Origin of the sequence: Cobetia amphilecti, from assembly GCF_020217465.1 — a bacterium.
Lineage (GTDB): Bacteria > Pseudomonadota > Gammaproteobacteria > Pseudomonadales > Halomonadaceae > Cobetia > Cobetia amphilecti.
Genome location: NZ_CP084115.1, coordinates 1,262,116 through 1,319,431 on the forward strand (window position 1 = coordinate 1,262,116; position 57,316 = coordinate 1,319,431).

The 57,316-nt window shown below is 63.6% G+C and carries 51 protein-coding genes (1 of these 51 cut by a window edge); 37 read left to right on the forward strand and 14 right to left on the reverse strand.

What is annotated here, in order from left to right; translation table 11 throughout:
* The 4 genes from parE to LCW13_RS05375 all read left to right on the forward strand — a co-directional run.
* Positions 1-402 carry the 3' end of a DNA topoisomerase IV subunit B gene (parE, locus tag LCW13_RS05360; protein ID WP_225347772.1) on the forward strand. It extends 1,479 nt beyond the left edge of the window, so only the last 402 of its 1,881 coding nucleotides appear in the window; its start codon lies beyond the left edge, outside the window; its stop codon occupies positions 400-402.
* A gap of 123 nt (positions 403-525) precedes the next feature.
* Positions 526-2,802 carry a DNA topoisomerase IV subunit A gene (gene parC / locus LCW13_RS05365; RefSeq protein WP_153635348.1) on the forward strand — a complete coding sequence of 759 codons (2,277 nt, stop codon included), beginning with the start codon at positions 526-528 and terminating at the stop codon, positions 2,800-2,802.
* Positions 2,803-2,908: 106 nt separating this feature from the next.
* Complete coding sequence (gene serB, locus LCW13_RS05370; protein WP_153635349.1) at positions 2,909-4,120, forward strand: phosphoserine phosphatase SerB; 1,212 nt, start codon at positions 2,909-2,911, stop codon at positions 4,118-4,120.
* A 239-nt stretch (positions 4,121-4,359) separates the two neighbouring features.
* Positions 4,360-4,608, forward strand: coding sequence for a TIGR02647 family protein (locus LCW13_RS05375; protein ID WP_043335179.1), 249 nt, complete (start codon positions 4,360-4,362; stop codon positions 4,606-4,608).
* 109 nt (positions 4,609-4,717) lie between these two features.
* Here LCW13_RS05375 and LCW13_RS05380 read toward each other — a convergent pair whose 3' ends face one another.
* Both LCW13_RS05380 and epmB read right to left on the reverse strand, forming a co-directional pair.
* A complete protein-coding gene (locus LCW13_RS05380) occupies positions 4,718-5,077 on the reverse strand; it encodes a 5-carboxymethyl-2-hydroxymuconate Delta-isomerase (protein ID WP_043335180.1) in 360 nt (119 codons plus the stop codon).
* A 125-nt stretch (positions 5,078-5,202) separates the two neighbouring features.
* A complete protein-coding gene (epmB, locus tag LCW13_RS05385; RefSeq protein WP_153635350.1) occupies positions 5,203-6,438 on the reverse strand; it encodes an EF-P beta-lysylation protein EpmB in 1,236 nt (411 codons plus the stop codon).
* A 91-nt stretch (positions 6,439-6,529) separates the two neighbouring features.
* On the opposite strand from epmB, the gene efp reads away from it, so the two are divergent.
* Positions 6,530-7,096 carry an elongation factor P gene (efp, locus tag LCW13_RS05390; RefSeq protein WP_043335182.1) on the forward strand — a complete coding sequence of 189 codons (567 nt, stop codon included), beginning with the start codon at positions 6,530-6,532 and terminating at the stop codon, positions 7,094-7,096.
* A 226-nt stretch (positions 7,097-7,322) separates the two neighbouring features.
* Positions 7,323-8,423: an EF-P lysine aminoacylase GenX gene (locus tag LCW13_RS05395; RefSeq protein ID WP_153636800.1), complete on the forward strand. Its 1,101-nt coding sequence runs from the start codon at positions 7,323-7,325 to the stop codon at positions 8,421-8,423.
* A gap of 487 nt (positions 8,424-8,910) precedes the next feature.
* Here the strand turns inward: LCW13_RS05395 and asd are convergent, their stop codons facing one another.
* Together asd and LCW13_RS05405 are read right to left on the reverse strand one after the other, a co-directional pair.
* The gene (gene asd / locus LCW13_RS05400) at positions 8,911-9,828 is read right to left on the reverse strand and encodes an archaetidylserine decarboxylase (RefSeq protein ID WP_153635351.1); all 918 of its coding nucleotides are present in this window, start codon (positions 9,826-9,828) and stop codon (positions 8,911-8,913) included.
* Positions 9,829-10,080: 252 nt separating this feature from the next.
* The gene (locus LCW13_RS05405; RefSeq protein ID WP_153635352.1) at positions 10,081-10,944 is read right to left on the reverse strand and encodes a sulfurtransferase; all 864 of its coding nucleotides are present in this window, start codon (positions 10,942-10,944) and stop codon (positions 10,081-10,083) included.
* 616 nt (positions 10,945-11,560) lie between these two features.
* Here LCW13_RS05405 and LCW13_RS05410 point away from each other — a divergent pair.
* Positions 11,561-12,895: an NCS2 family permease gene (locus LCW13_RS05410; protein WP_153635353.1), complete on the forward strand. Its 1,335-nt coding sequence runs from the start codon at positions 11,561-11,563 to the stop codon at positions 12,893-12,895.
* A gap of 129 nt (positions 12,896-13,024) precedes the next feature.
* Here the strand turns inward: LCW13_RS05410 and rsgA are convergent, their stop codons facing one another.
* A complete protein-coding gene (rsgA, locus tag LCW13_RS05415; protein ID WP_153635354.1) occupies positions 13,025-14,035 on the reverse strand; it encodes a small ribosomal subunit biogenesis GTPase RsgA in 1,011 nt (336 codons plus the stop codon).
* 183 nt (positions 14,036-14,218) lie between these two features.
* On the opposite strand from rsgA, the gene orn reads away from it, so the two are divergent.
* Positions 14,219-14,791 (forward strand): oligoribonuclease, encoded by a 573-nt coding sequence (gene orn, locus LCW13_RS05420; protein ID WP_107335235.1) that lies wholly within the window; start codon positions 14,219-14,221, stop codon positions 14,789-14,791.
* A 45-nt stretch (positions 14,792-14,836) separates the two neighbouring features.
* On the opposite strand, the gene queG is transcribed toward orn, so the two are convergent.
* Positions 14,837-15,907 carry a tRNA epoxyqueuosine(34) reductase QueG gene (gene queG / locus LCW13_RS05425; RefSeq protein WP_225348111.1) on the reverse strand — a complete coding sequence of 357 codons (1,071 nt, stop codon included), beginning with the start codon at positions 15,905-15,907 and terminating at the stop codon, positions 14,837-14,839.
* Between the two features lie 307 nt (positions 15,908-16,214).
* On the opposite strand from queG, the gene LCW13_RS05430 reads away from it, so the two are divergent.
* The 19 genes from LCW13_RS05430 to LCW13_RS05520 all read left to right on the forward strand — a co-directional run bounded on the left by LCW13_RS05430 (position 16,215) and on the right by LCW13_RS05520 (position 39,501).
* Positions 16,215-18,020, forward strand: a complete 1,806-nt coding sequence (locus tag LCW13_RS05430; RefSeq protein ID WP_172978629.1) for an NAD(P)H-hydrate dehydratase — start codon at positions 16,215-16,217, stop codon at positions 18,018-18,020.
* A complete protein-coding gene (tsaE, locus tag LCW13_RS05435; protein ID WP_043335197.1) occupies positions 18,001-18,486 on the forward strand; it encodes a tRNA (adenosine(37)-N6)-threonylcarbamoyltransferase complex ATPase subunit type 1 TsaE in 486 nt (161 codons plus the stop codon). The genes LCW13_RS05430 and tsaE overlap by 20 nt, the downstream gene beginning before the upstream one ends.
* A 121-nt stretch (positions 18,487-18,607) precedes the next feature.
* Positions 18,608-20,062 (forward strand): N-acetylmuramoyl-L-alanine amidase, encoded by a 1,455-nt coding sequence (locus LCW13_RS05440; protein WP_043335201.1) that lies wholly within the window; start codon positions 18,608-18,610, stop codon positions 20,060-20,062.
* 163 nt (positions 20,063-20,225) lie between these two features.
* The gene (mutL, locus tag LCW13_RS05445; protein WP_225347773.1) at positions 20,226-22,556 is read left to right on the forward strand and encodes a DNA mismatch repair endonuclease MutL; all 2,331 of its coding nucleotides are present in this window, start codon (positions 20,226-20,228) and stop codon (positions 22,554-22,556) included.
* 60 nt (positions 22,557-22,616) lie between these two features.
* Entirely contained in the window at positions 22,617-23,600 is a 984-nt protein-coding gene (gene miaA, locus LCW13_RS05450) for a tRNA (adenosine(37)-N6)-dimethylallyltransferase MiaA (protein WP_197738708.1), read from the forward strand.
* A gap of 114 nt (positions 23,601-23,714) precedes the next feature.
* Positions 23,715-23,963, forward strand: a complete 249-nt coding sequence (gene hfq / locus LCW13_RS05455; protein ID WP_043335203.1) for an RNA chaperone Hfq — start codon at positions 23,715-23,717, stop codon at positions 23,961-23,963.
* A gap of 15 nt (positions 23,964-23,978) precedes the next feature.
* Positions 23,979-25,349, forward strand: coding sequence for a ribosome rescue GTPase HflX (gene hflX, locus LCW13_RS05460; protein ID WP_052384759.1), 1,371 nt, complete (start codon positions 23,979-23,981; stop codon positions 25,347-25,349).
* A gap of 387 nt (positions 25,350-25,736) precedes the next feature.
* Positions 25,737-26,963 carry an FtsH protease activity modulator HflK gene (gene hflK, locus LCW13_RS05465; protein WP_153635357.1) on the forward strand — a complete coding sequence of 409 codons (1,227 nt, stop codon included), beginning with the start codon at positions 25,737-25,739 and terminating at the stop codon, positions 26,961-26,963.
* A complete protein-coding gene (hflC, locus tag LCW13_RS05470; RefSeq protein ID WP_043335206.1) occupies positions 26,963-27,844 on the forward strand; it encodes a protease modulator HflC in 882 nt (293 codons plus the stop codon). The genes hflK and hflC overlap by 1 nt, the downstream gene beginning before the upstream one ends.
* Before the next feature lie 348 nt (positions 27,845-28,192).
* Positions 28,193-29,377, forward strand: coding sequence for an ATP phosphoribosyltransferase regulatory subunit (locus LCW13_RS05475; RefSeq protein ID WP_153635358.1), 1,185 nt, complete (start codon positions 28,193-28,195; stop codon positions 29,375-29,377).
* Between the two features lie 188 nt (positions 29,378-29,565).
* Positions 29,566-30,861, forward strand: a complete 1,296-nt coding sequence (locus LCW13_RS05480; protein WP_043335209.1) for an adenylosuccinate synthase — start codon at positions 29,566-29,568, stop codon at positions 30,859-30,861.
* A gap of 403 nt (positions 30,862-31,264) precedes the next feature.
* Positions 31,265-31,771, forward strand: a complete 507-nt coding sequence (locus tag LCW13_RS05485; RefSeq protein ID WP_153635359.1) for an SUF system Fe-S cluster assembly regulator — start codon at positions 31,265-31,267, stop codon at positions 31,769-31,771.
* 119 nt (positions 31,772-31,890) lie between these two features.
* Entirely contained in the window at positions 31,891-33,333 is a 1,443-nt protein-coding gene (sufB, locus tag LCW13_RS05490; protein ID WP_153635360.1) for a Fe-S cluster assembly protein SufB, read from the forward strand.
* A 74-nt stretch (positions 33,334-33,407) separates the two neighbouring features.
* Complete coding sequence (gene sufC, locus LCW13_RS05495) at positions 33,408-34,157, forward strand: Fe-S cluster assembly ATPase SufC (protein WP_043335213.1); 750 nt, start codon at positions 33,408-33,410, stop codon at positions 34,155-34,157.
* Positions 34,157-35,569 carry a Fe-S cluster assembly protein SufD gene (sufD, locus tag LCW13_RS05500; RefSeq protein ID WP_052384761.1) on the forward strand — a complete coding sequence of 471 codons (1,413 nt, stop codon included), beginning with the start codon at positions 34,157-34,159 and terminating at the stop codon, positions 35,567-35,569. The genes sufC and sufD overlap by 1 nt, the downstream gene beginning before the upstream one ends.
* Positions 35,566-36,810 (forward strand): cysteine desulfurase, encoded by a 1,245-nt coding sequence (locus tag LCW13_RS05505; RefSeq protein WP_153635361.1) that lies wholly within the window; start codon positions 35,566-35,568, stop codon positions 36,808-36,810. The genes sufD and LCW13_RS05505 overlap by 4 nt, the downstream gene beginning before the upstream one ends.
* 166 nt (positions 36,811-36,976) lie before the next feature.
* Entirely contained in the window at positions 36,977-37,552 is a 576-nt protein-coding gene (gene sufT / locus LCW13_RS05510; protein WP_153635362.1) for a putative Fe-S cluster assembly protein SufT, read from the forward strand.
* Positions 37,553-37,806: 254 nt separating this feature from the next.
* Entirely contained in the window at positions 37,807-38,412 is a 606-nt protein-coding gene (locus LCW13_RS05515) for a YceI family protein (RefSeq protein WP_153635363.1), read from the forward strand.
* 153 nt (positions 38,413-38,565) lie between these two features.
* Positions 38,566-39,501 (forward strand): SanA/YdcF family protein, encoded by a 936-nt coding sequence (locus tag LCW13_RS05520; RefSeq protein ID WP_225347774.1) that lies wholly within the window; start codon positions 38,566-38,568, stop codon positions 39,499-39,501.
* 105 nt (positions 39,502-39,606) lie between these two features.
* Here LCW13_RS05520 and LCW13_RS05525 read toward each other — a convergent pair whose 3' ends face one another.
* The 4 genes from LCW13_RS05525 to LCW13_RS05540 form a co-directional block, all read right to left on the reverse strand.
* Positions 39,607-40,065, reverse strand: a complete 459-nt coding sequence (locus LCW13_RS05525; RefSeq protein ID WP_043335223.1) for a hypothetical protein — start codon at positions 40,063-40,065, stop codon at positions 39,607-39,609.
* 322 nt (positions 40,066-40,387) lie between these two features.
* Positions 40,388-41,296 (reverse strand): 30S ribosomal protein S6--L-glutamate ligase, encoded by a 909-nt coding sequence (rimK, locus tag LCW13_RS05530; RefSeq protein WP_043335225.1) that lies wholly within the window; start codon positions 41,294-41,296, stop codon positions 40,388-40,390.
* A gap of 197 nt (positions 41,297-41,493) precedes the next feature.
* Complete coding sequence (locus LCW13_RS05535; protein WP_082388802.1) at positions 41,494-42,003, reverse strand: ATP-dependent zinc protease family protein; 510 nt, start codon at positions 42,001-42,003, stop codon at positions 41,494-41,496.
* A 476-nt stretch (positions 42,004-42,479) separates the two neighbouring features.
* On the reverse strand, positions 42,480-43,604 hold the full coding sequence (locus LCW13_RS05540; RefSeq protein WP_153635365.1) for a DUF3549 family protein: 1,125 nt from the start codon (positions 43,602-43,604) through the stop codon (positions 42,480-42,482).
* A gap of 780 nt (positions 43,605-44,384) precedes the next feature.
* On the opposite strand from LCW13_RS05540, the gene LCW13_RS05545 reads away from it, so the two are divergent.
* The 3 genes from LCW13_RS05545 to LCW13_RS05555 all read left to right on the forward strand — a co-directional run bounded on the left by LCW13_RS05545 (position 44,385) and on the right by LCW13_RS05555 (position 46,702).
* Entirely contained in the window at positions 44,385-45,119 is a 735-nt protein-coding gene (locus LCW13_RS05545; RefSeq protein WP_197738747.1) for an amino acid ABC transporter substrate-binding protein, read from the forward strand.
* 147 nt (positions 45,120-45,266) lie between these two features.
* Positions 45,267-45,941 carry an amino acid ABC transporter permease gene (locus LCW13_RS05550; protein WP_043335389.1) on the forward strand — a complete coding sequence of 225 codons (675 nt, stop codon included), beginning with the start codon at positions 45,267-45,269 and terminating at the stop codon, positions 45,939-45,941.
* The gene (locus tag LCW13_RS05555) at positions 45,938-46,702 is read left to right on the forward strand and encodes an amino acid ABC transporter ATP-binding protein (RefSeq protein ID WP_131431600.1); all 765 of its coding nucleotides are present in this window, start codon (positions 45,938-45,940) and stop codon (positions 46,700-46,702) included. The genes LCW13_RS05550 and LCW13_RS05555 overlap by 4 nt, the downstream gene beginning before the upstream one ends.
* A gap of 202 nt (positions 46,703-46,904) precedes the next feature.
* On the opposite strand, the gene LCW13_RS05560 is transcribed toward LCW13_RS05555, so the two are convergent.
* Complete coding sequence (locus LCW13_RS05560) at positions 46,905-47,171, reverse strand: late competence development ComFB family protein (RefSeq protein ID WP_054556810.1); 267 nt, start codon at positions 47,169-47,171, stop codon at positions 46,905-46,907.
* A 199-nt stretch (positions 47,172-47,370) separates the two neighbouring features.
* The gene (locus LCW13_RS05565) at positions 47,371-49,359 is read right to left on the reverse strand and encodes a cation:proton antiporter domain-containing protein (protein ID WP_082388800.1); all 1,989 of its coding nucleotides are present in this window, start codon (positions 49,357-49,359) and stop codon (positions 47,371-47,373) included.
* A gap of 75 nt (positions 49,360-49,434) precedes the next feature.
* On the opposite strand from LCW13_RS05565, the gene LCW13_RS05570 reads away from it, so the two are divergent.
* A complete protein-coding gene (locus LCW13_RS05570; protein WP_153635368.1) occupies positions 49,435-49,800 on the forward strand; it encodes a YqcC family protein in 366 nt (121 codons plus the stop codon).
* A gap of 117 nt (positions 49,801-49,917) precedes the next feature.
* Positions 49,918-50,418 (forward strand): gamma-glutamylcyclotransferase family protein, encoded by a 501-nt coding sequence (locus LCW13_RS05575; protein ID WP_153635369.1) that lies wholly within the window; start codon positions 49,918-49,920, stop codon positions 50,416-50,418.
* A gap of 135 nt (positions 50,419-50,553) precedes the next feature.
* On the opposite strand, the gene brnQ is transcribed toward LCW13_RS05575, so the two are convergent.
* Complete coding sequence (brnQ, locus tag LCW13_RS05580) at positions 50,554-51,894, reverse strand: branched-chain amino acid transport system II carrier protein (protein WP_197738709.1); 1,341 nt, start codon at positions 51,892-51,894, stop codon at positions 50,554-50,556.
* Between the two features lie 269 nt (positions 51,895-52,163).
* Complete coding sequence (locus LCW13_RS05585) at positions 52,164-53,462, reverse strand: DUF1853 family protein (RefSeq protein WP_153635370.1); 1,299 nt, start codon at positions 53,460-53,462, stop codon at positions 52,164-52,166.
* Between the two features lie 1,267 nt (positions 53,463-54,729).
* Between LCW13_RS05585 and LCW13_RS05590 the strand changes: the two genes are divergently transcribed.
* The 5 genes from LCW13_RS05590 to LCW13_RS05610 all read left to right on the forward strand — a co-directional run bounded on the left by LCW13_RS05590 (position 54,730) and on the right by LCW13_RS05610 (position 57,203).
* On the forward strand, positions 54,730-55,071 hold the full coding sequence (locus LCW13_RS05590) for a hypothetical protein (RefSeq protein WP_153635371.1): 342 nt from the start codon (positions 54,730-54,732) through the stop codon (positions 55,069-55,071).
* Positions 55,072-55,158: 87 nt separating this feature from the next.
* Positions 55,159-55,491, forward strand: coding sequence for a hypothetical protein (locus LCW13_RS05595; protein WP_153635372.1), 333 nt, complete (start codon positions 55,159-55,161; stop codon positions 55,489-55,491).
* A 96-nt stretch (positions 55,492-55,587) separates the two neighbouring features.
* On the forward strand, positions 55,588-55,920 hold the full coding sequence (locus LCW13_RS05600) for a hypothetical protein (protein WP_043335408.1): 333 nt from the start codon (positions 55,588-55,590) through the stop codon (positions 55,918-55,920).
* Positions 55,921-56,025: 105 nt separating this feature from the next.
* Positions 56,026-56,358, forward strand: coding sequence for a hypothetical protein (locus LCW13_RS05605; protein WP_153635373.1), 333 nt, complete (start codon positions 56,026-56,028; stop codon positions 56,356-56,358).
* A 578-nt stretch (positions 56,359-56,936) separates the two neighbouring features.
* Entirely contained in the window at positions 56,937-57,203 is a 267-nt protein-coding gene (locus tag LCW13_RS05610; protein ID WP_054556802.1) for a hypothetical protein, read from the forward strand.
* The last annotated feature ends 113 nt before the right edge of the window (positions 57,204-57,316 follow it).

Consider the following 57,316-nt stretch of genomic DNA (forward strand, 5'->3'; position numbering starts at 1 on the left):
CTGCACATCGCCACGCTGCTGTGCGCGCTGTTCGTGCGTCACTTCCCGGCGCTGGTGGATGCCGGGCGCGTCTTCGTCGCCATGCCGCCGCTGTATCGCATCGATCTGGGCAAGGAAGTGCATTACGCCCTGGACGAGAGCGAGAAGGCGCACATCCTCAAGCAGCTCGAGAGCAAGCGTGGTACGCCCAATGTGCAGCGCTTCAAGGGTCTGGGTGAGATGAACCCGCTGCAGCTGCGGGAAACGACCATGGCGCCGGACACCCGCCGCCTGGTGCAGCTGACGCGCAGTGCGGATGACGGCACCCACGAGATGCTCGACATGCTGCTGGCCAAGAAGCGCGCCAGTGATCGCAAGAGCTGGCTCGAGGACTACGGCAACATGGCCGACATCGAGGTCTGATCATCGTGAGCTTCGAGCGCAGCTGAACTTCGAAAGCCAGACAAGCTGCGCGACAGCATTCTTTCGGGAGCGCCACAGTCAGGCGCTCCCCGGTTTTACGCTCGTAATCAAGGTCAAGCGCCCATGAGCATGGATATCCAGGTCGCGGAGGGTGACGTCGAACGTCTGGCCCTGCGCGACTACACCGAAAAGGCGTACCTCGACTACTCGATGTACGTGATTCTCGACCGCGCCCTGCCGCATGTCGGCGATGGCATGAAGCCGGTGCAGCGCCGCATCGTCTACGCCATGCGCGAACTGTCCCTGACGGCCAACGCCAAGTACAAGAAGTCGGCGCGTACCGTCGGCGACGTGCTGGGCAAGTTCCACCCCCACGGTGACAGCGCCTGTTACGAGGCGATGGTGCTGATGGCGCAGCCGTTCAGCTATCGCTATCCGCTGGTGGATGGCCAGGGCAACTGGGGTAGCCAGGATGACCCCAAGTCCTTCGCGGCCATGCGTTACACCGAATCGCGGCTGTCGAAGTACTCCGAGGTGCTGCTGTCCGAGCTCTCCCAGGGCACCGTCGACTGGGTGCCCAACTTCGATGGCACCATGAACGAGCCCAAGGTGCTGCCGGCGCGTCTGCCCAATGTGCTGCTTAACGGCACCACCGGTATCGCGGTGGGCATGGCGACCGACATCCCGCCGCACAACGTGCATGAAGTCGTGGCCGCCACGCGCCATCTGCTGCGTCATCCGGACTCCGACAGCGATCAGCTGATGGAGTACCTGCCGGCACCGGACTTCCCCACCGAGGCGGAGATCATCACGCCGCGCACCGACCTCGCCAAGCTCTACCGCACCGGTCGTGGCAGCGTGAAGATGCGCGCCCGCTACGTGCTGGAAGAGGGCGATATCGTGATCACGGCGCTGCCGTATCAGGTCTCCGGCGCCAAGGTGATCGAGCAGATCGCCGCCCAGATGCAGGCCAAGAAGTTGCCGATGGTCGCGGACCTGCGTGATGAGTCCGACCACGAGAACCCGACGCGCCTGCTGATTCAGCCGCGCTCCAATCGTGTCGATATCGAAGGCCTGATGGCGCACCTGTTCGCCACCACGGACCTCGAGAAGAACGCGCGCGTCAACATGAACGTCATCGATCTCAAGGGGCGCCCGCGGGTGATGGCGCTGCACGAGATGCTGGCCGAGTGGCTGCGCTATCGTCGTGCCACCGTGCGTCGCCGCCTCGAGCATCGTCTGGCCAAGGTCGAGGACCGTCTGCATATCCTCGAGGGTCTGCTGACGGCTTACCTGAATCTCGACGAGGTGATTCGCATCATTCGCGAGGAGGAAGACCCCAAGGCCAGCCTGATCGAGACCTTCCAGCTCTCCGAGCGTCAGGCCGAGGCGATCCTCGAGCTGCGTCTGCGTCACCTGGCGCGTCTTGAAGAGATGAAGCTGCGTGGCGAGCAGGACGAGCTCAAGCGCGAGCGCAAGCACCTCAAGCATCTGCTGGGCAATGACGAGGCACTGACGGACCTGATCGACAGTGAGCTTGAGCAGGCCGCCACCGACTTCGGCGATCCACGCCGCTCGCCGCTGGTCGAGCGCGGCGAAGCCAAGGCGCTGTCGGAAGTCGAGCTGATGGGCGCCGACCCGATCACCGTCGCGCTGTCCGAGAAGGGCTGGATCCGTGCCGCCAAGGGGCATGATATCGACCCCGAAGGCCTGTCCTACAAGGCCGGCGACCGCTTCCATCTGGCGGCGCGCGGCAAGACCAATCAGCCGCTGGTGCTGCTGGATGACACCGGGCGTGCCTACACCCTGGCCGCGCACAATCTGCCCAGTGCACGCGGGCAGGGTGAACCGATCACCGGGCGCATGAATCCGGCGGCGGGGGCGGCGATGGTCGGGCTGCTGCTCGATGCGCCTTCCGCGCGCTATCTGCTGGCCTCCGATGGCGGCTATGGCTTCGTGACCACGCTCGAACAGCTGACCGGCAAGAACAAGTCCGGCAAGGCGGCGCTGACCCTGCCGCGCGGCTGTGCGGTGCTGCCACCGGTCGAGGTGCCGACAGTGCCGGAGGCTGCCGATGGCACGCCCGCGGCCCTGGAAGTGGCGGTGGTCTCCAACGAAGGGCGCCTGCTGGTCTTCCCGCTCTCCGAGCTGCCCGAGATGTCCAAGGGCAAGGGCAACAAGATGCTGTCGATTCCTGGCGAACGCGCCGCCAACCGCGAGGAGCTCGTGCGCTCGCTGGTGGTCTTGCCCGCCGGCGCGACCCTGGTGGTGCATGCCGGCAAGCGCAAGACCCTGCTCAAGGGGGCGGATCTCGATTATTATCGTGGCGAGCGTGGCCGCCGCGGCAGCAAGCTGCCCAAGGGCTTCCAGAAGGTCGACCGTCTGGCCGTCGATAGTTGAATCCGGGCCGGATGGCCTGGCTTGTTAGCTGAGGTGCGTCGGCGTTGACGCCGACATGCCCCGTGGGCGACACCTTGATGATTCATTGCTCAGGAATGATTTTCCAATGACACAACGTATCTTGATCCGTGCCACCGGTACGGCTCGTCCAGGACAGCTGGCAGGGCTTGGTCAGGCGCTGGCGCGCAGCGGCGCACGACTGCTGGACATCAATCAGAGCGTGACCTTCGGGCTGGTGTCGCTGGAAGCGCTGGTGGCTCTCGGCGCGGAGTCCGATCTGGAGGCCGCGCTGGCCGCCGCCGGTGAACAGCTGGGGCTGGATGTGCAGGCCGTGCAGGTCGGTGCTGAGGAATATGCGCGCTGGAGCCATCAGGCGGAGCGCCCGCGCTGGATTCTGACGCTGCTGGCGCCGTGTCTGCCGGCCGGCATTCTGGCCGAGGTCGGTGGCCTGACAGCCGAATTCGGCATCACCGTCGAGCTGATGCATCGTCTGTCGGGGCGTGAGCCGCTGGATGGCGAGTCACCGGCCGAAGGCGCCTGTGTCGAGTGCTGGCTGCGCCTGCCGGAGAGTGACACCGACATCAATGCCCTGCGCGAGAAGGCGCTGGCGCTGGGCGCGCTGCACGGTGTCGATATCGCGATCCAGGAAGACGATATCTGGCGTCGTCATCGTCGCCTGATCTGCTTCGACATGGATTCGACGCTGATCCAGACCGAGGTGATCGACGAGCTGGCGCGCCGTCACGGTGTCGGCGAGGAAGTCTCGGAAGTCACCGAGCGTGCCATGCGGGGCGAGCTGGACTTCAAGGAAAGCTTCCGCGAACGCATGAGCAAGCTGGAAGGCCTGGATGAGTCGGTGCTGGCCGATATCGCCGCCAATCTGCCGCTGATGGATGGGGTCGAGCGCCTGATGGCCAACCTCAAGGCGCTGGGCTATCGCACCGCGATCCTGTCCGGCGGCTTCACCTACTTCGCGCGTCATCTTCAGCAGCTGCTGGGTTTCGATGAGATCCACGCCAATGAGCTGGTGATCGTCAATGGCAAGGTCACCGGTGAAGTGCGCGAGCCGATCGTCGATGCCGAGCGCAAGGCGCTGCTGCTGCGCGAGATCGCCGAGCGTCATGGCCTGCATATGGAGCAGACCATCGCCGTCGGTGACGGTGCCAATGACCTCAAGATGCTGGCCGAGGCGGGGCTGGGCATCGCCTTCCGCGCCAAGCCGCTGGTGCGTGAACAGGCGCGCCAGTCGATCTCGACCCTGGGCCTGGATGCCGTGCTCTACCTGATGGGCTATCGCCAGCAGGATCTCGAGCACTGATCCGTGATTCAGCCGCTGAACGCCTGCGCTGAGTGACAAGCCAGTGTGTGAGTGACAACGCCCCCATCGCCGCCGCGATGGGGGCGTTGTCGTCTGGTCATCAGGTCGCAGAATAGTCCCAAAGCAGCAATGCGCTTTCGGGTGTAAGGGCTAGACTGGAGGGGAAGCGCCGACGACTCGTCGCTCGTCAGTTGACGCCATACTGAAACGCCACTCGCCACGCCGTCAGGAGTTTGCCCATGCCGTCACCCTATGACGATGAACTGCACCTGCTGTGCCTTTTTCCGCATGATGCCGCCCTCAAGGGTTTGAAGATTCGCCACGATGCCAGTCCCGACATGGTGGCCGCCGCCGAGCGTCTGCATGCCAAGGGGTTGACCACGCTGCCGGATGGCGGCTATCTGACGTCGGTGGGCCGTGAGGCCGCCGAGCACGCCCATCGTCTCAATGACCTGCTTCACGTCCCGATGGCCATGACGGGCACCTGAGTTCGCCTGTTGGCTGAATCGCTGATCATGAGAAGGAAAAACGCCCCGTGGCTTTCGGCCACGGGGCGTTTTCGTCTGCGGCCTCAGGGGCGGTGAGTCACTTTTGCGCTCAGGCCTTGTGCTTGCGATAGGTCGCGCGGGTGATCTCGACGATCTCCACGCTGACTTCGCGGGCCGCCTCGCAGTGAGGCTTGAGGGCCTCCATCAGGATATCCGCCAGGCGCGACTTGTCGTCATCGCTGCGGCCTTCCAGCTGGTGGCAGTGCAGGTTGACGAAGCCGTGCTTGTGCGCCAGCGGTGCCTGATTGCCGGCCAGACGCCAGTGGCGCCAGCTTTCCGCGCGCACCTTGATGTCGGTTTCCTTGAACAGGCCACTTTGCATGGCAGCGGCATGCAGGTCATCCATGATCGCGTCCATGTCGAGGCTGGGGGCCAGACTGTCGGCATAATCAATGACGAGATGAGGCATGTGGTGGGCTCCTTGAGCATGGCCACGCCTCTCGGGGCGTGTGCCGATGATGAAATTGGCCAGCGATAGTAGCAAATTTTGCGCAGCACGCCGCCTGTTGTTGCCTCACGCTGCCAGTGCGCCATTCACGCGCTGGCGATGATACCCGTCAGGTTGAGCGAAGATGGCTCTCGCTCGTCACCCGCAGGGGAAGACGCCGAAGGGCCAGTGGTGGCGGCGTCGACTCCCGGATGTGTCTTGGACACTGTGGGCTTGGACAGAGGGGGCTTGGACAGAGGGGGCTTGGAAAGAGGTGTCTTGGAGCGTCGGCCGGGCACTTCACGTACCAGGCGCGGCATCAGGAAGCCGGGCAGATGCTCAAGCAGCGCTTCCATCAGGTTGCAGGCCTCTTCATCACTGACCGCGAAGTGGGCGGCACCCTGTACGGGGTCGAAGGCATGCAGGTAGTAGGGCAGTACGCCGCACTCGAAGAGTCGCTCGGCGAGGGCTGTCTGCACTTCCACGCTGTCATTGACGCCGCGCAGGATGACGCCCTGATTGAGCAGGGTGACGCCGGCGCTCTTGAGGCGAGTCATGGCGGCAGCGACGGCGTCGTCCAGCTCGTTGGCATGGTTGGTGTGAATGACCAGCACCTTCTGCAGACGCGTGGCACCCAGCCAGCCGAGCAGCTCGTCATTGACGCGGTCCGGAATCACCACTGGCAGGCGCGTGTGGATGCGCAGGCGCTTGAGGTGCGGAATCTCACCCAGCGACTCCACCAGCCACGCCAGGCGCTTGTCGGGCGAGACCAGCGGGTCGCCGCCGGACAGGATCACCTCGTGGATGCGCTCGTCAGCGCGCAGGTAGTCGAGGATATCCTGCCACTGCGCGCGGCTGGGCTGATGGTCGTCATAGGGGAAGTGACGGCGGAAGCAGTAGCGGCAGTTGATCGCGCAGCCGCCGCTGGCCATCAGCAGCACCCGATTGGTGTACTTGTGGATCAGCCCCGGCAGCGGCGTATGCTCGGCCTCTTCCAGCGGGTCGGTGACGTAGCCGTCGAGCACGTCGGTCTCGGCGTCCAGCGGCAGTACCTGGCGCAGCAGTGGGTCGTCGGGATCATTGGCGCGGATGCGGCTGGCATAGGCCTCGGGCACGCGGATCGCGAACAGCTCATGGCCGTCGCGGGCGCCCGGCAGCCACTCGCGCGCGAGCCCCAGGCGCTCCAGCAGAGCCTGTGGAGAGCGGATCACGTCGCGTAGCTGTGCACGCCAGTCATTCGGGGCAGACGGGGCTTCAGCGGCAGTTGAGAAGGCCTCTGAGGCACGACTTTCGTGGCTGGTGTGCGGGATGGTATGCAAGGATGCAGGGGTTCGGGTTATCATGCGCATCACTTCTAGTCATGATTGCAGCCAATTGACTGCAATCTGGAATTCATGGCGGGCAAGACCCGTTAACGAGTCGAGAGCGAGCAAGATGGCCAACTATTCTACCAACGAATTCAAGTCCGGTCTGAAAGTGATGCTGGACAATGATCCCTGTGCCATCGTCGATAACGAACTGGTCAAGCCGGGCAAGGGTCAGGCCTTCAACCGCGTCAAGCTGCGCAACCTGAAGACCGGTCGTGTATGGGAGCGTACTTTCAAGTCCGGCGAGAGCATCGAAGCCGCCGATGTCATGGAAGTCGACATGGAATACCTCTACACCGACGGTGAGATGTGGCACTTCATGCGTACCGATGGCTCCTTCGAGCAGTACGCTGTCGATGGCAAGGCGCTGGGCGACACGGTCAAGTGGCTGAAAGAGCAGGTCGTCTACACCATCACGCTGTGGAACGACAACGCGATCGCCGTCACCGCGCCGAACTTCATCGAGCTGGAAGTCGTCGAGACGGACCCGGGCCTCAAGGGCGACACCGCCAACGGTGGCTCCAAGCCGGCAACCCTGTCTTCCGGTGCAGTGGTGCGTGTGCCGCTGTTCATCAACCAGGGCGAAGTCCTCAAGGTTGATACCCGCAGCGCCGAGTACGTGTCTCGCGCCTGAGCCCTTTCGCTCACGTCGTGAACACCCTGATGCCTCGCCTCGTGCGGGGCATCATCGTTTGTGCTGGCCACTCATGCTGGTCATTCGTGCAGGGCGATCGTGTCGATCAGCCCTCCCGGTTGGCCAATGTCTCCCGCTGATCCCTTCCTCGAGCCTGTCCATGTCTGATGCCGATTCTTCCGCCGCTGCTTCACCTCTCTCAGCCGCTGCCGCGCCCGGCGCCGCCCTGGCAGAGGACTGGGCGCCCACTGCCACGCGCGAGCGGCTCGTCCAGCGCGCGCGTCTGATCAGTGAGGTGCGCACCTTCTTCGCCGAGCGTGAGGTGCTGGAGGTGGAAACGCCGGTGCTGGGGCAGGCCGGGTCGACGGATGTCGGTCTCGCGTCATTGTCACTGACCGCGCAGTTGCCGGGCGAGCGTGAGCGCGTGCCGCTGTGGCTGCAGACATCGCCGGAATTTCACATGAAGCGTCTGCTGGCGGCCGGCAGCGGGCCGATCTTCCAGATCGCGCGTGCCTTCCGTGATGGCGAGGTCAGCCGCCGCCACAATCCCGAGTTCTGCATGCTGGAGTGGTATCGCCCCGGCATGTGTCTTGAGGCGCTGATGACGGAGACCTGCGAGCTGATCCGGCGCGTGATGGCGCTCGGGGCACAGCTGACCGGTAAGCCGTCGCTGCTCAGTGAGTCTCAAGACGCCCAGATTGGGCCTGCCATCACGCCTTACCGTGCGCTGTTTCGCCGTGTGCTGGCGCTGGACCCCTTCACGGCCTCGCTCGAGGAGCTGCGAGCCGCCTGTGCGCGAGAATGTGAGGTCGCGGCTGACGACTGGTCGCATGAGACCTGCCTGGATGCGCTGATGAGCCTGGTGATCGAGCCGACTCTTGGCTCAGGGTCACAGGGCGCGGAAGCACAGGGCGCAGGAGCGCAGGGGCGAGGGGCACAGGGGATAGAAGCGCAGGGAAAAGCTACCGTGGAGCTGGTCACCGAGTACCCGGCCGCGCAGGCAGCCTTGGCGCGCAAGCATCAGGACAGTGAGGGTGATTGGGTGGCGTCGCGCTTCGAGGCCTACGTGGCGGGCATCGAGCTGGCCAACGGCTATGACGAGCTGACTGATGCCAGCGAGCAGGCGGCGCGCTTTGCCGAAGACAATGCCGCGCGAGTCGCCCAGGGCCTGCCTGAGGTAGCGGCGGACCAGCGTCTGGTGGCGGCCTTGCAGGCGGGAATGCCAGCGGGGAGCGGGGTGGCGCTGGGGCTGGATCGTCTGATCATGCTGGCGCTGGGGGAGCGCGATATCTCGGCGGTCATCGCTTTCCCGGCATCACGTGCTTGAGAGCCGGCATGAGAGGCAGCTTTTGATGTGATTTGCGTGAATCCCAGCGTTTATTACCAACACGCTTGCCGAGCGTGCGTCGACTAGACTGGAGAAGTCAGCGTGGAGGGTTGGCGCTTGCCTGCGAAGCCCGCAGACAAGGTGATGGCAGGACCAGGGCAATGGTCGCAGCGGGTCTTCTTTTATCGGGCATGGTGAAAGAAGGCGACAGATGATGGCTCGAACCCTCGGAGCCTTCGAGGCATCATCCGGCAATCGCGTCGTTAGAGCGCGACGCCCGTCATGGAGGACTCTGATCTGTTTGGGCACTGAAGGTAGTGATCACCCCGATGGCAACGTTCATCGCGGGGCAAGGCAAGAAGGCGAGGGGCGCGGTCAGTCTCCTGTCGTTAAAAAGGGAAGCCAGGGGCTTCCCTTTTTTTATGCCAGGGTTTCATGTGCGGGCTTTATGCACGAGTGTCGTGCTCGCGCTGCGCCAGGCCTGACCTTATTTCTCGTCTGTGGTCGGCGTGTCCTGCGCCGTCTCTGTCGCATGCTCTTCTGGCTCGGTCGGGGCCGGTGCTGTCGCAGACGGGCGCATGCCGAGTGACTGACCCATGCTGACCTTCTGGCCCGGTGTCAGGGCGTCATCGAACTCGACGCTGTCCGGGAAGCACATCACCACGGTGGAGCCGAGCTGGAAGCGGCCCATCTCGGCGCCATGCGCCAGCTCGATGAGTTGATCGAAACGGGTCGTCTCGACATCACCGGAAAGCGGCGTGACCTGACCACTCCAGACGGTCTTAATCGCCGCGACGATCATCGCGCCCACCAGCACCATGGCCATCGGGCCGTGTTCGGTCTCGAAGATGCACACCAGTCGCTCGTTGCGCGCGAAGAGGCCCGGCACGTGCTTGGCGGTGGCTTCGTTGACCGAGAACAGGCGTCCCGGAACATAGGCCATCTCAACTAGGCGACCGGCCACCGGCATATGGACGCGATGGTAGTCCTTCGGTGACAGATAGACGGTGGCGAAGCGACCGTTGCGGAAGGGCGCGGCGCGCTCTTCACTGCCACCCAGCAACTGGGTCAGCGAGAATGCCTGACCCTTGGCCTGTACGAGAGTGCCGTGTTCGATGTTGCCGAACTGGGACAGTACGCCATCGGCCGGTGACACCAGGCCTTCGCCGATGGGGCGGGCATCCGCCTTCAGGGCGCGGGTGAAGAAGTCATTGAAGCAGGCGTAGGCACGCGGATTCTCCTCGAGCGCCTCGTTCATGTTGACGCCGTAGGCCTTGATGAAGCGCTCGATGAAGGTGTTCTTGACCCACGGATTGGTGCAGGCGGCGACACGGCCGATGAGGCGTGAGATCAGGTGCTGGGGCAGTGGGTACTGGCTCAGGGAAAACAGCTTGGCGCGATCCACGATGGCGATCCTTGCAGGCACTTTCAGGAATGAAAAGCCCGCTCCTCGAGAGGGCGGGCGTTGGCCGGCAACAGCGGCGGCCAGCAGTTGGGCTGCACCTTAGCCCATCGTCAATAACGGCTCAAGCCTGCGAATTGCCGCAGCCGTGGGCCTGGCGACAGTTGCCAGGCAGGCCATGCGTGTCATCCCGGCATGGCCTGCCTTGGCGTGCTGGCGCCGGACAGGGGCGTTCCAGTCTGCGATCAAGCGCCTTCAGCGTTCGATGGGCGTATCGTCACGGTTGCCCCATTCCTTCCAGGAGCCCGGATAGGCGCGCACATCGCTGAAGCCCAGCGCCTGACCCACCAGCCAGGTCAGACCGGAGCGGTGATGGCTCTGGCAGTGCGTCACGATGTGCTGTTCGGGGTTGAGGCCGCGAGCGCCCAGTTCCGTCACCAGCTCCGCATAGTCGCGGATGCGCAGGTTGCGCTCACGGTCCATGGCCTCGGTCCACTCGAAATGCACGGCGCCCGGGATATGGCCGAGGCGGGCGTTCTGGCCCTTCTCGCCACGATACTCTTCCGCGGAGCGCGCATCCCAGACCACGACGCTTTCCTGCGGGTCCTCGGTCGCCAGTCGATCGAGAATGTCTTCCCGCGTCGCCATCACGCTGGTGTCCATGTAGGCGGCGTGATACTCGCTGGGGCTCCAGTCGCTGGCGGTGTCACTCAGCGGCAGGCCATCGCCTTGCCATGCGTGCAGGCCACCATTGAGGTAGCTGTAGCGGGTATGACCGAGCAGCGCCAGGGTCCACAGCAGGCGTCCGGCCCAGCCGCCGCCTTCATCGTCATAGGCCACCACATGGCTGTCGCGGGTGATGCCAAGGGCTGACATCACGCCAGACAGTGCCTCGGGGCTCGGCACGCCGGGAATGTCGTCGTCATTGCTGCCGACCAGCTGCTTGAAGTCGAGCAGGCGAGCGCCGGGCACATGACGCGCATGGCTCTCGGCTTTCAGTGGCACGTCGACGATCACGATATCAGGATGGTCGAGCATCTCCGCGAGCTGCTGCGGTTCGACGATCAAGGGCAGCAGGTCGGCTTCCGAGGGGGAAGGGTGTGAAGAATCGTGAGACATGGCGTAATCCTTGCTTCTACGAAGAGAGTGATCTTTCCGGCATCATGGCACGTCGGCTGGCACTGTGGTCAAGTCACTGCGATCAAGAGATGCAATCAAGTGACTGCGGCGAGGCGAAGTGTCACCGCGCCAGATTCCTTGCCATCTTGTCCCCTGAAACGACATGTTTTCAGTATAATGCCGCGCGTCACATTCTGGGGCGAACGTGTGAATGCCCAGTACGGACGCATAACGGTACAGACGTGGACGACGCGTGTGCCAGCAGGGCACAGTGCGCGCCATGACCTGACCTTCTGGACAGCCTTCTGGACAGGCTTCTGATCAACTGGCGAGGCCAGCCAGCAGCCAGTAGATCCAGTAGGTCTTGTAGCCAGTAGGTCTTGTCGAAAGAAGCGCTTGTTTCAGTGCAGCGGGCCTGGGGCGAATGCCACATTCTGGCCCTCGGGAACCCCCTCTTCGCGGCCCCAGGCAATACACTGTCTGTCGCCAGTGGCGCTGCTGCACTCTTCGAGTGCGGTGCGGGCGCTCAACGTGTGTCATTTCGGTGCAGCATGTCGGCGTCTCGTCGACGCTGAGCTGCTACTCAATCGCTTCATCCTGAACGGGAGTCATCATCTTGCTCGAGCGCCTATTCTCACTGCGTGCCGAAGGCACCACGACGCGCACGGAAGTGCTGGCGGGCATCGCCACCTTCATGGCGTCGATGTACATCATCGTGGTCAATCCCGGCATCCTGTCAGCCGCCGGCGTGCCATTCAGTGCCGCCCTCACGGCGACCGTGCTGGTCAGCTTCTTCGGCAGCCTGATGATGGGCCTGTACGCGCGCAACCCGATCCTGGTCGCGCCGGGCATGGGCATCAATGCCCTGTTCGCCTACACCATGGTACTGGGCGGTGGCATGAGCTGGGAGGTCGCGCTGGGCTGCGTGTTCTGGGCCGGCGTCATCTTCGCGGTACTGGCCCTATTCAACGTGCGCCGCCTGGTGATCGATGCGATTCCCGCTCAGCTTCGCTACGCCATCGCCTGTGGTATCGGCCTGTTCATCACCTTGATCGGTCTGGTGAATGCCAAGCTGATCGTCTCCAACCCTGTCACCGTGGTCAGTGTCGCGCCGATGACGCCCTCACTGGTGGTCTTCCTGCTGGGGCTGGCGCTGACTGCCATCCTGGTCGCGAAGCGCATCCACGGCGCTCTGATCATCGGCATCATCGTCACGACCCTGATGGCGACCACCATCGGGCGTCTGTGGGGGGATGGCAGCGCCTACTTCCCGCCGGAGATCGCTCAGCCGACGCTGGTCAACTTCACCGGTATCTTCGCTGCGCCTGATTTCAGCGGCCTGCTGGCGCTGGACCTGCTCGGCTCGCTCAAGGTGGCCTATGCGCCATTCATCTTCGTCATCCTGTTCACGGTGTTCTTCGATGCGCTCTCGACCTTCATGGCAGTGGCCGAGGCGGGCAATCTGAAGGACGAGAATGGTGACCCGCGCAATATCCGTCGCTCGATGATGGTCGATGCCTTCTCGGCGCTGGTGTCCGCACCACTCGGCACCAGCCCGGCGAACGCCTACATTGAATCGGCGGCCGGTATCAGTCAGGGCGGACGCACCGGGCTGGTCGCGGTGGTGGTGGCGCTCTGCTTCCTGCCGTTCCTGTTCCTGGCGCCGCTGCTGTCGCTGGTGCCGTCCATCGCGACCGCTCCGGCGCTGATTCTGGTCGGCGTGTTCATGATGGAGCCGATCGGCAAGATCCACTGGCACCAGTTCGATGATGCGATTCCGGCCTTCATCGCCATGGTGATGATTCCGCTGACCTACTCCATCACCCACGGTATCGTGTTCGGTTTCCTGAGCTTCGTGGTCATCAAGCTCGGCGTCGGCAAGGCGCGCGAGATTCGCCCGACCATGTGGGTGCTGTTCGCGCTGTCACTGCTGCTGTTGCTGGAAGGCTAGGCTTCGAAAGCGGTGGTGATGTGTCTCGAGGCTGTGATGTAACTCGAGGGCCTCGAGCATGAAAAAGCCCCGCCAGGCAGTCACTGCCTGGCGGGGCTTTTTGTTGACGGCTTTTTTGATAGCGCCTGATCAGCTCTCGGTCAGCGAGAGCAGAATCTTCTTGTAGCTCTCGAAGCGCACGCGGCCGATCTCACCGTTGTCCACGGCCTGAAGCAGGGCGCAGCCCGGCTCCTTCTCATGCTTGCAGTCGCGGAAGCGGCAATAGCCGAGATAGTCGTGGAACTCGCGGAAGCCGTCGGTGACCTGCTCGGGAGTCAGGTGTACCAGGCCGAATTCGCGGATGCCGGGTGAGTCGATCAGGTCACCGCCATCCGGCATGTGATAGAGCCAGGCGGTGGTGGTGGTGTGCATGCCCTGGCGTGATTCGGCCGACAGCGGGCCGACACGAACCTCTTCCCTGGGCAGCAGCATGCCGATCAGGGACGACTTGCCGACGCCACTCTGGCCGACGAAGACCGAGGTGCGGTCGCTGAGCTGGGCCTTGAGGGCATCGAGCCCCGACTCGCCACGCGTGGTACAGGCGACGACTTCGTAGCCGAGCGCTTCATAGCGTGCCAGCAGGTCGCGTAGCTCACCGCCGCTTTCCGGCAGCAGGTCGACCTTGTTGAGCACCAGCACTGGCGTGATGCCGGTGGCTTCCGCGGCGATCAGATAGCGGTCGATCAGGTTGGGCTGCGGGGCGGGTTCGGCGGCGAACACGATCAGGATCTGGTCGATGTTGGCCGCCACCGGCTTGAGCACGCCGCGCATGTCGGGGCGTTCAAGCTCGGTGGTACGTGCGCCACGCGCGACGACGACGCCGCTGGCATCGCTGGCTTCGCGCCAGATGACCCGGTCACCGGTGACCAGCGTCTCGAGGTTGGCGCGCAGGTGGCAGCGGTGCAGGCTGCCGGATTCGCTTTCGACTTCCAGGCTGCGCCCGAAGTGGGCGATGACACGGCCATGCTGCTCCGGGCCATATTCGCCGGCGTCGAGCTTGTCACGGTCCTGCGCCTCGCGCTTCTCGGCGCGCTTGGTACGCTCGGCCTGCACCTTCTCGATTCGCCATTGCTGCTGGCGGCTTAGCTTGCGTTTACTCATGCTTGGCTGGTGACTCCGGTCGCCGTTCGTTCGCCAGGGATGGGAGAGTCTTCCCCCCTTTGCGGCGCGATTGTACCCTTTGCGCCCTCGGGTGTCGTGCGACGCCCCGGGATGGCGTGTGATACTGCTGTCATCGACTGGCGTCCCGCGCCATTCCATCATCTGCTCAGCAAGGAGTGACCCATGGCAAATCCCACCGCGCAGGCCGACCGCCTCATCTGGATCGACCTGGAAATGACCGGTCTCGACCCGGCGCGTGAGCGCATCATCGAGGTGGCCACGCTGGTCACCGACGGCGACCTCAACCTGATCGCCGAAGGCCCGGTGTTGGCCGTGCATCAGCCGGACAGCCTGCTGGAGGCGATGGATGAGTGGAATACGCGCACCCATGGTGAATCCGGGCTGGTGAAGCGCGTCAAGGAAAGTCAGATAGATACCGCCGAAGCCGAACGCCAGACCCTCGAGTTCCTGGCCCGGCACGTGGCGGCAGGCGCTTCGCCGATGTGTGGCAACAGCGTGCATCAGGACCGCCGCTTCCTGCAGCACGAGATGCCGTTGCTGGAAGAATTCTTCCACTATCGCAACATCGATGTCTCGACCCTGAAAGAGCTGGCCAAGCGCTGGAATCCGGCCGCGCTCGACGGCTTCAAGAAGCGTGCGACCCACCAGGCGATGGACGATATCCGTGAGTCACTGGCGGAGCTTGCACATTACCGCAAGACCTTCCTCAAGCTGACCCAGCAGGGCATCGTCTAAGTATCGCTCCTTAACTGAAAGCGATAGCCCTGGAGGCAACGCCTCTCAAAGCGCGGTGGCCAGGCGGGCGCCGCGCTTGATGGCCTGCTCCTTCAGCGCCCAGCGCACATGCTCGCGCAGTGGCTCGCTGGGGTAGGCCAGACGGGCGCGCAGCACATGCTCGACCTGCTCCGACCAGGGCGCGTTGCCCAGCCCGATGGCGATGTTGGAGAGCCACTTCTCGTAGCCGATGCGTCGAATCGGGCTGCCTTCCGTCTTGCTGAGAAATTCCTGCTCCCCCCAGCAGAACAGGCGGATCAGCTCGATGCGATCCAGATCATGACGCGGCGAGAAGTCAGTCTCCTGGGTCGCCTTGGCGAAGCGCGTGAAGGGGCAGAACAGCTGACAGTCATCGCAGCCGTAGATGCGGTTGCCCATCGGGCGGCGGAATTCCTCGGGGATGGCGCTATCGAGCTCGATGGTCAGGTACGAGATGCAGCGCCGCGCATCGACGACCTTGTCCTCGACGATGGCATCCGTCGGGCAGGCGACCTTGCAGGCGTTGCAGCTGCCGCAGTGTTCCTTTTCAAAGGGGGCGTCCACCGGCAGGGGCAGGTCGGTGTAGAGTTCGCCCAGGAAGAACAGGCAGCCGGCCTGCTGATTCATCAGCATGGCGTTCTTGCCGAACCAGCCGATGCCGGCCTTCTGTGCCAGGGCGCGCTCCATCACCGGGGCGGAGTCGACGAAGGCGCGATAGCCGAACTTGCCGACTTCCTTCTCGATCTGCTTGGCCAGATTGGCCAGTCGCTTGCGCATCAGCTTGTGGTAATCACGCCCCAGCGCGTAGCGTGACACATAGGCGCGTTCGGGTTGGCTGAGCACCTGAGTGGTCTCGACCTCAGGCGGCAGGTAATCGAGGCGCACGCTGATGACGCGCAGTGTCCCGGGCACCAGCTCCTCAGGACGAGTGCGCTTGGTGCCGTGCTTGGCCATGAAGTTCATCTCGCCGTGATGGCCGTTGGCCAGCCAGCGCTCCAGATAGGCCACGTGGGCCGAGAGGTCGACATCGGTGATGCCGACCTGCTGAAAACCCAGCTCGCGCCCCCATGTCTTGATGCGCGTCGCCAGTGCCGCCATGGCCTGTTCATCGGCGGCGGGGCTCCCGGTGTCGGCAGGTGAAGCGGCGGCGGTGGATGAGTGCGGAGCAGACATGGGGGTTCCAGCGAGATCGAGGGCAGAGGCGCGCCACCTTAGCGCAACTTGCCGGTCAGCCCAAGCGTGCTGCCTGACGGCGTGAGCACGGCAGGTAAGGCGCAGTAGAAAGGAAGGCGGCATGCAGCGCCATGCCTCACGATAGGCAACGCACATCCAGGCAGGCAACGAGCGTCCAGACAGGCAACGAACATCCAGTCAGGCAATGGATATCCAGACAAGGAGTGTAGGCATGACAGCGCACGAATCGACCTCTGACCAGACCTGCCCCCCGGCATCTTCGGCGACCATGACGCTGTGGCGTTCGGTCAACTGTCTGTGGCCGTTGGCGGCGCTGCGTGATCTGGAGCATTGGATGCTCGCGGAGGAGACCGTCGCCGCTGACAGTGGCCAGAGCGAGGCGCCGGTGGAGAAGCGCCTGATGGGGCGCGCCGCGCAATCGGCGTTCGATCTGCTGCGTCAGCGTTGGCCGGAGGCGCGCAGGCTGTGCGTGCTGTGTGGCGGCGGCAACAATGGCGGTGATGGCTATCTGCTGGCGCGCCTGGCATTGCTGGCGGGCTTCGAGGTGCGAGTCATCGCCTTGACGCCGGAGGATGCCTTGACCGGTGATGCGCAGCTGGCCGCGATCGCGGCGCGCGAGGCTGGTGTCGAGACGCTGGCATGGCCGAAGGCCGATGAGGAGGCGGCGGATGCGCTGCTCAAGGGCTGGCCCTTGCTGGTGGATGCGCTGACCGGCATCGGCCTGCGCGATGCGCCGCGCGGCAGTGTGGTCGAAGCCATCGAGCGCATCAATCACGCTCATCAGCAGGGCGTGCATGTCATGGCGCTGGATGTGCCCTCAGGCTTGAACGCCGCGACAGGCGCGGTCGCGGGTGTCGCCGTGGAAGCGGATGTGACGCTGACGTTTCTGGTCGACAAGCCGGGCCTGCACACCGGACGCGCCGAGCTGCACGCCGGGCACGTCAGTCTGGCGCGCCTGGGCGCGGCGCGCGTGTTGCCGGAGGTGGTCGCGCAGTCGCGAACCGCGGCCTTGCTGGCAGAGGACGCCGTGCAGCGGCTGACACCGCGCTGGCTGGAGTCCGAGCTGGTGCCGCGCTCGCCGCTGGCCCACAAGGGCGATACCGGCAGTGTGCTGGTCTTCGGCGGCGGGCCGGGGCTGGGGGGCTCGGTATTGCTGGCCAGTGAGGCGGCGGCGCGGGCCGGCGCCGGCAAGGTCGCGCTGCTGACGGCGCCCGCGCATATCAGCGCCAGCCTGACGCGCTGCCCTGAGGTCATGGCGCGCGGTCTCAATAGTGGCCCTGAGGGCAGCAACCATGATGGCTTCGCCGTGCTGGAATCACAGCTGGCACAGGCCAGTGTGACGCTGGTCGGGCCGGGCATGGGCACCGAGAGTCTCGAGAGCATGCTGTGGGGCTGGGGCGGCATGTCGCGGGTGCTGGCGGCGGGGCAGCCGCTGGTCGTCGATGCCGATGGCCTGAGCCTGCTGGCCTGGCGCGCGAGCGAAGGCGACATCATCCGTCGCGACGACTGGGTGCTGACGCCGCATCCCGGCGAGGCCGCGCGTTTGCTCGATTGCAGTGTGGCGGACGTCGAACGTGACCGGATCGCAGCCGCAAGAGCGCTTCAGCAGCGTTTCGGCGGCAGCGTGGTGCTCAAGGGCGCGGGCAGTCTGGTGGCGAGTCCTGCGGGGGGGCTCGAGGGGCCGGCGGTGGCGCTCTGCCCCTATGGCAATCCGGGCATGGCCAGTGGCGGCATGGGCGATGTGCTGGGTGGCATCATCGCGGGTCTGGCGGCGCAGGCGCTCAACGGCGGCTTCGATGCACGCCAGCCGCGTTCCTCCCAGGATGAGGCGGCGCAGGCCCGGCGAGTCACGCGCGCCATGGCGCAGGCGGCCAGGCTTGGGGTGCTGGTGCATGCCCTGGCGGCCGACCGGGCGGTACAGGAGCGTGGTGAACGTGGCCTGCTCGCGGGTGATCTGGCATCCTATATGCATTTATTGCTCAATCCACGGGCCCGAGATGCGCATACTTCTGTCTGATGAAAACGCCCAGGTTGCCTTCGGCACTCAATTGGGAAATATCCTTGCCGGCCGCGGGCTGGTGTTCCTTGAGGGTGAGCTGGGGGCGGGCAAGACGACCCTGACCCGCGGCGTGCTGCGCGCCTATGGTCACCAGGGTGCGGTCAAGAGCCCGACCTACACCCTGGTGGAGCCCTACGTGCTGCCACGGGCCGAGGGTGGCGAGTGGCACATCAACCACTTCGATCTCTACCGCCTCGCCGACCCTGAAGAGCTCGAGTTCATCGGGGGGCGCGATCTGCTCGCCGCCGACAGCCTGGCGCTGATCGAGTGGCCGAGCTGTGGTCAGGGCTTTCTGCCCACGCCGGATCTGCGCATCACGCTGTTCGTCGCCGACGAAGGACGCGAGGCCGAATTGACTGCCCTGACACCGCGAGGTGAGGGTTGGTTGGCAACACTGGCCGAGCGCCGAACCTCTCAGGCATGATGACGCCGTTCCGCTTGCGTTGTCTGGCGGCGCAGTGTCCGATCATTCGTTATCTTCATTCATGTTCTTTCTGTCTGGGTCATCCTGTCTGATGCCTGAAATAGCGTCCAAAATCCCCCGTATGCGTCTGGCGCGCAGCTTCCGTCGCTGGCTGGCGGGTGGCGTCGTCTGCTCGCTTGCCAGTCTGGTGCTGGCGCCGCAGGCGCTGGCCGCCAAGGTCGAGAACCTGCGCCTGTGGACCGCACCGGACCACACGCGGCTGGTGTTCGATCTCGACAGTGCCGCCAAGGCCAAGGTCTTCGGCCTCGACAATCCGCGCCGTCTGGTGATCGACCTTGCCGGCAGCGAAGTGGCCAGTGCCGCGGTCGAGCGCAAGTTCGCCGCGCTGAATCTCGAAGGCAGTGCCATCAAGTCGATCCGCAGCGGGCGTCAGGGGGATGCCCTGCGTGTGGTGCTCGACCTGACGCGCCCGGTCAATCCCAAGGACTTCACGCTGGCGCCGAATGCCAAGTACGGCAATCGCCTGGTGGTGGATCTCGAGTTCCCCGGCGAGTCGGCGGTCGAGAACCCCATCGACCCCATCGAGGCCCGTATCCGCGAGCAGGAACAGGCCGCGGCCAAGCGCAAGCTGAAGGGCGAGCCGGCGGAACCTGTGGTCAATACGCAGGCGGCGGCACATCCCAAGCGTGACATCATCATCGCGATCGACCCTGGCCACGGCGGGGAAGACCCGGGCGCCAGCGGCCCCAGCGGGACTCGTGAGAAGGATGTGGTGCTCAAGATCGGCAAGCGCCTCAAGCGCATGTTCGATGCCCAGCCCGGCTTCAAGGCCATCCTGACCCGCAACAGCGATTACTACATTCCGCTGCGCAAGCGCACCGAGATCGCGCGTGAGCAGAAGGCGGACTTCTTCGTCTCGATTCACGCCGATGCCTTCAACAGCCCGCGCCCGCACGGCAGCTCGGTCTTTGCGCTCTCAAGCCGCGGGGCGACGTCCGAGACCGCACGCTGGCTGGCCGCCACTGAAAACCGTGCTGACCTGATCGGGGGCGTGGATGGCAATCTCAGCCTGAATGACAAGGATGAGATGCTGCGTGGCGTCTTGCTCGACCTGACCATGACCGCAACGCTCAATGACTCGCTGGCGGCGGGTAGCGGCGTGCTGGCCAACCTCGGACGCATGAATTCCCTGCACAAGCGACAGGTGGAGCAGGCGGGCTTCGTGGTGCTCAAGTCGCCGGATATCCCCTCGCTGCTGGTGGAGACGGGCTTCATCTCCAATCCCCAGGAAGAGCGCAACCTCAACAGCGGCCCCTATCAGGAGAAGCTGGCGCGCTCGATCTTCTCGGGAATCCAGAGCCACTTCGAGCGCAATCCGCCGCCCGCGAGTCTGCTGGCATGGCAGCGCAGCCAGGCACGCGGTGGCAACGGCGGCGAATATCGCGTCAAGAGTGGCGATACGCTGTCGGAAGTGGCCCAGCGCCACAACGTGAGCATGGCGGCCCTCAAGCAGGCCAACAACATGAGTGGCGACACGGTGCGCGTGGGCCAGCTGCTCAAGATCCCGCGCAGCTGAACCTGACGTCATGAAGTCGCCCTGACCGCGCCTTGCGTTGGCGGGGCGCAGACACTGTCCGCTGATGCAGTTCCGGCATGCGTTGCTTGCCGTGGCTGGGTCGGCGGACAGTATCGTTTTCAGAGAAGCGGCGTTTTTCGCTCGTGTATCCAGGAGTCTATCGATGTCTGACGAGCTGACCGACATGCAGCCCGCTCGCCCTGGCGAGCGACGGATCCGTATCCTCAATCCGCGCCTTGCCAACCAGATCGCGGCGGGTGAGGTCGTGGAGCGGCCGGCTTCCGTTGTCAAGGAGCTGGTCGAGAACGCCATCGATGCCGGCAGCACCCGCATCGAGCTGGAGCTGGAAGGTGGCGGTGCGCGGCTGATTCGCGTGCGCGACAACGGCTGCGGCATCACCGAGGAAGACCTGCCGCTGGCGCTGTCACGGCATGCGACCAGCAAGATCGAGAGCCTGGATGATCTCGAGGGCGTGGCGAGCCTCGGTTTCCGGGGCGAGGCACTGGCCTCGATCAGTTCGGTCTCGCGGCTGGAGCTGTTCTCGAATGTCTCGGAGGAACCGGCCAATGGCTGGCGGGTGGTGGCGGAAGGGCGCGAGATGGCGCCGCGCGTCTCCCCGGCGCCGCATCCGCGTGGCACCAGCGTCGCGGTGCGTGATCTGTTCTTCAATACGCCGGCGCGCCGCAAGTTCATGCGCACCGAGAAGACCGAGTTCGGTCATGTCGAGGAAAGCTTCCGGCGGCTGGCATTGTCACGCCACGACATCGGCTGGACGCTGCGCCACAACCAGAAGGTGGTGCACCAGCTGCGCGCCGGTGAAGACACCCTGACGGTGGAGCGGCGCATCGGTGCGTTGCTGGGGCGCAACTTCCTCGAGCATGCGCTGCATCTGGATATCGAGGCCTCCGGCCTGCGCCTGTCCGGCTGGGTGGGCTTGCCGACGCACTCGCGTGCCCAGGCCGATCAGCAGTACTTCTTCGTCAATGGCCGCGTGGTGCGCGACCGCCTGGTCGCGCATGCCGTGCGTCAGGCCTATCGCGATGTGCTGTTCCATGGTCGGCATCCGGTGTTCGTGCTCTACCTGGAGCTCGACCCGACGGTGGTAGATGTCAATGTTCACCCGACCAAGCACGAAGTGCGCTTCCGGGACGGGCGCCTGGTGCATGACTTCCTGTTCTCGAGCCTGCACAAGGCGCTGGCCGAGGTGCGCCCCGGTGACAACAGCGCCGCGCCTACCGGCATCGAGGGGCAGGAGAAGGAAGAGGACCCCGGCTGGCAGCAGCAGGGCATGCGCCTTGGCCGTCAGGAACAGGATGCCCAGCCAAATGCCGCCACTGAACAGCAACCGTCATCGGCCGGTCCGCAGGCCGGGGGCGACTCGTCAGCCTCGCCAAGCGCGCCTGCAGGCCGCCCTGCGGCCCCCTGGCAGCCTTCCTCGCAGCTGCCGCCTGCCGGTGATGGTCGCTCCAGCGAACGCCTGAGTGCCGAGCGTGTGCGTCAGTTCATGGCCGGCTATCGGGCACTGCACCCCAGCGAAGATCATCTGCTCACGCCGGGTGGCGGCGCAGGCGGCGCGGGCGTGGCCAATGATCCGGCGGCGATCGCCAGTGCCGAACGTGAGGCACGGCGTGCGCCACGTGTCACGCTGGGCGAAGGTGGCCGCGAGGGTGACGGGCCAGGGCAGGGCGCAGGACAGGGCGCAGGACAGGGCAGTGCGCAGGCCGGTGTCGGGGAGTCTGCGCCCGGCTGGCGGGTCGACTCGGCGCCGGCGGGAGCGCCTTCCAGCGACGCAGGGCCTGGCATGTCGGCGCCGTCTGTCTCAGGCAGTTCGGTCTCGGGTGGTTCGGTCTCAGGCAGCTCGGCAGTGGTGATGCGTGGTCTGCCGGCCCAGAGTGACGACGATGACACGCCGCCGCTGGGCTACGCCGTGGCGCAGCTGCACGGCGTCTATATCCTGTCGCAGACCTCGCGCGGGCTGGTGATGGTCGACATGCATGCCGCTCATGAGCGCATCACCTATGAGCGCATGAAGCAGCACGTTCACGGTGGCGGCCATCTGGAGGCCCAGCCGCTGCTGGTGCCGGTGTCGCTGGCGGTCAGTTCGCGTGAGATGGGTACCTTCGAGCGCGAGTCCGAGGCGTTCACGCGTCTGGGCGTCGAGCTGGACGCTGCCGGGCCGGAAACTCTGCTGGTGCGTCAGGTGCCGGTCGTGCTCGGCAATGCCGATGTGGAGCCCCTGGTGCGCGGCATGCTGGAAGATCTCGAGCGCTATGGACGCAGTGACCGCATGGAGGCGCACATGAATGAACTGCTCGCCGACATGGCGTGTCGCGGCAGCGTGCGCGCTAACCGCCGTCTGACGATTCCGGAAATGAATGCCCTGCTGCGTGACATGGAGCGCACCGAGCGCTCCGGGCAATGCAATCATGGCCGGCCGACCTGGACCGAGCTTTCGATGCATGAGCTCGACAAGCTGTTCCTGCGCGGCCAGTAGATGACGCCCCGTGTCGTAGCGGTTCACCCCTGATTCACCTCCCAGCCCAGACAATAGGCCATGACCCAGATTCAACCCCCTGAAGATTCCCGACACCACGCGCCTGAGGTGGCTGACAAGCCGCCTGTCGTGTTGTTGATGGGGCCGACGGCCTCCGGCAAGACCGACCTCGCCATTCGCTGGCATGAGGAGCAGGGCGCGGAGCTGGTCAGTGTCGATTCGGCGCTGATCTATCGCGGCATGGATATCGGCACGGCCAAGCCGAGCGCGGCAGAGCTGGCCCGAGCGCCACACCGCCTGATCGACTTTCTCGACCCGCTGGAGAGCTATTCCGCCGCCGAGTTTCGTCGCGATGCGCTGGCGCATATCGCCGAGATCCAGTCCCGCGGCAAGATGCCGCTGCTGGTCGGCGGCACCATGATGTATTTCAAGCGTCTATTGGAAGGCGTGGCGGAGCTGCCGGCAGCGGATGCCGAGCTGCGCGCGGAGCTCGAGGCGCGTATCCAGTCCGAGGGTCTGTCGGCGCTGCATGCGCAGCTGGCGCGGCTTGATCCGGCCACGGCACAGCGCATTCGGGCCACTGACCCCCAGCGGCTGACACGCGCGCTGGAGGTCTGTCTGATCAGCGGGCGCCCGATGAGCGAGCTGCTCGCGGAGCAGCCAGAGGCGGAACTTCCGTTCCGGCCGATAGCGATCGCACTGGCGCCCCACGATAGAGCCGTGTTACATGAACGTATCGAGACGCGTTTTGATCAGATGTTGGAACAGGGCTTCATTGCCGAGGTCGAAGCGCTGAAGGCGCGTCCGGAGCTGCATGCGGGCCTGCCCTCGATACGTTGTGTCGGCTACCGTCAGGTGTGGGATTTTCTCGATGGCCATCTGAGCCGGGATGAGATGCGCGAACGCGGCATCATCGCGACGCGTCAACTCGCCAAGCGACAGTTGACCTGGTTGCGGAGCTGGCAGGGGATTCACCCGGTAGATTCCATGGGTGTAGATCCTTACAGTGAAACCTTGAAAATCGTGCGCCAGACCTGCACTTAGCGTAACATGAGCGGTCACGACCCGCGCCCGTGAAGCCCCCTCAAGAGGGCAACCCGGAGCGCTGGCGAACATAACCATACTTACCTCGAACGAGACATTTTTACGGAGAGTCACATGTCCAAAGGTCAATCACTCCAGGACCCGTACCTGAACATCCTGCGCAAGGAACGTATCCCGGTCTCGATCTTCCTGGTCAACGGCATCAAGCTGCAGGGCCAGATCGAATCCTTCGATCAGTTCGTGATCCTGCTGCGCAATACTGTCTCCCAGATGGTTTACAAGCACGCTATCTCGACCGTGGTGCCGTCGCGCAATGTGCGCCTGCCGGCCCAGGATCCGAGCGTGCCGTCCACAGAAAGCTGAAGTTAGAGGCGCTGATTGTTCTTCGAACGACCCGAAGCCGGTGAAACGGCCGTCCTGGTGCATGTCAATTTCCGGGACGAAAAAGAACGCGAGGATGCCGGTGAGCTCCTCGAACTCGTACGTTCGGCAGGCGCCGTGCCGGCGACCCTCATCGAGGGTAGCCGGCCCCGCCCCGACTCCCGTACGTTCATCGGAGAAGGCAAGCTTGAGGAAGTGCAAGAGGCCCTGGCCGTGCACGAAGCCGAGCTGGTCATTTTCAACCATTCATTGAGTCCTTCCCAGCAGCGAAACCTCGAAGCCACGCTCAAGTGTCGCGTCATCGACCGTACCGGTCTGATTCTCGACATCTTTGCCCAGCGTGCGCGGACCCATGAGGGCAAGCTGCAGGTGGAACTCGCACAGCTCGAGTACATGTCCACCCGCCTGGTGCGGGGTTGGACCCACCTTGAGCGTCAGAAAGGCGGTATCGGTCTGCGAGGCCCGGGGGAAACCCAGCTCGAGACTGACCGTCGCCTGTTGCGTGCCCGTATCAAGTCGATCCACAAGCGACTCGAGAAGGTGCACAAGCAGCGCGATCAGAACCGCCGTGCCCGTGCGCGTGCCGAGATCCCGAGCCTGTCGCTGGTCGGCTATACCAACGCCGGCAAGTCGACGCTGTTCAACGCGCTGACCACCTCCGAGGTGTACGCCGCCGATCAGCTGTTCGCGACGCTGGACCCGACGCTGCGTCGTCTGGAGCTCGAGGATGTCGGTCCGGCAGTCCTGGCCGATACCGTCGGCTTCATTCGTCATCTGCCGCACAAGCTGGTGGAAGCCTTCCAGGCGACCCTGCAGGAAGCGGCGGAAGCGGATCTGCTGGTACATGTCATCGACGCCGCAGACCCGGAGAATGACCGCAATACCGAGCAGGTCAATCACGTCCTGAGCGAGATCGATGCCGGTGATGTGCCGCGTCTGTTGGTCATGAACAAGATCGATCGACTCGACATGGCGCCGCGCATCGAGCGTGATGGCTTCGGTCGTCCGCTGGCGGTGTGGCTGTCGGCACGCGACGGCAAGGGGCTGGATCTGCTGATGCAGGCCTTCGCCGAGCTGCTGTCCGACAACGTCATCTCCATGCAGCTGACGCTGGGGCCTGCCAAGTCCCGTCTGCGGGCAGGCCTGCATGAGCTGGACGCGGTCAAGGACGAGCAATATGACGAGCAGGGCAATGCGCTGCTGGACATTCGTCTCGAGAAACGCGACTTTCTGCAGTTGTTGTCGCATCTTGGTGAATCGCCTGAAGATTATCTCGGCGGTGAACATGACGACCGCGAAGCCTGGCAGCGTGAGCTGTCCGCCGAACGCGCGGAAAAGCATCGCGTGTCGGTCACGCACAAGTCCTGATACCGTCTGGTAGCGAGACTTGCGCCGGTGCGCTGCGCTGCGCTCGACGAGAAGTGGCGCGCGACGCAGCATCGCACCGTTGTCGCATTGCAGTGGCAAGCACTACCCGGCATCCATCGCCGCGCACGAATGACGATGGATGCCCTCGCGCAGGGCCTGCCCTGCGCGTCAGAGCAGCGGGCATTCAGCAGGATTGGCTGGATGCCGTCCGACGGACGATGGTCGTCGGGCAGGGCCATGGCCTTCTCCCGCAAGGGACGCGTCGCCATGCCGTACGAGAGAATCGGTCGCCGGAGGCCATCAGGCTCAAGGCATGGAACCGGTCGCAGCTGGCAGGGCGGCGTCATCATAATGACGAGCGGAACATCGACTGAGTGGAGACGACGTATGGCTTGGAATGAGCCGGGTGGCGGCAACCAGCATGACCCGTGGAGCGGCGGTGGTCGCAACGGGGACAAGAAGGGGGGCGGGGGTAGCGGCGGTGGCAATGGTGGACCGCCCGACCTCGACGAAGCGCTGAAGAAATTCCAGGACAAGCTCAACGGCATGCTCGGCAATGGCCGCAAGCGTCGTGGCGGTGCCGGTGGCAATGGCAATGGTGGCAACGGTGGCAGCACCAATGCCTTCGCACTGCCGGGTATCATCGGTGTCATCCTGGTCGCCATCTGGGCGGCTTCCGGTTTCTATCTGGTCGATCAGTCAGAGCGTGGCGTCGTGCTGCGTTTCGGCAAGTACAACGACATCGTCGGTCCGGGCCTGCACTGGAATCCGCCGATCATCGACGATGTGCGTGAGGTCAACGTCACCAAGGTGCGTTCGCTCTCCCAGACCAAGTCGATGCTGACCCAGGACGAGAATATCGTCGAAGTCCAGATGTCCGTGCAGTATCAGGTGTCCAACCCGCGTGACTTCCTGCTCAACGTCCGTGCGCCCGAGATCAGTCTCGAGAACGCCATGGACTCTGCGCTGCGTCACGAAGTCGGCAGTGCCGACATGAACGACATCCTGACCTCCGGTCGTGAACTGCTGGCCAGCAACGTCAAGTCGCGCCTGCAGTCCTATTTGGACAACTACGGTGTCGGCCTGACGCTGCAGACCATCAACGTCGAGTCCACCTCTGCGCCGGCAGCGGTCCAGGATTCCTTCGATGACGTCATCAAGGCGCGTGAGGATCGTCAGCGCACGATCAACCAGGCACTGGCCTACGAGAACTCGATTCTCCCGGAAGCCCAGGGTCAGGCGCAGCGCATCATCGAGGAAGCCGAGGGTTACAAGGAGTCCGTGGTCGCGAAGTCCCAGGGTGAGGCCAACCGCTTCACGTCCCTGCTGACCGAGTACCAGAAGGCGCCGGAAATCATCCGCGAGCGCATGTATCTGGAAACCATGGGTGAAGTGCTCGGCAAGACCAACAAGGTGCTGGTGGATGTCGAGAACGGCAATTCTCTCATGTACCTGCCGTTGGACAAGCTGGCCAACAAGTCCAGTGCTGCCGCCGAAGACAGCAGTGGCATGAGTCGTAGTGAGCTGGACCGTGTGTCCCGACAGGCGAGTGATGCCCTGAGCCGCAGCCAGAGCACTGACAGCAGCAACAGCATCCGTCGGGAGGGTCGTTAATGATCAACAATCGCTCACTGATGGCCGTCGCCGGTCTGGCCGTAGTGGCCTGGCTTGGTAGCAACAGCCTCTACACGGTTGATGAGACCCAGCGCGCCATCAAGCTCAAGTTTGGTGAAGTGGTGGAAGACAACATCCAGCCCGGTCTGCACTTCAAGCTGCCGGTCTACAACACGATCCGTACCTTCGATACGCGCGTGTTGACGCTGGATGCCCAGGCAAGCCGTTATCTGACCCGCGAGAAGAAGGCCGTCATCGTCGACTCCTTCGTCAAGTGGAAGATCGTCGATCCGAAGCGCTACTACGAAGCGACTTCCGGCGACGAGCAGATGGCCGAGCGCCTGATCGCGCCGCGTGTCGACGAGAGTCTGCGTAACGAGTTCGGCAAGCTCGAGCTGGTGCAGATCATCTCCGAGCAGCGTGACGCGCTGATGAAGAAGCCCACCGAAGAGCTCGACGAGGTGATGCGCAAGGAACTGGGGGTGTCGATTCTCGATATCCGCGTCAAGCGTATCGACCTGCCGGACGAAGTCTCCCAGGCGGTCTACGAGCGCATGAAGACCGAGCGTCAGCGTGAGGCACGTGAGTATCGTGCCCAGGGTCAGGAGCAGGCCGAGAAGATTCAGGCCAATGCCGATCGTCGCCGTTCCGTTCTGCTCGCGCAGGCCGAAGAACAGGCGCAGACCCTGCGCGGTGAGGGCGATGCCTCCGCCGCTGCCATCTATGCCGGTGCCTACGGGGCGGATACCGAGTTCTTCCGCTTCTACCGCTCACTGCAGGCCTATCGCGACAGCTTCAAGGGCGATGGCAACATGATGGTCATGCAGCCGGACAGCGAGTTCTTCCGCTTCTTCAAGGACCCGCAGGGTGGCAGCAAGTAAGCAGCATCACTCAGCCCGAAGGCTTGCTTTCGGGGATGTTGCGCGCGGCCTCTGGCAGCATCAGAGGCCGCGCAGTGGATGAACGTCGCTCGAGAGGTCCGCGGGGTTCATCCCACAAGGATTCATGCTAGACTCCTGCAACCGGGCACCGCCCGGTTTTTTTGTGGCCGCTTTTCATGCACAGGCGCAAGGCCGACAGGAAAGCGTCGAGCAGGACCTTGCTTCACGGGTCTCGGTCGGCTGCTGTGAAATCCCCCGCAGGCGTCGCGTTCGTCACGCACGCCAGCCGGGTGAATTTCCTCGCGTCACGAGTCACCCCTTGTCATAAATCTCTCGCAGGATAGCGCAATGACCATCGCAGATCGCTGGCTCCTCCCGGATGGCATGGATGAGGTATTGCCCCCTCAGGCAACCCGTATGGAGGCGCTGCGCCGCGCGCTGCTCGACCTCTATCATCGCTTCGGCTATGACCTGGTGCTGCCGCCGCCCGTCGAATTTCTCGATTCGCTGCTGACCGGCACCGGTACCGAGCTTGATCTGCAGACCTTCAAGCTGACCGACCAGATGACCGGTCGCATGATGGGCGCCAGCGCCGACGTCACCCCGCAGGTGGCGCGCATGGACGCTCACTCCCTGCACCGCGAAGGCCCGGTACGTCTGTGCTACTGCGCCAACGTGCTGCGCACCAAGGCGGACAAGCACCAGGGCGGTCGCAGCCCGGTGCAGGTCGGTGCTGAGCTGTTCGGTCACGCCGGCCTCGAGGCCGACCACGAGATCCTGCACCTGGCACTGACCAGTCTCGAGCAGGCCGGCGCCGGTGAATTGCACCTGGCACTGGGCCATATCGGCATCTATCGTGCCTTGATCGCCGAAGCCGGCATGAATGACGAGTACGAGCGTGAACTGTTCGCCGCCATCGAGCGTAAACAGTATTCCGCTCTCGATGCATTGATCGATCGCGTGGTGGGGGACAAGGTAGTGGCGGGCATGCTCAAGGCGCTGCCGCACCTGCACGGTGATGACGAGATTCTTGCCCAGGCGCGTACCGCCTTCGCCGGCGCACCGGCGGCAGTCGCCAGCGCTCTGGATCAGCTGACGGCGCTGAGCTGCGCGGTCCGCGAGCGTCATCCGCAGGTCACGCTCTATTTCGATCTCGCCGAACTGCGCGGTTACGAGTATCACACCGGCATGGTGTTCGCGGCCTACGTCCCGGGATACGGTCAGGCGCTGGCCAAGGGTGGTCGCTACGACGATACTGGACGTGCCTTCGGTCGTGCGCGTCCTGCCACCGGCTTCTCGATGGACCTCAAGCAGCTGGCCTCGCTGGCCGTGCAGGCCCCGGCCTGCGACGGCATCTGGGCGCCGGCACTCAACGACAGCGCGCTGCGTGAGTGTGTCGATCAGCTGCGTGCCGCTGGCGAGCGTGTCATCGAAGCGCTGCCGGGCCAGACCACCGGCGCGGATGCACACCGTTGCAATCGTGAGCTGGTCAATGGCGACGGCGGCTGGCAGGTCGTCACACTCGATGCCTGAGCTTGTATGACTGAGCTTGTATGACTGAGCTTGAATGGTTGAGCTTCGGTGATCCGAGAGCGATGGCAGCGAGTGACAGATAGCAGAACAGCTGGGGCCACTGGGTCCCGAGGTGCAGCTGCCGACAGGGCAGCTGCACTTGTGAGTGGGTTTTCACCGACGGTTATTCACCGAAAGAGATAGGAACCATGGGCAAGAATGTAGTCGTGCTCGGCACCCAATGGGGTGATGAAGGCAAGGGCAAGGTCGTCGACCTGCTGACCGAATCCGCCAGCGCCGTCGTGCGTTTCCAGGGTGGCCACAACGCGGGTCACACCCTGGTGCTGGACGGCAAGAAGACCGTCCTCCACCTGATCCCGTCCGGCATCCTCCACCCGGGCAAGACCTGCGTCATCGGCAACGGTGTCGTGCTGTCTCCGGAAGCGCTGATCAAGGAAATCCGCGAGCTTGAAGCCAACGACGTGCCGGTGCGTGATCGCCTGCGACTGTCGCCGGCCTGCCCGCTGATCCTGTCCTACCACGTGCGTCTGGACCAGGCGCGCGAGAAGGCCCGTGGCGTCGCCAAGATCGGTACTACCGGTCGCGGCATCGGTCCGGCCTACGAAGACAAGGTCGCGCGTCGTGGTCTGCGTCTGGGTGACATGCTCCACCGTGAGCGTTTTGCCTCCAAGCTGGGCGAAGTGCTGGATTACCACAACTTCGTGCTGCAGCACTATCACGGTGAAGCGCCGGTCGACTTCCAGCAGGTGCTGGACGAAGCCATGGAAATGGCCGAAGAGCTGCGCCCGATGGTCTGCGACACCGTGGATCTGGTCCACTCCGTGCGCAAGGCCAACGAGAACATCCTCTTCGAAGGTGCTCAGGGCTCACTGCTCGACATCGACCACGGTACCTACCCGTACGTCACCAGCTCCAACACCACTGCCGGCGGCACCGCCACCGGTTCCGGCGTCGGCCCGCTGTATCTCGACTACGTGCTGGGCATCACCAAGGCCTACACCACGCGTGTCGGCTCCGGTCCGTTCCCGACCGAGCTGTTCGATGAGTTCGGCCGTCACCTGGCCGAGCGTGGCCACGAATTCGGTGCCACCACCGGTCGTGCGCGTCGTTGTGGTTGGTTCGATGCCGTCGCTCTGCGTCACGCCGTGCAGATCAACTCGGTCAGCGGCATCTGCCTGACCAAGCTGGACGTGCTGGATGGTCTCGAGAACATCCGTGTCTGCATCGGCTATCGCAGCAAGGATGGCGACGTGCTGGACAACCCGGTGGATTCCGAAGGCTACGAAGCCATCGAACCGCTGTACCAGGACCTGCCGGGCTGGAGCGATTCCACCATCGGCGTGCGCGAAGTCGACAAGCTGCCGGCCAACGCCCGCGCTTACATCAGCTTCCTGGAAGAGCAGGTCGGCGTGCCGATCGACATCATCTCCACTGGCCCGGACCGCAACGAGACCATCGTGCTGCGCAACCCGTTCCACGGCTGATCATCACGCATGGCTCACATGAGCCTTGCATGACGGCATGATGGCGTGACCAAGACACCCCGTCGGGAATTCCCCGGCGGGGTGTCTTGCGTTGTGGAGGGGCGCGCGTTGTAGAGATGACTTGTGTTGCAGGTAGGGCTTGCGTTGTAGAGAGGGTGGGGCTGCCGTCATCGCTTACCTGGCGCGCACGGGATTGTTGTACAGGGCACCTGGTCCCTAGGGCAGGGCTGGTAGATATTTTAAATGGGAATGATTGTTATTTTTGTTGTGATCGGCGGCTATCTTGTCGGCAAACTGGTTGCCCAGGTCGCAATTCGACGTTTTCGGTGGGGTCCCCGCTTCACATCGTTCTGATACAGGACTAAAATGGTCCCCAATTAATCTTCCCGTGGTGGAGGCCAGCATGCTGAAGCTTTCCAAGATGACCGATTATGCCGCTGTCGTGATGGCGCGCATCGCCCGCGAGCCGGACTCGGCCCATGCGGCGATCGATCTGGCCGAAAGCGTGCAGCTGCCGCATCCCACCGTGAGCAAGACGCTCAAGGCGCTGGTGCGGGCAGGGCTGCTTGAGTCGCGGCGCGGCGCGCTGGGCGGTTATCGCCTGGCACGCCCGGCCAGCCAGATCACGGCCAGCGACATCATCAGCGCCATCGAAGGCCCGGTGGCCGTGACCGAGTGCAGCCACGCCGACGGCGATTGCGAGCTGGTCAACACCTGCGGGGTGGCCGACAACTGGCAGCGCGTCTCGTACGCCATCAGTGAGCTGCTGGGCAGCGTGACGCTGGCGCATCTGGCGTCATCCGCGCCACTGCGCATGCCGGTGCAACTGCCGATTCAGGCCATCAGCCTGTACGGGGATGACGAACCGCCCCCCATGGCCACGGCAGCCGACAGCACCGGTAAACGCTGAATCCGTTGCCGCGCGACACACGTCGCCGTGGCAACACGAACATTCGAACTTCGCTGCGATTCGGGCGGGGTGATCAGGCATCTGAACAGACCCGGAGCTCTCCGGGAGAGGAGACCAGCATGGCGAGCCAGGAGATGGAGCAGCTTGTACAGCGCGAGTACAAGCAGGGCTTCGTGACCGATATCGAGAGCGACACCATTCCGCCGGGACTGGATGAAAGCGTGATTCGCTTCATCTCGGCCAAGAAGGGTGAGCCGGAGTGGATGCTGGAGTGGCGTCTGGATGCGTATCAGCAGTGGCTGAAGATGAAGGCGCCGTCCTGGGCCCACCTGGATTATCCGGAGATCGACTACCAGGCGATTTCCTACTTCAGCGCGCCGAAGAAGCCGGAAGACCGCCCGCAGAGTCTGGACGAGGTCGACCCCAAGCTACTCGAGACCTACGAGAAGCTGGGTATCCCGCTGCACGAACGTGCCGCACTGGCCGGTGTCGCGGTCGACGCGGTCTTCGACTCCGTGTCTGTGACCACCACCTTCAAGAAGGAGCTGTCCGAGGCGGGCGTCATCTTCTGCTCCATCTCGGAAGCCATCCAGGACTACCCGGAGCTGATCAAGCAGTATCTCGGTACCGTGGTGCCCAAGGCAGACAACTACTTCACCGCGCTGAACGCGGCCGTCTTCACCGATGGCTCCTTCGTGTTCGTGCCGGAAGGCGTCACCTGCCCGATGGAGCTTTCCACCTACTTCCGCATCAACGCCGCCAACACCGGCCAGTTCGAGCGCACCCTGATCATCTGCGAGAAGCAGGCTCAGGTCTCGTATCTGGAAGGCTGTACCGCGCCGCAGCGTGATGACAACCAGCTGCACGCCGCCGTGGTCGAGCTGGTGGCACTGGAAGACGCCTACATCAAGTACTCCACCGTCCAGAACTGGTATCCGGGCGATGAAGATGGCAAGGGCGGCATCTACAACTTCGTCACCAAGCGTGCCGACTGCCGTGGTGACCGCTCCAAGGTCTCCTGGACCCAGGTCGAGACCGGCTCCGCGATCACCTGGAAGTACCCGTCGTGCATCCTGCGCGGCAAGCACAGTGTCGGGGAGTTCTACTCCGTCGCCGTCACCAATGGCCGTCAGCAGGCGGACACCGGTACCAAGATGATCCACATCGGTGAGGGCACCAAGTCCACCATCGTCTCCAAGGGCATCTCGGCCGGTAATTCCGAGCAGTCCTATCGTGGTCTGGTCAAGATCGGCCCGCGGGCCAAGGGCGCGCGCAACTTCACCCAGTGTGACTCGTTGTTGATCGGCGACCGCTGTGGCGCGCACACCTTCCCGTATCAGGAAATCGGCAACGCGACGGCCACCGTCGAGCACGAGGCGACGACCTCCAAGATCGGCGAAGATCAGCTGTTCTACTGCCGTCAGCGCGGCATCAGCGAGGAAGATGCGGTCAACATGATCGTCAATGGCTTCTGCAAGGACGTCTTCCAGGAGCTGCCGATGGAGTTCGCCGTCGAGGCCGAGGCGCTGCTCAACGTCACCCTTGAAGGCGCCGTCGGCTGATCCCGCCGTCCCTTTCGCATTCACCCCATTCTTGAAGGCCGCTCGCGGGCGGCCTGTCAGCAAAAGGTATCAACATGCTCGTAGTCAAAGATCTGCACGTTTCGGTGGAAGGCAAGGAAATCCTCAAGGGTCTCGATCTGACCATCAACAAGGGTGAAGTCCACGCCATCATGGGGCCGAACGGCGCAGGCAAGTCCACGCTGTCTTCCGTGATCGCCGGCAAGGACGGCTATGAAGTGACCTCGGGCACCATTACCTATGAAGGTGAGGATGTGCTGGAGATGGAAGTCGAAGAGCGTGCGCGTGCCGGCATGCTGCTGGGCTTCCAGTACCCGGTGGAAATCCCGGGGGTCAAGAACGTCTACCTGCTCAAGGCGGCGCTGAATGCCAAGCGTGAAGCCGAAGGCCTGGGCGAGATTCCGGCCCCGGAATTCATGAAGCTGATCCGCGAGAAACTGGCCTTCATGCAGATGGACGCCAGCTTCCTGCAGCGCGCCGTCAACGAAGGCTTCTCCGGCGGTGAGAAGAAGCGCAACGAGATCCTGCAGATGCTGGTGCTGGAACCGAAGCTCGCCATGCTCGACGAGATCGACTCCGGCCTCGACATCGATGCCCTCAAGGTCGTCGCCAAGGGCGTCAACTCGCTGCGCAACGAAGACCGCGCCGTGCTGATGGTCACCCACTACCAGCGTCTGCTCGAGCACATCGTGCCGGACCAGATCCACGTGCTGATGGATGGCCGCATCGTCAAGTCCGGCGACAAGTCGCTGGCACTCGAACTCGAAGCCCAGGGCTATGACTGGCTGCAGGAGGAAACCGCGTAATGACAGCACTTGCTACCGCGTCCGTCCCCGGCAGCGAAGCCTTCGCCAGCGAATTCGCTGCCCGCAAGGCCCGCTTTGCGGCTGACCCGAGCTGGATGGCCGCCCGCCGTCAGGCCGGCATCGCCCGCTTTGAAGCCCTCGGCCTGCCGACCCGCAAGGTCGAGGCCTGGAAGTACACCGACACCCAGGCACTGGGTCGTCAGCAATATCGTCTCGCCGACGATGCAAGCCTCGCGCCGGCCGTGAAGGATGCGCTGGCTCTCGACGTCGACGCCTACCGTCTGGTGTTCGTCGATGGCCTCTACAATGCCGAGCTGTCCGATGTGGCAGGCCTGCCCGACACCGTGCGTGTCGTGCCGCTGTCTGACGCCATCGTCAATCAGCCGGAAGTCATCGGCGGCTCGCTGAACCGCCTGACCGGCATCGACTTCACGCCGTTCGTGGCGCTGAACTCCGCCTTCACCGAAGAGGGTGCGGTGATTCAGGTCGGCCCGCGCACGGTGCTCGACAAGCCGGTCTACGTGCTGTTCCTGTCGCGTGCCGCCGTCGAAGGCCAGCCCGTGACCATGAGCCACCCGCGTCTGCTGGTGCAGCTGGGCAGCCGCGCTGAAGCCAGCGTGATCGAGCATCACATCGGTGAGAGCGGCGCGACCAACTTCACCAACATGGTCAGCGAAGTGATGCTGGAGCGCGGCGCCGTGCTCAATCACTACAAGCTGGGCGAAGCCGCCACCGGCGAGACGCATATCGCCTCGCTGCAGGTCGAGCAGCCGCGTGACAGCCAGTATCGCTCCATCAACCTGAACACCGGTGGTGGTTTGGTGCGCAACGACATCGTCTGCGACCTGAACGGCAACAACGCCCATGCACGCCTCGATGGCCTGTTCTTCGGTCGTGATCGCCAGCACGTGGACACCCACTCGCTGGTCAATCACAACGAGGCACTGACGTTCTCCGACGAGAACTACAAGGGCATCCTGGCCGACCGCGCCCGCGGCGTCTTCAATGGCCGCGTGCTGGTCAAGCGCGACAGCCAGCAGATCGAGGCGCATCAGAACAACGCCAACCTGCTGCTGTCGGACCGCGCCGAGATCAACACCAAGCCGGAACTCGAGATCTACGCCGACGACGTCAAGTGCTCCCACGGCACCACGACCGGTCAGCTCGACGAGACCGCCGTGTTCGCGCTGCGCGCCCGTGGCATCGATGAGCAGACCGCCCGTGGCCTTTTGACCCTGGCCTTCGCCAACGAAGTCATGACCGGTCTGGGCATCGACGCCATCGCCGAGCGCATCGAGCGCAGTGTCGCGGGACGCCTGCCGTCACGCTTCCACCTCGATGAGCTGGTCGATCTCAGCGTCGAGCTGGGCGGTGGCGCCGTGGCGGTGGCACGTGATGAGGACTTTGCATGAGCGCACTCGACAACCTGATGCTCGACGTCGTGCGGGTACGCGAGGATTTTCCGATCCTCGAGCGTCGCGTGCATGGTGATGTGCCGCTGATCTATCTGGACAGCGCCGCCACCAGTCAGACGCCGACCGCCGTCATCGACGCGATGAGCGACTACTACCGCAAGACCAATGCCAACATCCACCGTGGCCTGCATACCCTGGCGGATGAGGCGACGGCGGCCTTCGAAGGTACGCGTGAGAAGGTGCGCAGCTTCATCAATGCGCGTCTGACGCGGGAAGTCATCTTCACGCGTGGCACCACCGAGGCGATCAATCTGGTCGCCAACAGCTGGGGAGCCAACTGGCTGAATGCCGGCGATGAAGTGCTGATCTCGGTGATGGAGCATCACGCCAACATCGTGCCGTGGCAGCTTCTGGCCGAGCGTCTCGACATCGTCATCAAGGTCATCCCGTGTGACGACGATGGCGTGCTCGACATGGCGGCTTACCGCGACCTGCTGGGCGAGAAGACACGCCTGGTCTGCGTCAATCAGGTTTCCAACGCCCTGGGCAGCATCAACCCGGTGGCCGAGATGGCGACGCTGGCGCACGCTCACGACGCGCTGATTCTGGTCGATGGCGCCCAGGCGGTGCCGCATCAGCAGGTCGATGTGCGCGAGATCGATGCTGACTTCTATGTCTTCTCGGGCCACAAGATGTACGGCCCGACCGGCATCGGTGTGCTCTACGGCAAGGAAGCGCTGCTGGAGGCGATGCCGCCGTGGCAGGGTGGCGGTGAGATGATCCGCACGGTGTCGTTCGAGAATGGCACCCTGTTCGCGGACCTGCCGCACAAGTTCGAGGCCGGCACGCCGCCCATCGCCGAGGTCATCGGGCTGGGCAAGGCCATCGACTGGCTGGACTGCACCCACATGGCGCTGATCACGCGCTGGGAACAGCAGCTGATGCGCCATGCCAGCGAGCGCATGCGCGAAGTGGACGGCCTGCGCATCATCGGCAACTCGCCTGACAAGGCAGGCGCGATCTCCTTCGTGGTCGATGGTGCCCACGCCCAGGATATCGGTCTGCTGATCGACCAGCTGGGGGTCGCCATCCGTACCGGCCACCACTGCGCGCAGCCGGTGCTGCGTCGCTTCGGTGTCGATGCCACCTGTCGGGCCTCCTTCGCGGCCTACAACACGCCGGAAGAGATCGACATGTTCGTCGATGCCCTGCAGCGTGTGCTGACCATGGTGCGCTGAGCACCACCCTGCGGTGGCCCTGACGGGCGCTGATCAATGAGGCTCGCGCATGGCGGGCCTCATTGGTATCGGCACTTGCCAGGGGATGTTGTCACCCGCACGTCTTGAGTGAACCAACAGAATTCACGAGCCGCATGCCTGTCATGCGGCTCGGCAAGGAGAGGGCATGAGCCACACTGAAGACCAGCTGGCCAGCCTCGGCAAGGGCCAGAAGATGCCGTTGCAGCGGGACGTGGAGGGCATCTCGGTACCGTTCGGCAAGTCGGTGACCCTGCACGAGGACTCGGTGGTCGAAGTCATGCAGGCCAAGGGCAGCACCGTCAGCGTCGCCTTCGAGGGTCGCATGTACCTGATCGAGAGCTTCAGCCTCGATGCGCTGGGGCTGGACGCCGTGCCGCGTCCGCATCTGCCTGCCGGCCAGAGCGATGCCGACATCGAGGCCTTCGTCTGGGCCCAGCTGCGCACCTGCTTCGACCCCGAGATCCCGGTCGACATCGTCGAGCTGGGGCTGGTCTATGGCTGTCGTATCGACACCCTGATCAGCGGCGAGAAGATGGTCAATCTCAAGATGACGTTGACCGCGCCGGGCTGCGGCATGGGCAACGTGATCGCCGAGGACGCCAAGCGCAAGATTCTTGGCGCCGAGGATGTCTCCAAGGTCCATGTCGAGATCGTGTTCTCGCCTGCCTGGTCGCGCGAGATGATGAGTGAGGATGCCCGCCTGGAACTGGGCATGTTCTGAACATCATCAGCGCCCCTTAGTCGTCTGCTGTTGTCGCCCTTTATTGTCTGCGGCCCCCTGGAGGCCTTGCATGGCCGTCAGTCGCAGTAACACTTGGGCGAGATGCAGCAAACGCAACCGGATGGGCGGGAACCTCTCGTCCATCCGGCTATCCAATTCACGTTGCTGAGCGTCCGGGCAAGTTGCTGCCTCGGGCCGCGTCGGCACGTCCGTTTGACGGTTTCCGTATCACCTGCCTCAAGGAAGACTCCCCAATGCGATTCCAGACTGCGCTGCGCACCCTGACCGCCACCCTGATCCTGAGCACCGCTGCCAGCGCGCAGGCCGCCTGGAAGCTGGATGGCGATGTGTCACAGCTGAGCTTCCAGACCACCAAGATGGCCAAGTCGGGCGCCAGCACCGTCGAGACGGATGCTTTCACCTCCTGGCGGGCGCGCGTCAATGACGCCGGTCAGCTGTCGGTGGAGATCGACCTCGACTCCGCCAGTACCGGCATTGACATTCGTGACCAGCGCGTCAGCGAGAAGCTGTTCGAGTCCGGCACCTATCCGTTGGCCGTGATGACCGCCAGTCTCGACATGCCGACCCTCAAGGTGATGGAGCCGGGTGATACTCAGAAAGTGGATGTCGAAGGCCAGCTGACGCTGCACGACAACACCCAGAACCTGCCGATGAGCCTGCAGGTGACACGCCTGCGTGGCGATCGCTGGCTGGTGCAGACCCTCACGCCTGTGATGGTCGACGCTGAGCAGTTCGCGCTGGTTGATGGCATTCGCACCCTGCGTGACCTGGCCGGGCTTGGCAACATCGCGACCCAGGTGCCAGTCAACGTCAAGGCCGTGATGGTGCAGGAAGACTGAGCGGAGTCACCCGCATGCGTGGCCGGGGAACAGTCAGTGCTGGCAGAGCCTCGGCCGCTTGGGTAGGCTGGGCGCTCATGCCTGCACGATGTGACGGTAACGGCAGGAAAGACAGGCAGGGATGGGCGTGAGGAAGAGATGCAGCGAGTGATCATGCGGGCTGGCTGGACCATCGTCGGTCTGCTGGCCGCCGGTGCAATGACGGTGGTCGGGCTCAACCTCTGGGTCGTGATGGCAACGCACGATCGCATTGCCACGTCACCGCTGACCTGTCAGAGCCGTGAGGTGGGGATCGTGTTCGGCACCTCCCACGGCCTGGTGGGCGGGGGCAGCAATCCGCACTATCAGGCGCGCCTCGATACCGCCGCCCAGCTCTACCGCCTGCGCCGCGTTTCCAACCTGCTGCTCTCGGGAGACAACCGCACGCGTTACTACAATGAGCCGATGACCATGTGGCGTGATCTGCGAGCACGCAACGTGCCGCAGGAGTTCATGACGCTCGATTACGCGGGCTTCTCCACCTTCGATACCCTCGTGCGAGCGCACAAGGTCTTCGGTGTCGACGAGGCGGTGCTGGTCACCCAGCCGTGGCACCTGCCGCGCGCGCTGTTCATCGCCGATGCACTGGGTCTGGAGGCGGTGGGCTGTCCGGCCATCTCCGAGCGCCAGCCGCCGGGGCTCAAGCTGATGCTGCGCGAGTGGCTGGCCCGTGCGGCGACAGTGGGTGATCTCTACCTGTGGGGGCGCAAGCCGCGCTTCCTCGGGCCGCAGGAGTCGCTGCCGACGCCGGTGTTGTCATCGCACTCATCATCGCATCCCTCATCATCTCACTCCTCAGACAAGCACGTGATGTCGACGCGAGAGGACTCCGTGACAGCCGGAGCAGGGCAGCAGGCCGCTCCCAATCGTGATGTGGCGGATGGAGTGGAAGTGGCGGATGGAGTGGATGTGACGGATAAAGAGAATGCTGCCGACACGCCGGACCCGCATGCCCTCGCGCGTCAGGCGCAGGCAAGCCTGCTGGCCAGTCTGCCCGGAGTGAAGCAGGCATTGCTCCAGTGGCTGCCTGTCAGGTCTGATACGAACTAGCCGCGCATTGGCCTCGTCAGACGCACAAGGTCAACACGAAAACGCCCCGCACTTCCTTTGGAAGGCGGGGCGTCTTGCGTTCACGGCCTGGCGGCGGGCAGGTGGCTAGCCGGCGCGGCGGCGGGCGGCCTGACCTGTCTGGTGACGGTACAGCTCGCGGATCAGATGGCGGCAGTTGTGGAAGATGCCTTCCAGTACCTTTTCCATGCTGTCAGGCAGTGGATGCGTGAAGGCGGTCGAGCAGGCCTGCATCAGGACGCGTTCCTGTTCGAGCAACTCGTTGATCAGCACCTGATTGTCATTGCCGACGATGCTCTTCAGGCGACTCCATAGCCACATGTAGTCATCGCGCTCGACATCGGCGTCGCGCGGCATCAGGCTCAGATGCTTGCGTGTCTCGACTTCCAGGGCCTGTTTGAGCTCGACACGGCTCGCATAGAAGGGCTCGAAGGCCTTCAGGAGCGCGGGACGCAGCCGTTCGGCGTTATCCTCGAAATAATCAAGACTGTCTGCCAGGGCTTCCTGGACGCTATCCATCGCCACCTGGCGATTGTCGAGAAACATGGGCGGTCACCTCCTCCGTCAGAAGAGATTGTGCGGGTGAAAACAGTGTTTTTCTACCCCTGAAGGGCAGAAAGTCAGGATATTTATTCCCGCACTGTCAATCCCTGCAGTTTACGACAATACAATGACGTTCTGGTGACGATCATCGTTGCCTTTCAGGCGCTGGCCTTGCCCTGTTTCCATCGCTCACGCTTGTGCACGCGCGGCCATCTGACCCAGAGACGCCAAGGGTGCAGTCATGACGACCTGCACCCTTGATCAAGCGTTGCGCGCAATGCTCTCAGGCTTCAGCGCTAAGGCTCAAGCCCTCAGCCCTCAGCCCTTAGCCCTTGGGCTTGGGCGGAATCTTCTTGGCCGGCGCGGCGGACTTGGCGATGTGATCGATGATCAGACCGGCGATGTCCTTGCCGGTGGCCGTCTCGATGCCCTGCAGGCCCGGCGAGGAGTTCACTTCCATGATCACTGGGCCATGATTGGCGCGCAGCAGGTCGACACCGGCGACGGACAGGCCCATGGCCTTGGCGGCGCGGATGGCGGTGGAGCGCTCTTCCGGCGTGATGCGGATCTCGCTCGCGGTGCCGCCACGGTGCAGGTTGGAGCGGAACTCGCCATCGGCCGCCTGACGCTTCATGGACGCCACCACCTTGTCACCCACCACCAGGCAGCGGATGTCGGCGCCACGCGCTTCCTTGATGTATTCCTGCACCATGATGTTGGCTTTCATGCCCATGAAAGCCTGGATCACGCTCTCGGCGGCCTGGTTGGTCTCGGCGAGTACCACGCCGATGCCCTGGGTGCCTTCCAGCAGCTTGATGACCAGCGGCGCGCCCTTGACCATGGTGATCAGGTCGGGGATGTCATCCGGCGAATGCGCGAAGCCGGTGACCGGCAGGCCCAGCCCCTTGCGCGACAGCAGCTGCAGGGAGCGCAGCTTGTCGCGTGAGCGGGAGATGGCCACGGAATCATTGACCACGTAGGTGCCCATCATCTCGAACTGGCGCAGCACGGCGCAGCCATAGAAGGTGACCGAGGCACCGATGCGCGGCACGACCGCATCGAAGTGCTCGATCTCGGCACCCTTGTAATGGATGGACGGGCGGTGCGAGGCGATGTTCATGTAGCAACGCAGCGTGTCCACCACGCGCGCGGTGTGGCCACGTGCCTCGGCGGCCTCGATCAGGCGACGGGTGGAGTAGAGGCGTGAGTTACGCGACAGGATACCGATATGCATGAAATCCTCCGGAGCCGAATGGGCCAGACAGAGATAGGAATGAATCAGAAGAAGACTGACGTGATGCCCGTCAGGAGGCGTGGTATTCGCCGGTGAAGCCTTTGTCGAATCGAGGCGTCACGCGATGCAGATGGCACCGGGGCCAGCGTCTTGAGGCGAGATGCCGAAGCATGCCGCCGCGCGCCTGGCTGGTGCCGTCAGGGTTCGCCGTGCAGATAGGCGGCGCCCGGTGCGACCAGCAGGCGACGCAGGGCACGGCGCCCCAGCAGAATGGGGTGACGCATCTGGGAGCGGTCCACCAGCGTCATGTCGATATCGTAGTCGAGCCCGGCCAGCTTCATGCGCGAGCGAATCGCGTAGCGCCACTCGGCCTGACCATTGGATGAGCGCACGCGGCGGCGATCATGCACCGGCGTCTCGACCGTATGCGGCGGGGAGTCGCTACCGCCGGTCCGGGTGATGAAGCGAACCCACAGATCATCGTTATGTTCGAAGACCTCGATGCTCTCGGCATGCAGCGCACTGGAATGCGCACCGGTGTCGATCTTGGCATTGAGGTGCAGCTTGAGTTCCGGCAGCTCGATCAGCTCACGCCGACCCACCACGCCCCGCGGACGAAAGCCCAGCAGGTCATGATTCAGTGTCTTGAGATCGAGGGGCGGTGCCTTGTCGATGTGATGACGCGAAGTGTTCTTGTGATGCGACATGTTTCATCCTGAATCAGAGGGCGTGAGCGAAGCGGGCAGCGGCTCACGGCATGAAGACACCGGGCAGGCGCGGCACAGCGTAATGTGCGTTGCCGGCATGGCGGGGTAATGGCCAGGCGGGCGCGCAGCATAGTCACTTAACGTACTGACAGCAATCCTTGCTGAAGCCTCTTTTTTCGCCTCACGAATCGGAGATGACGGTGGCGCTGGCAACGCCCGGCAAAACCGCCCCGGGCACGCGGTCATGGCACGCGGTGATGGCGCGCTTTCATCGCCGTCAGACGCCTCGCTTGCGGGCGCTGGGCAAGTCACCCACGGCCACAGGCGCGGGTGGCATCGTGCAACTGGCGCGTCGCAACTTGCCCTGTTCACCGGTGCCGATCAGCCCCGATTCCACGACTCGATCAAGTGTCCGATCAAGTGTCGTGGGTTATGCGCATGATCTCAAGCACTGTCACCTGTGGGCATGCCCGGCGTCAATGACGCGGGGCAGGATTGCCGGTATCGGCCTGGCGAGTTAGGGCGGCGAGCGCCTGACCCAGCGGACTGTCCGCGCTTGCATTGCGCAGCGTCATCAGCACCGGCAGACGCAGACGCGGAATCAGGGCGAGGTCGCGGGCCAGGGCAGCGAAGTTGGCCTGCGGGCAGCTGGCCAGGCGGGTCAGGAAGGCCGGCAGACGTTCGGCATCTTCCAGGTGGGCGTAGCCGCGCGCGGCGATTGCGACCAGCACGTCGACATTGACGGCCTCGTCGTCGGCCAGCAGGGCATCGATCCACTCCGCCGCCGCAGGCCGTGGGCTGGCACCGGCGGCCCGCAGGCAGGCGCACAGCGTCTCCAGGTCCCCCAGGTCACGCGCGGCCTGGCCACGCGCGATCAGGGCGGAGAGCAGCTCGGTCTCGTATTCCTCCGGCAGCTGGCCAGCCAGCTGGGCATGGGCGGGCGGCGCCTGCTCCAGACACAGCGCGATGGCGCGCAGCGGCGTATCCGGCAGGTCAGCCAGACGCTGCACGAAGGCGGCGGCAAGCTCGCCGGACAACTCGCCGCGTCGTGTCAGCACGTCGGCAATGCCCTGCAGGCCCAGTGACGGCCAGTCATCCAGCGGTAGCTGGGCGGTGAGATACTGCTCGGCGAGCTCGTAGTACTGGCTGGCAGGGCGGTCACAATCGAGGCTGGCGCGGGCGTGCAGCATGGCGCGCAGGCTGTCATCCGGCGTGAAGGCCAGCGGGTTGTCCTGCATCAGGTTGTCGATCTTGCCTGCCTCGGCCTGCTGGAGATCAGGCCGGCCGACGGTCAGCGCCGTCTGACCCAGCGTCGTGATCAGGCGTTCGAGGAAGGCGTCGCGTTGCGCGGGAGACAGACGGCCTTCCTCATCCAGCGGCAAGGCCAGAAACCACACCAGCGGATCGTCGAGCCCGGCCGGACGGAACACGCATGCCAGGCGTGCCTGGCCCTTGAAGGGCTGCTCCCACGGCTGCTGTTCGGTCTCGAAGGCTTCGAGTTGCTCAAGACTGAGCGGCGCCAGGGTGCGACCCAGGTGATAAAGGTGCAGCTCGGCGCCGGTGCGTGTGAAGAAGTTGCTCAAGGAAGAGAGAGGAGTCATGAGGCTCACCACGGCTGTGTCTCCGCCACGCCTCGGCTTGGCGTGTGGAAGAACGGAAGAAAAGAGTCTTGTCGAGCATCATTGCCAGGCGTGGCATGTGTCGTTGAGTGACAGCTGCCGGCGCGTGACATGTGCCTGAGCATGTCTGGAATGGCAGCGACTTTAGCGATTCACCGGCTGTCATGCCACCCGCTGGCGTGTGATGGCGGCCAGAGGGAAGAGGGCGACCTGATCCTATTATGGCCGCTCTTTCGGCCCGTAACGGCTTGACAGATTACGCGGCACCTCAAGTCCCGCTGAGCGTTTTGCAGGTTGATGATTTTTTGATCAATTTTCGTCATCCCACGACTGGCGTGGCTTGCAGCGTGACCGAGGCGGGTTATCCACAGCATCGTCCACGGATGGCGTGAATAACTGTCATCCACTTGTCGTCAGGCTGACATCTAGCGCTGCAGGTAGCCCAGACGGCGTCACTGGCCCGCCATGACAGGCATGCTAGAATCGCGCTCATTGACAGAATTGCTGTCTTATTCCTTCTGGTTATGTCCTTAAGGGATGAAATGATTGGGAATGCGGGGCAGTCCCGTTATCCTATACAACCAAATCACATATAAAAGGCTGTGCTTATACCTGTTCTGTTGGCTAGACATCCGCGATCAGCCGAATGTCAGCGACCGTCCAGCGCCAATGGCTCAGTCTTGCGATCCACGAGGAATCCCGATGCGCCAATCACGTTCGCTCGCAGCTGTCTTCTCTTCTACCGCTCTCAAGGGCGCCGTGATGGCTGCCGCGCTGGGCGCGACCACCCTGGGCAGCCTGGCGGCACAGGCTGACACCCTCAAGGTCGGCATGTCGGGCGGCTACTTCCCGTTCACCTTCGTCAAGCAGGACAAGCTGCAGGGCTTTGAAGTGGATGTCCTCAACGCCGTCGGCGAGATCACCGGCGACGACATCGAATTCGTGACCATGAGCTTCTCCGGCCTGATCGGCTCGCTGGAAGCCGGCCGCATCGACACCGTGGCCAACCAGATCACCATCACCGATGCACGCCAGGCCAAGTTCGCCTTCACCCAGCCCTACGTCTACGACGGGGCTCAGGTGGTCAAGCGTCGCGGCAATGACGAGATAACCGGCGTCGAGTCCCTCAAGGGCCACAGCGTGGCGGTCAACCTGGGCTCCAACTACGAAGCGCTGATGAAAGAGCTGCCGTACGCCGACCAGATCGACATCAAGACCTATGAGTCCAACATCGAGCAGGACACCGCTCTGGGCCGTGTCGATGCCTTCGTGATGGACCGCGTCAGCGCAAGCCAGGTGATCCAGAAGACGCCGCTGCCGCTGGAACTGGCTGGCAAGCCGTTCTCGCGTCTGGAGAACGCACTGCCGTTCCGCAAGGACGCCGAAGGCGAGGCCAAGCGTGACGAGGTGGATGCCGCGCTGACCGAGCTCAAGGAAAATGGCCGCCTGGCCGAGATTTCCAACAAGTGGTTCGGCAACGACATCACCACGCCTTGAACATTGCTTGCTGCGCCCTGATACAAGGGCGCATGCCAGGATGTCATGTGCAAACGGGGTGACGGCTTGACCGTCGCCCCGTTGTCGTCATGTCGACGGGTGTCTTTCCAGACCCTCAGCCAAGCCCCCAGCCTGTCCGGATAACGAATGGATACTCTCAATATCGATTACATGCTTGGCCTGTTGCCGGTCATGCTCAAATACCTGCCACTGACACTCAAGATGGCCTGTATCGGCATGGTGGCCGCGCTGGTGCTGGCCTCGCTGTTGGCGGTAGTGCGGGTGCTCAAGGTGCCGGTGCTGAATGCGCTGACCATCGTGTTCATCTCCTTCTTCCGCGGCACGCCGCTGCTGGTGCAGTTGTTCCTGTTCTACTACGGCCTGCCGCAGGTGATGGCGTTCCTGACCCAGATCGATGGCGTCACCGCGACGATTCTCGGCCTGACGCTGCACTTCTCGGCCTACATGGCCGAATCCATCCGCGCTGCCATCGTCGGGGTCGATCGCAGCCAGACCGAAGCGGCGCTCTCCATCGGCATGACCAATGTCCAGCTGATGCGACGCATCGTGCTGCCCCAGGCGGCCCGCGTGGCGGCCCCCACGCTGATGAACTACTTCGTGGACATGATCAAGTCCACGTCGCTGGCCTTCACGCTGGGGGTGACCGAGTTGATGGGCGCGACCCAGAAGGAAGCGGCCAGCAGCTTCCTGTACTTTGAATCCTTCATCATGGTGGCCATCGTCTACTGGGTGATGGTGGAAGGGCTGTCCTTCGTGCAGCGCTGGATGGAGAAACGTCTCAACAAGGCCTATCAGCGATGATTGCAGTCAGAAACCTGGTCAAGAAATTCGGCGGGCAGGCCGTACTCGATGGCATCACTCTGGAAGTGAAGCAGGGTGAGATCATCGTCGTCATCGGCCCGTCAGGCACCGGCAAGTCCACGCTGCTGCGCTGCATCAACTTCCTCGAGCAGCCCGATGGTGGCGAGATCCAGATCGGCGAGCGCAAGGTCGAGGCTACACGCGCCAGCCGTCACGACATTCTCGGTCTGCGTCGCAGCAGTGCCTTCGTGTTCCAGAACTATGCGCTGTTCGCCAACAAGACGGCGCTGGAGAACATTGCCGAGGGCCTGATCGTCGTCAACGGCTGGCCCAAGGCCAAGGCGCACCAGCGAGCGCGCGAGATTCTCGAGCGTATCGGCATGAGCGAGAAGGCGGACGCCTTCCCGGCGGCTCTGTCAGGCGGTCAGCAGCAGCGTATCGGCATCGGGCGCGCCATGGCCGCCCAGGCCGAGGTGATCCTGTTCGATGAGCCGACCTCGGCACTGGACCCGGAATGGGTCGATGAGGTGCTGGAGCTGATGAAGCAGCTGGCGGTCGAGCGCCAGACCATGATCGTGGTCACCCACGAGATGCAGTTCGCGCGGGAAGTCGCCGACCGCGTCATCTTCATGGAAGGCGGGCGTATCGTCGAGCAGGGGCCGCCGAGTCAGCTGTTCAGCGCGCCGAAGGATGACCGCACGCGCGCCTTCCTGCGCAAGGTGCTGGATGAAGTGCCGCCGCAGTGCGCCGAGGGCATCTGATACTGCCCGGTTGAGGTAATGCCCCTCAGGTCACGTGAGGTAACGCCTCGGGCAGTACCTGCGACAGACACAACGGCCACCGCGATATCCATCGCGGTGGCCGTTGTCGTTTCGCTGGCGGTGATCATTAATCCGTTTCTGGTGTTGCAGGGCGCGTTCAGGGCGCGTTCAGGGCGACGCTTCATGGGGCCGCAGCGTGTGGCTAGCCGTGGCGGGGCATCGAGCGCACCTTGTCGAAGGCTTCCTGAAGCGCCATCGAGACGCGCTCTTCCAGCAGCTCCTGCTCGGCGGGTGCCATGTAGAACGCCATGTCGACGTCGTGGCGGATATAGCGGGGCGCCAGCTGATTGAGCGCGATGCAGGCCACGTCTTCGCGGCTGTCGACATCCATGGCGTGGCTATCGGGATGCAAGCGCAGCTGGTCGAGCACCAGCTGCTCCATGTAATTGTGTACGCCTGCGCTTTCCATGTGTATTGCCTCCTGGTGATGGGTGCTATCTCCCATGCAGGGCCGTGCCCCCTGACATGTCGATCCCTTCAGTGTGCTCATCAGTATGTTCATCCGAGCTGACTCTCTGTGACGCTCTCCCTCCCGCACGCCAGCTCGGTTGCTGGCGGCAGGACAGCAGGCGGCGGAGTCTTGGGTGTCGCCTGCCGCTCAAGGCCTGTCAGCCGGTCAGCAGGCGGGTTTCCGCCTCTTCAATATGATCAGCCAATCCCGATAATACCAGTGTATCGCCACACGCCAGCGTCAGGTCGCCGGTGGGTTCTTCCAGGTTCTCGCCACTGGCGCGCACCACGCGTGAGACGAGAATGCCGCACACTTCCGGCAGGGCGATGTCGTCCAGTCGCCGGCCACAGGCCCAGGCATCGGCGGTCAGCGTCAGTGGGTGTCGTCGCAGCAGCGGGTTGCCGCGTTTGTCGGTCAGCTGGGACTGCTGACCATGGAAATAGCCATGCAGCATGCTGTAGCGCGCCTCACGCGCATTCTGGATCGAGCGCGCCACGCGCCGGAAGGGCACCTCGAGATTGACCAGCACATGCGAGACCAGCATCAGCGAGCCCTCGAGTACCTCGGGAATCACCTCGGTGGCCCCGGCGGCCTTGTAGGTCTCGAGGTCCGCGTCATCCTGGGTGCGCACCAGCACCTTGAGGTTCTCGAGTTCCAGCGGCTGGATGGCGCGCAGAATGGCCAGCGCATGCGAGAGCTGATTGACGGTGATCACCACCTGACGGGCGCGCTCGATACCGAGCGCGCGCAGGATTTCCAGACGCTGAGCATCACCGAACACCACCGGCTCACCGGCGCTGGCGGCCTCGTGGACGCGGATGGGGTCGGCATCGATGGCGATCCACTCAAGTTTCTCCTGAGTGAGAAATCGCCCCACCGTCTGGCCGACACGCCCGAAGCCGCACACGATGACATGGCCACTGAGCGGGGCGGTGGCGGCGCTCAGCTCCGCGGTGGTGTGCGGGTTCTCCTGGGTGGGCGTGGTGGAGCGACACAGGCGGCGCGTCAGCTGCTGGTTGTGGCGAATCAGGCTTGGCGTGACTACCAGCGAGCCGATGATGATCGCCACCACCAGGCCGACGGTCTCGTTGTCCATCAGGCGTTGCTGACTGGCCAGGGCCAGCAGCGCGAAGCCGAATTCGCCACCCTGGGACAGCACCAGGCCAGTGCGCAGCGCGCTGTCCAGCGGGCGGCCGGAGAGGCGCGCCAGTCCGGTGATCAGCAGTGCCTTGGTCGCCAGCAGGCAGGCCACGCCGATGACGACCCAATACCACTGGGCCAGCAGCACCTGCGGGTCCAGCAACATGCCCACCGAGACGAAGAACAGCCCCAGCAGGATGTCGCGGAAGGGCCGGATGTCGGCCTCGATCTGATGGCGGAAATGGCTCTCGCCGAGCATCATTCCGGCCAGGAAGGCGCCCAGCGCCATCGACAGGTGCAGGCTGTGGGTCAGCCAGGCGGAGAACAGCGCCACCAGCAGCACGGTGAGCACGAACAGCTCTTCCGAGCGCGCGCGCGAGATTTCCTGGAACACGAACGGCAGCACCCACTTGCCGATCATCAGCATCACCGCCACCAGCCCGAGCCCCTTGATGAGCATCAGGCCCAGGTCGCTGAGCAGCTGGCTGCCATCGCCGGCCATGGCCGGAATCAGGATCAGGAACAGCAGGGCGGCGAGATCCTGGAACAGCAGCACGCCCACGGCGGCGTGGCCGTGGGGGCTGTCCAGTTCATTCCAGCGCGCCAGTTCCCGCGTAACGATGGCGGTGGAGGAAAGCCCCAGTGCACCGGCCGCGACCAGCGCCGCCGCCGGTGACAGGCCAAGCGCCGAGCCCAGTGCCCAGAACAGGCCACTGCATACCGCCACCTGACAGGCACCCAGCCCGAACACCGTGGTCTTGAGGGCGCGCATCCGCGGCACCGAGAATTCGAGGCCGAGCGAGAAGAGCAGAAACACCAGCCCGAATTCCGACAGGAAGGCGAGTTCTTCCGGGCGACCGATCCAGCCCGCCAGATGAGGGCCGACCAGAAAGCCGACCGCCAGATAGGCCAGCACCGGCGGCAGATGCAGGCGGCGGAACAGCGCCGCGGCCACTACCGAGGCTCCCAGCAGTATCATCACATCATTGAACAGCGTGTCTGCCATGCGGCCTCCTGGCCTTCCGTGAGCATCATCGGGATAATAGCGTGAACGAACCATGCATGATTTGACGGAGGTCGCATGAATCCGACTGAACAACCCCAGGACGGCGAGATCGCCGGCAATCCCTACGACGAGCTGCGCGCGCTGCTGGCACGTCTGGAAGCGACCATGAAGGCAGCAGACCTGTGGCGCATGGACACGCCATCCCCGCAGGCCTTCATGAGTGTGGAGCCATTCTGTGTCGATCACATGGACATGGGCCAGTGGCTGCGCTTCGTGTTCATCGCCCGTCTGCAAGCGCTGTGCGATGCCCGCGCGCCGTTCCCCGCCAAGTGTGAAGTGGCGCCGGCCATCGAGGCCTGGTTGAAGGATGCCCGCCCCGAGCGCCGCGTGGCGATGACGGAAGTGATTCGCGAGATCGACACGCTGATCACGACGCACTGATTGCCGGGTAGGGGTCTCACCTCGCACTGAGCCTCCTCTACCCGACACCTCCCACTCTGCCCCTATGCAGGCGTGATGCCCTCGCATTGCGCCTCGAGACAACTGTCAGGAGCTTGCATGGCCTATTACTTCGCCTACGGCAGCAACATGAATCCGGCGCGTGTCGAGGCACGCATCGGCGAGACGCGACGGGCCGTGCATGGTTGGCTGCAAGAGCATCGCCTGAGTTTCGACAAGGCCTCTCGGGTCGATGGTATCGCGCATGCCAACGTGCAGCCTGCGCCGGGCGAGCGCGTCGAAGGCGTGCTGTATGAGCTGCTCGAGGCCGAGCAGATCACGCTGATGGACCCCTTCGAAGGCCGCCCGCATGAATATGAGCGTTTCCTTCATTCCATCGTCACCCGCGAAGGCGTGATCGACGCCTGGGTGTATGTGGCGCTGCCCGAGCGCACCGCCGAGGGCCTCAAGCCGGCACGCGAGTATCTGGAGCACCTGCTTGGCGGGCGTGACTTCCTGACGCCGGACTACTTCACGGCACTGAGCGGCGTCGAGGCCGTGCATGCGCTGGATGACGCCACCCTGGCTCAGCTGGGCCTGTCGCGTAGTACGCCGCGCTGACGGTCGCCTGATAGCTGACGGGTGCCTGTCATCTGTTTTCTGTCACCTGTCATGTCGCAACAAAAAGCCCGCCTCTCGTTGGAGAGGCGGGCTTTCGTGTTTCTGGTCACGCCGCGCGACTGATTGGCGTGAGCCTCAGTCCTGCGCGGCCAGTGCCGGGTCCAGGTTCGTCTGGTCACGACGGCTGGCCAGCATGCCGATGATCAGCCCCGCCAGCGCCGGCGCCAGCCAGCCCAGATTCATCGAGGCCAGCGGCAGCAGCGGCTCGATGCGGTGCGAGATGGCCATCAGCGAGTCGATGCCGCTGGCTTCGAAGCCATCCAGCAGGCTGACCAGCAGCGTCAGGCCCAGGGTCCAGGCGAACACGCGCGGCGCATCATGCAGGCGCGGACGCAGGTAGGACAGCAGCGTCAGCACCAGCACCAGCGGATAGAGCGTCACCAGTACCGGAATCGAGACGCTGATCAGGGTCGAGAGGCCCAGATTGGCGATCAACGCCGAGGCCACGGCCATCACGATCACCAGCAGGCGGTAGGGCACGCTCGGCAGCAGGCGATGGAAGAACTCGCCGCAGGAGGTCAACAGGCCCACCGCGGTGGTCAGACACGCCAGGGTGATGACCAGCGCCAGGATCAGCTTGCCGGCATCGCCGAACAGTGCCTCGACGTAGACCGGGATCAGTTCGCCCTTGGCCGCTTCGCTGACCAGTGCATGGCTGGTGGCGCCCATGTAGGTCAGCGGCAGGTAGACGGCGGCCAGACAGATGGCGGCGATGGCGCCGGCCCACAGGGTGTAGCGGGTCACGTCAGCGGTCGCGGTGATGCCGCGTGCCTTGATCGCCGAGACGATCAGGATGCCGAACACCATCGAGGCCAGCGCATCCATGGTCAGGTAGCCCTGCTGGAAGCCGGTCATGAACGGCGCCTCGGCCCACTCGGGACTCACCGGCCCCAGCGGCCCCTGTGGGTCGATGATGGTGAACAGCGCGATCAGCGCCAGCAGCGCGATCAGCAGCGGCGTCAGCCACTTGCCGACCACATCCATCAACTTGCCCGGGCTCAGCGCGATCAGCGTGGCGATGCCGAAGAACAGCACCGAATGCAGGGCCAGGCCGCTCTGTGCTGACATGTCGATGAAGGGGCGCATGCCCATCTCGAAGGCCACGGTGCCGGTGCGCGGAATCGCGAACATCGGCCCGATGGACAGGTAGATGGCGACGCCGAAGGCCGCGGCTGCCCACTTGGGCAACGGCGAGGTGATCTTGTCGAGGCCACCGCCGATCACGGCCACCGCGACGATACCGGCCAGCGGCATGCCGACACCGGTGGCCAGAAAGCCCAGTGCCGCCGGCCAGAATTCGGCACCCGCGCCCTGACCCACCTGAGGCGGGAAGATGATATTGCCTGCGCCCAGAAAGAGGGCAAAGGTCATGAAGCCCAGCGCCACGATGTCGAGGCTGGAAAGTCGTGTTTTCACTATGACGTCCTACGGATTCAGCAGATGCGTTGCAGCAGGCGTCATCAGGTGACCGATGAGGTGGTCGGTCAGGCAAGAAGACGTGCCGAGAAGCCGTTGGCTAGCGACAGGGGTGGGTCACCAGCAGACCCGGGAGCAGCGGGGTAGTGTTGCGCGCGGGCCGAATGGCGAGATCAGGCTGATGGATTGTCGCCACCCTGATCTGACGCGGCGCATTATCGTTGATTTCACGTGGCAAGACAAAGCCATCAGCAAGCCACGCGGCAGGCTCACTGCGCGGCAGGCGCCGGGGGCGGTAGTGGAATGAAGCTCGGCCAGTCGTCCGGCACCACGAAGATCCGCCATTGCTGGCGGGGCGAGCTGGCGGTGGTCGGCTCGCCGTCAGGCGCCGCCACGCTGCGCTCCAGCCACAGCTGGCGGGGGTGTTGATGCGTGCGCTGGCGGCTATGCTGCTGAGCCGGCGCGTCTTGCTGAGCCGCCGTGACTTGCTGAACCGGTTCGTCCGGCCTGAGGTCGTCAGCGGCAGGTGGCACGAAGTGATCGCGCAGCCAGCGGTCAAGTTCATGCCATGGTTGTAGCGACGCCACGGGCGGGGCGGCCAGCCAGGCAGGCTTTTCCCTGACACAGCCCAACAGCGGGCCGTCATGTATCGGGGAGGCCTCGAGGGTCTGACAGAAGGCAGCGAACTGACTGACGCTCATCCACCAGCCGGCCTGGCGCGCACTCTCGGGATGGCAATGGCGGGGCGGGGGCAGCCAGTCGGCGGGAGCTATATCTGGCTGCCAGGGGCGAAACAGGCAACCGGGCAATGCCAGTTGCTGGCCTGCAAGCAGCGGGGCAGGCGGATCTTCTGCCAGCGGTGAGTTCGTCTCGCTCGCGCCTGCCTGTCTGGCCAGTGCTTGTCTGGCAAGTGCCTGGCGGATCGTCTGCTGTCCGCGCTCGGTATAGGCCAGGGGCAATTGATGCTCAAGGCTGCGCTGATACTTGATGGCGAGGCTGTCGGCGCCGCCGGGGCCTATCCAGCGTGCCGGGCTGTCAGCCGCTTCGGGGCCTTCTGGCAGGCCGAGATAGAACTTGATCGCGACCTCCAGGTGCGTGGGCGCCGTGTCCTGCGCCGCCAGATAGAGCATGTCCAGCTCGCCCAGCGTGATCTTGCCCTGGGAAATCCTGAGGTTGTTGACCAGCAGGTGACTGCCGGGCGCGTGTGCCAGCACGAATTGCCAGAGCAGCTCATGGTAGTGGCCCAGGCGATAGTGGCGGCGCTCATTCACGGCGGCCTCGAGCGCGTGGGGCGCCTGCTCCAGTGTCATCAGCCAGCGGTGGCGGACGCGGTCATCCTCCAGCCCGAGTGCCGCCAGGGACGGGCGCGGGTAACGCGCAAGCTGCAAGAGGTCCGGGGCACTCAGAAGCCAGGCGATATCCCTGACGCGCGGGTGACTGTAGCGCGCGCAGTCGCGGCGCAGGTCGCGGCCGGTCGCACAGGGGGAGTCGGCCCATTGGGCAAAAGGGGGCGATGACTCGGCTGCACCGGGCGATGCATGGGATTGGGCTTCGGGCTCGATAGGCATGACGCCAGTGTATCCCACGTCGGATGACGGTCGATAATGCGCGACTTCGTTCGGGGCTGGCTCTGTGTGAACCGAGCCGAGTGCTGCTTGCCGGCCGTGGTGTCCTGCTGGTGCTCCTTCTCTCCCTCTATCTACTCCCTTCTCCTTTCCCTTCCTCCACTCCCACTCTCTGCTCTCTCTGTCTTCTCGCTCCTTTCCCTCACTCGCCACTCTTTACCCGACCCTTTACGCCAGCCTAGCGCTGCTCACGCGACACTTTCTCGCCGTTTTCTTGACGCTCTTCCACCACGTTCTGCCGTCCACCGCCGGAAATGCGACGGCCGTCCCCAGGCTGTCATCATTTTGACATCGTTGCATGGGTCGCCTAAGCGATTGAAAACGTTGAGATTACTTCGCGTGGGTGGGTGAGGGTGCTTCAGTCCGGGTTGGAAGAGCGCTGAATTGATTCGATGAGAGAATCAATCCTGTTCCGGCGCGGGGATATATCCCGCGGCTCGCGAGGTTCACAATGCACTCCATCAACGTTGCAGCAAATATGCAGGGCTGATGAGGCGGTATTGACCTCGAGCTCTTGGTTGTCGAGCGACATGAATCTTCTCGACATCAGTGGGCAAGGCGTCACCGACTGACAGTGTGAGGGGCAGAATCCACACCCTGAACAATCGGTCAATGAATATTCGTAAAGATTGATGTGCACAATTTCTTGCTGCTAGACGCTGTTTTCAGGCGTCTCAGCCAAAGCAGAAAGAAAAATACGCATTTTCTTGTTTTTGTGGCATCCAGTTCTGCTGTGGCGACGTATAACTCATCAGCACAGCAAGACACACCCTGCAGCGTGCAGCATGTTCGACCAAGGTGGTGGGCGAGACACTGTCTTCCTCAACCAAAGTCGATAGTGATCTGCCAGGCCGAAGCGCCGCTCAAGGGGATGGGCCAGCACGCAAACAAGGAATTCTTGCACTCTCCATGTTGTACAAGTCTTTTTCAGAACCGCTGCAATAGCTTTATGGGTGATGAGAGGGGCAGTAGGGGCAAGCGCTGGGGAAGGCCGTTCGTTTCCAGTGGCGTTGCTCAAAGAGAAACAGTGAGCTTCCAGTTGCACGGCTAGTTTGAGCGCAGCATAACAATTAGTCTGTTAATAATCGAAACGCAGCACGCACCACAGTCAGTGAAGGCCAGGACCCGGACAGGGGTCAGCAAACCACTCCTTCACTGACTGACAACGACTCAAAGCGGAAGCATCCGCACCAGGACCAGGAGATACACCATGAAAAACATTTCCCTCAAGACTCTGATCGCTACCGTCGCCATCGCCACTGCCAGCACCTCCGTATTCGCAGCCGACGATAGCCCTGCCGCCGTGCGCGTCCAGAACGCCATCAGCAGCCAGCAGATCATGGGCCAGACTCAGCCGGCTGCCACCAGCCAGCAGGGCTTCTCCGAAACGGGCATGAGCGTTGCTGCCGGTCGCGTTGAGCAGGCGCTCAATGCTGACCACATCCGTGGCGTCGATACCGCTGCCGTGTCCCAGGCCAACGCCACCGTCAATGATCAGGGCAAGAGCGTCGCCGCTAGCCGCGTTCAGCAGCGCATCAGCGACAACGCCTGAAGCAGAGTGGGCCACGCTGACAACTCGGTGACCCCCGAACATCGCCTCACCTGACATTCGATCCTTGCCCATTTCTGGAGAATCATCATGAAAACCCTGACTTCCCTGATCGCCGCCGCTGCCATTTCCATTGCTGCCACCGGCGTTGCCACCGCTGATGAAAGTGTTGCCGATGCCCAGGTGCGTGCCGCACTGAGTGAACAGGTCATCCACGGCCAGGCGCAGCCCGCCGCGACGCAGCTGAATGCTGCCGAGTCCGGCATGAGTGCCGCTGCCAACCGTGTCGAACAGTCCCTGAACGCCGACACCATCAAGGGTGAGCAGACGCACGCCGTCTCCCGCGGCCAGAGTCTGAGCAACGACAACGGCAAGAGTGTCGCGGCATCACGCTTTGAAGATGCGCTGAACGGCAACGCCTGAGTCTGCAGGTCCTGATTCATGGCCTCAGGCCCGGGACCACAGCAGCACTGATCTCCCTTTTATCTATTCGCTATTCACTTTTTCTGGAGTCATCTAATGAAAACCCTCAATGCCCTTATCGCCGCCGTTGCCCTGTCCGTGACCGCCACTGGCGTCGCCAATGCCGATAGTGTTGCCGACCAGCAGGTTCGCGCCAACATCAGTGAATCCGTGATCCACGGTCAGGCTCAGCAGGCAGCCACTCAGCAGCAGGCCATCACCGATGCAGGCAAGAGCGTTGCGGCCAGCCGTGTCGAGCAGGCGCTGAACAGCCAGACCATCAAGGGCCAGCAGGCGCAGGTCACTCGCGACACCCAGCAGTTCGTCAATGATTCCGGCAAGAGCGTTGCCGCGTCACGTGTCGAGCATGCCCTGAACGACAACGCCTGATGCGTCGCGCCGTCACACTGACGGCAGCGAACAAGGACTCTGCTTGCGACCTGGCTGACCTTTTTACCCGGTTGACCCGATAAAAGATTTCACTGGAGATATTTCATGAAAATGCTCAATACCCTCATCGCCGCCACCGCGCTTTCCGTTGCTGCCACCGGTGCTGCCTTGGCAGACAGCGTCGCTGACCTTCAGGTGCGCTCTGCGCTCAGCGAATCCAGCATCCACGGCCAGGCCCAGTCCGCCGCCGCCGAGCAAGCCACCTTTGCCGATACCGGCATGAGCGTTGCCGCGGGTCGTGTCGAAAGCTCCTTGAACGATGCTGCGATCGAAGGTCAGCGCGAGACCCTGGCGTCCGACTCACAGCAATTCGTCAACGATGCTGGCAAGAGTGTTTCCGCGACTCGCGTCCAGCATGCTCTGAGCGAAAGCGTCTGAGCCAGATTGTCTGAGCCAGGTTGTCTGATTCAGGTTGTCTGAGCCCCGCTCTGATTCGTGACCACGCATGGCAGCAACTGACCCAAGCGTCCCCGTAGCAAGTGTCGTCATGAGCAGCAGCAAGAGTTTTAAGTAGCTAGAGCTTGAAGACATAAGGTCTTGGAGACATAAGGGCTTGGAGACATAAGAGCTCGAAGAATCAAAAGCGTGAACAAGCCAGTCGTAAAGCAGTGTCACTGACACTGATCGCCAGGTGATACCTCGTCGCGAAGTGAAACGACAGTCTGACCCTTCCTGAAATGGCCGGTATCTGTCGGGAGTCATCCCGCGCAGCGACGCCCCGTGCCTCGTACGATGACGTAGAAGGGTCCCGCCATGGGCAAGCCTGAATATCGCGCCATCGTAAACCGCATCCTTGTGGGTAGTGCTTGTTGATGGTCTTTATCAATAGGTCACGTGGGTGATGTCAGTTATCGACTCTGATAGATATCCCGCCTGGATATACCCAGTACTTGAAGTGATCAATGATGTGTCACTTCATGGCAACTCGATAGTGAAAATGAACGGAGGATAGAAAGATGATCAAGTCATTCATGACTCACGGCCTGGCAGCGTTTGCCCTCGCCACCAGCGGTCTGGCCAGTGCCGATATCAGCACTGATGACAGCAGTAACGTGCGATTCAATAGCGCTCAATCTCACGGCATCCACAGCGAAGTGCGTGATTATCAGAAGAGCGAAAAGCGCTACGCCGCAAATCCTGACATTCTGATCACCAGCCGTGGCAATGTGTTTGCCGATAGTGATGTGCATGGTGCAGTCGATATCGACGCTGACCATCGCTGAGCTTTCGATGCTGACGGTTCACACGACTCGGTTCACATGACTTCATGCCGCAAGTTGTCATTGCGAAACAATTGAAGCGCTGTGATTTGATTGCCACTGCTTGAATCACCGCG

Bases quoted from the DNA above. Each gene is read 5' to 3' on its own strand.
- LCW13_RS05440 (WP_043335201.1), top strand. From the start codon at position 18,608: ATGCGTCTGGCGCGCAGCTTCCGTCGCTGGCTGGCGGGTGGCGTCGTC.
- LCW13_RS05590 (WP_153635371.1), top strand. From the start codon at position 54,730: ATGAAAAACATTTCCCTCAAGACTCTGATCGCTACCGTCGCCATCGCC.
- tsaE (WP_043335197.1), top strand. From the start codon at position 18,001: ATGCGCATACTTCTGTCTGATGAAAACGCCCAGGTTGCCTTCGGCACT.
- LCW13_RS05380 (WP_043335180.1), bottom strand. From the start codon at position 5,077: ATGCCTCATCTCGTCATTGATTATGCCGACAGTCTGGCCCCCAGCCTC.
- LCW13_RS05600 (WP_043335408.1), top strand. From the start codon at position 55,588: ATGAAAACCCTCAATGCCCTTATCGCCGCCGTTGCCCTGTCCGTGACC.
- LCW13_RS05610 (WP_054556802.1), top strand. From the start codon at position 56,937: ATGATCAAGTCATTCATGACTCACGGCCTGGCAGCGTTTGCCCTCGCC.
- sufB (WP_153635360.1), top strand. From the start codon at position 31,891: ATGGCGAGCCAGGAGATGGAGCAGCTTGTACAGCGCGAGTACAAGCAG.
- LCW13_RS05535 (WP_082388802.1), bottom strand. From the start codon at position 42,003: ATGTCGCATCACAAGAACACTTCGCGTCATCACATCGACAAGGCACCG.
- serB (WP_153635349.1), top strand. From the start codon at position 2,909: ATGACACAACGTATCTTGATCCGTGCCACCGGTACGGCTCGTCCAGGA.
- LCW13_RS05525 (WP_043335223.1), bottom strand. From the start codon at position 40,065: ATGTTTCTCGACAATCGCCAGGTGGCGATGGATAGCGTCCAGGAAGCC.
- LCW13_RS05555 (WP_131431600.1), top strand. From the start codon at position 45,938: ATGATTGCAGTCAGAAACCTGGTCAAGAAATTCGGCGGGCAGGCCGTA.
- LCW13_RS05515 (WP_153635363.1), top strand. From the start codon at position 37,807: ATGCGATTCCAGACTGCGCTGCGCACCCTGACCGCCACCCTGATCCTG.
- LCW13_RS05595 (WP_153635372.1), top strand. From the start codon at position 55,159: ATGAAAACCCTGACTTCCCTGATCGCCGCCGCTGCCATTTCCATTGCT.
- orn (WP_107335235.1), top strand. From the start codon at position 14,219: ATGGCAAATCCCACCGCGCAGGCCGACCGCCTCATCTGGATCGACCTG.
- LCW13_RS05565 (WP_082388800.1), bottom strand. From the start codon at position 49,359: ATGGCAGACACGCTGTTCAATGATGTGATGATACTGCTGGGAGCCTCG.
- hflK (WP_153635357.1), top strand. From the start codon at position 25,737: ATGGCTTGGAATGAGCCGGGTGGCGGCAACCAGCATGACCCGTGGAGC.
- LCW13_RS05475 (WP_153635358.1), top strand. From the start codon at position 28,193: ATGACCATCGCAGATCGCTGGCTCCTCCCGGATGGCATGGATGAGGTA.
- LCW13_RS05375 (WP_043335179.1), top strand. From the start codon at position 4,360: ATGCCGTCACCCTATGACGATGAACTGCACCTGCTGTGCCTTTTTCCG.
- LCW13_RS05605 (WP_153635373.1), top strand. From the start codon at position 56,026: ATGAAAATGCTCAATACCCTCATCGCCGCCACCGCGCTTTCCGTTGCT.
- sufT (WP_153635362.1), top strand. From the start codon at position 36,977: ATGAGCCACACTGAAGACCAGCTGGCCAGCCTCGGCAAGGGCCAGAAG.
- LCW13_RS05520 (WP_225347774.1), top strand. From the start codon at position 38,566: ATGCGGGCTGGCTGGACCATCGTCGGTCTGCTGGCCGCCGGTGCAATG.
- LCW13_RS05430 (WP_172978629.1), top strand. From the start codon at position 16,215: ATGACAGCGCACGAATCGACCTCTGACCAGACCTGCCCCCCGGCATCT.
- rimK (WP_043335225.1), bottom strand. From the start codon at position 41,296: ATGCATATCGGTATCCTGTCGCGTAACTCACGCCTCTACTCCACCCGT.
- LCW13_RS05575 (WP_153635369.1), top strand. From the start codon at position 49,918: ATGGCCTATTACTTCGCCTACGGCAGCAACATGAATCCGGCGCGTGTC.
- mutL (WP_225347773.1), top strand. From the start codon at position 20,226: ATGTCTGACGAGCTGACCGACATGCAGCCCGCTCGCCCTGGCGAGCGA.
- LCW13_RS05540 (WP_153635365.1), bottom strand. From the start codon at position 43,604: ATGACTCCTCTCTCTTCCTTGAGCAACTTCTTCACACGCACCGGCGCC.
- hfq (WP_043335203.1), top strand. From the start codon at position 23,715: ATGTCCAAAGGTCAATCACTCCAGGACCCGTACCTGAACATCCTGCGC.
- LCW13_RS05505 (WP_153635361.1), top strand. From the start codon at position 35,566: ATGAGCGCACTCGACAACCTGATGCTCGACGTCGTGCGGGTACGCGAG.
- LCW13_RS05570 (WP_153635368.1), top strand. From the start codon at position 49,435: ATGAATCCGACTGAACAACCCCAGGACGGCGAGATCGCCGGCAATCCC.
- LCW13_RS05480 (WP_043335209.1), top strand. From the start codon at position 29,566: ATGGGCAAGAATGTAGTCGTGCTCGGCACCCAATGGGGTGATGAAGGC.
- sufC (WP_043335213.1), top strand. From the start codon at position 33,408: ATGCTCGTAGTCAAAGATCTGCACGTTTCGGTGGAAGGCAAGGAAATC.
- hflC (WP_043335206.1), top strand. From the start codon at position 26,963: ATGATCAACAATCGCTCACTGATGGCCGTCGCCGGTCTGGCCGTAGTG.
- sufD (WP_052384761.1), top strand. From the start codon at position 34,157: ATGACAGCACTTGCTACCGCGTCCGTCCCCGGCAGCGAAGCCTTCGCC.
- epmB (WP_153635350.1), bottom strand. From the start codon at position 6,438: ATGATAACCCGAACCCCTGCATCCTTGCATACCATCCCGCACACCAGC.
- LCW13_RS05405 (WP_153635352.1), bottom strand. From the start codon at position 10,944: ATGTCTCACGATTCTTCACACCCTTCCCCCTCGGAAGCCGACCTGCTG.
- queG (WP_225348111.1), bottom strand. From the start codon at position 15,907: ATGGCGGCACTGGCGACGCGCATCAAGACATGGGGGCGCGAGCTGGGT.
- LCW13_RS05585 (WP_153635370.1), bottom strand. From the start codon at position 53,462: ATGCCTATCGAGCCCGAAGCCCAATCCCATGCATCGCCCGGTGCAGCC.
- rsgA (WP_153635354.1), bottom strand. From the start codon at position 14,035: ATGAGTAAACGCAAGCTAAGCCGCCAGCAGCAATGGCGAATCGAGAAG.
- LCW13_RS05545 (WP_197738747.1), top strand. From the start codon at position 44,385: ATGGCTGCCGCGCTGGGCGCGACCACCCTGGGCAGCCTGGCGGCACAG.
- LCW13_RS05560 (WP_054556810.1), bottom strand. From the start codon at position 47,171: ATGGAAAGCGCAGGCGTACACAATTACATGGAGCAGCTGGTGCTCGAC.
- efp (WP_043335182.1), top strand. From the start codon at position 6,530: ATGGCCAACTATTCTACCAACGAATTCAAGTCCGGTCTGAAAGTGATG.
- miaA (WP_197738708.1), top strand. From the start codon at position 22,617: ATGACCCAGATTCAACCCCCTGAAGATTCCCGACACCACGCGCCTGAG.
- parC (WP_153635348.1), top strand. From the start codon at position 526: ATGAGCATGGATATCCAGGTCGCGGAGGGTGACGTCGAACGTCTGGCC.
- LCW13_RS05485 (WP_153635359.1), top strand. From the start codon at position 31,265: ATGCTGAAGCTTTCCAAGATGACCGATTATGCCGCTGTCGTGATGGCG.
- LCW13_RS05550 (WP_043335389.1), top strand. From the start codon at position 45,267: ATGGATACTCTCAATATCGATTACATGCTTGGCCTGTTGCCGGTCATG.